This is a genomic window from Caulobacter sp. UNC358MFTsu5.1, assembly GCF_000712075.1.
Taxonomy (GTDB): Bacteria; Pseudomonadota; Alphaproteobacteria; order Caulobacterales; family Caulobacteraceae; genus Caulobacter.
Map to the genome: position 1 here is coordinate 1,351,709 of NZ_JONW01000005.1, position 54,853 is coordinate 1,406,561.

Annotated in this window: 50 protein-coding genes and 1 tRNA gene (2 of these 51 cut by a window edge); 28 read left to right on the forward strand and 23 right to left on the reverse strand. The window is 69.6% G+C overall.

The features are described from left to right. A protein-coding gene (locus BR39_RS0108190; RefSeq protein ID WP_029909646.1) for an ABC transporter ATP-binding protein crosses the window boundary here: on the forward strand, window positions 1–722 show its 3' portion. Its footprint begins 37 nt before the window's first position; the window shows 722 of its 759 coding nt (coding positions 38–759); the start codon falls outside the window, past its left edge; its stop codon occupies window positions 720–722. A 31-nt stretch (window positions 723–753) separates the two neighbouring features. On the opposite strand, the gene BR39_RS0108195 is transcribed toward BR39_RS0108190, so the two are convergent. Both BR39_RS0108195 and BR39_RS0108200 read right to left on the reverse strand, forming a co-directional pair. Further along, window positions 754–1,572 (reverse strand): hypothetical protein, encoded by an 819-nt coding sequence (locus BR39_RS0108195; protein WP_029909648.1) that lies wholly within the window; start codon window positions 1,570–1,572, stop codon window positions 754–756. Next, window positions 1,569–3,350 (reverse strand): hypothetical protein, encoded by a 1,782-nt coding sequence (locus BR39_RS0108200; protein ID WP_029909651.1) that lies wholly within the window; start codon window positions 3,348–3,350, stop codon window positions 1,569–1,571. Before BR39_RS0108200 ends, BR39_RS0108195 begins: the two co-directional genes overlap by 4 nt. 238 nt (window positions 3,351–3,588) lie before the next feature. On the opposite strand from BR39_RS0108200, the gene BR39_RS0108205 reads away from it, so the two are divergent. Then, complete coding sequence (locus BR39_RS0108205; RefSeq protein WP_029909654.1) at window positions 3,589–4,791, forward strand: threonine ammonia-lyase; 1,203 nt, start codon at window positions 3,589–3,591, stop codon at window positions 4,789–4,791. 109 nt (window positions 4,792–4,900) lie between these two features. On the opposite strand, the gene BR39_RS0108210 is transcribed toward BR39_RS0108205, so the two are convergent. Continuing rightward, the gene (locus BR39_RS0108210) at window positions 4,901–5,767 is read right to left on the reverse strand and encodes a UTP--glucose-1-phosphate uridylyltransferase (RefSeq protein ID WP_029909658.1); all 867 of its coding nucleotides are present in this window, start codon (window positions 5,765–5,767) and stop codon (window positions 4,901–4,903) included. A gap of 172 nt (window positions 5,768–5,939) precedes the next feature. Here BR39_RS0108210 and BR39_RS0108215 point away from each other — a divergent pair, with 172 nt between their 5' ends. Further along, window positions 5,940–6,467, forward strand: coding sequence for an FKBP-type peptidyl-prolyl cis-trans isomerase (locus tag BR39_RS0108215; protein ID WP_156035620.1), 528 nt, complete (start codon window positions 5,940–5,942; stop codon window positions 6,465–6,467). 177 nt (window positions 6,468–6,644) lie between these two features. On the opposite strand, the gene BR39_RS0108220 is transcribed toward BR39_RS0108215, so the two are convergent. After that, window positions 6,645–7,277, reverse strand: coding sequence for a glutathione S-transferase N-terminal domain-containing protein (locus tag BR39_RS0108220; protein ID WP_029909664.1), 633 nt, complete (start codon window positions 7,275–7,277; stop codon window positions 6,645–6,647). 112 nt (window positions 7,278–7,389) lie between these two features. On the opposite strand from BR39_RS0108220, the gene argE reads away from it, so the two are divergent. Next, window positions 7,390–8,610, forward strand: a complete 1,221-nt coding sequence (argE, locus tag BR39_RS0108225; protein ID WP_051695280.1) for an acetylornithine deacetylase — start codon at window positions 7,390–7,392, stop codon at window positions 8,608–8,610. Between the two features lie 9 nt (window positions 8,611–8,619). On the opposite strand, the gene BR39_RS0108230 is transcribed toward argE, so the two are convergent. Beyond that, entirely contained in the window at window positions 8,620–9,657 is a 1,038-nt protein-coding gene (locus BR39_RS0108230) for a glycosyltransferase family 2 protein (RefSeq protein ID WP_029909669.1), read from the reverse strand. Window positions 9,658–9,690: 33 nt separating this feature from the next. Between BR39_RS0108230 and rfbC the strand changes: the two genes are divergently transcribed. The 4 genes from rfbC (at window position 9,691) to rfbA (ending at window position 13,261) form a co-directional block, all read left to right on the forward strand. Then, the gene (rfbC, locus tag BR39_RS0108235) at window positions 9,691–10,275 is read left to right on the forward strand and encodes a dTDP-4-dehydrorhamnose 3,5-epimerase (RefSeq protein WP_029909672.1); all 585 of its coding nucleotides are present in this window, start codon (window positions 9,691–9,693) and stop codon (window positions 10,273–10,275) included. Window positions 10,276–10,443: 168 nt separating this feature from the next. Next, on the forward strand, window positions 10,444–11,505 hold the full coding sequence (rfbB, locus tag BR39_RS0108240; protein WP_029909675.1) for a dTDP-glucose 4,6-dehydratase: 1,062 nt from the start codon (window positions 10,444–10,446) through the stop codon (window positions 11,503–11,505). Between the two features lie 4 nt (window positions 11,506–11,509). Further along, window positions 11,510–12,388 (forward strand): dTDP-4-dehydrorhamnose reductase, encoded by an 879-nt coding sequence (gene rfbD, locus BR39_RS0108245; protein WP_029909678.1) that lies wholly within the window; start codon window positions 11,510–11,512, stop codon window positions 12,386–12,388. Between the two features lie 6 nt (window positions 12,389–12,394). After that, window positions 12,395–13,261 (forward strand): glucose-1-phosphate thymidylyltransferase RfbA, encoded by an 867-nt coding sequence (gene rfbA, locus BR39_RS0108250; RefSeq protein WP_029909681.1) that lies wholly within the window; start codon window positions 12,395–12,397, stop codon window positions 13,259–13,261. Here the strand turns inward: rfbA and queG are convergent. The 5 genes from queG to BR39_RS0108275 all read right to left on the reverse strand — a co-directional run bounded on the left by queG (window position 13,258) and on the right by BR39_RS0108275 (window position 18,943). Beyond that, window positions 13,258–14,394: a tRNA epoxyqueuosine(34) reductase QueG gene (gene queG / locus BR39_RS0108255; RefSeq protein WP_029909684.1), complete on the reverse strand. Its 1,137-nt coding sequence runs from the start codon at window positions 14,392–14,394 to the stop codon at window positions 13,258–13,260. The genes rfbA and queG overlap by 4 nt on opposite strands. Further along, a complete protein-coding gene (locus BR39_RS0108260; protein WP_029909688.1) occupies window positions 14,375–15,061 on the reverse strand; it encodes a glutathione S-transferase family protein in 687 nt (228 codons plus the stop codon). The genes queG and BR39_RS0108260 overlap by 20 nt, the downstream gene beginning before the upstream one ends. Window positions 15,062–15,211: 150 nt before the next feature. Beyond that, window positions 15,212–16,669 carry a D-glycero-beta-D-manno-heptose-7-phosphate kinase gene (rfaE1, locus tag BR39_RS0108265; RefSeq protein ID WP_029909691.1) on the reverse strand — a complete coding sequence of 486 codons (1,458 nt, stop codon included), beginning with the start codon at window positions 16,667–16,669 and terminating at the stop codon, window positions 15,212–15,214. Between the two features lie 67 nt (window positions 16,670–16,736). Beyond that, window positions 16,737–17,678: a cation diffusion facilitator family transporter gene (locus tag BR39_RS0108270; RefSeq protein WP_029909695.1), complete on the reverse strand. Its 942-nt coding sequence runs from the start codon at window positions 17,676–17,678 to the stop codon at window positions 16,737–16,739. 140 nt (window positions 17,679–17,818) lie between these two features. Further along, complete coding sequence (locus BR39_RS0108275; RefSeq protein WP_051695282.1) at window positions 17,819–18,943, reverse strand: citrate synthase/methylcitrate synthase; 1,125 nt, start codon at window positions 18,941–18,943, stop codon at window positions 17,819–17,821. 77 nt (window positions 18,944–19,020) lie between these two features. Between BR39_RS0108275 and BR39_RS0108280 the strand changes: the two genes are divergently transcribed. Beyond that, window positions 19,021–20,169 (forward strand): citrate synthase, encoded by a 1,149-nt coding sequence (locus BR39_RS0108280; RefSeq protein WP_029909702.1) that lies wholly within the window; start codon window positions 19,021–19,023, stop codon window positions 20,167–20,169. A gap of 3 nt (window positions 20,170–20,172) precedes the next feature. On the opposite strand, the gene BR39_RS0108285 is transcribed toward BR39_RS0108280, so the two are convergent. From BR39_RS0108285 to BR39_RS0108295, 3 genes are read right to left on the reverse strand one after another with little or no spacing between them, the layout of a single operon-like run. Then, a complete protein-coding gene (locus BR39_RS0108285) occupies window positions 20,173–20,646 on the reverse strand; it encodes a hypothetical protein (protein ID WP_029909705.1) in 474 nt (157 codons plus the stop codon). 48 nt (window positions 20,647–20,694) lie between these two features. Then, window positions 20,695–25,218, reverse strand: coding sequence for a glutamate synthase large subunit (gene gltB, locus BR39_RS0108290; RefSeq protein ID WP_029909707.1), 4,524 nt, complete (start codon window positions 25,216–25,218; stop codon window positions 20,695–20,697). 18 nt (window positions 25,219–25,236) lie between these two features. After that, the gene (locus BR39_RS0108295; protein ID WP_029909709.1) at window positions 25,237–26,685 is read right to left on the reverse strand and encodes an NAD(P)-dependent oxidoreductase; all 1,449 of its coding nucleotides are present in this window, start codon (window positions 26,683–26,685) and stop codon (window positions 25,237–25,239) included. Window positions 26,686–26,933: 248 nt separating this feature from the next. Between BR39_RS0108295 and BR39_RS0108300 the strand changes: the two genes are divergently transcribed. Further along, entirely contained in the window at window positions 26,934–27,743 is an 810-nt protein-coding gene (locus BR39_RS0108300; RefSeq protein ID WP_029909711.1) for an undecaprenyl-diphosphate phosphatase, read from the forward strand. 163 nt (window positions 27,744–27,906) lie between these two features. On the opposite strand, the gene BR39_RS0108305 is transcribed toward BR39_RS0108300, so the two are convergent. Continuing rightward, window positions 27,907–28,863, reverse strand: coding sequence for a complex I NDUFA9 subunit family protein (locus BR39_RS0108305; RefSeq protein ID WP_029909713.1), 957 nt, complete (start codon window positions 28,861–28,863; stop codon window positions 27,907–27,909). Between the two features lie 155 nt (window positions 28,864–29,018). Here BR39_RS0108305 and BR39_RS0108310 point away from each other — a divergent pair. The 5 genes from BR39_RS0108310 to lptB all read left to right on the forward strand — a co-directional run bounded on the left by BR39_RS0108310 (window position 29,019) and on the right by lptB (window position 32,040). Beyond that, window positions 29,019–29,105 (forward strand) — tRNA-Leu (locus BR39_RS0108310). Between the two features lie 244 nt (window positions 29,106–29,349). Continuing rightward, the gene (locus BR39_RS0108315) at window positions 29,350–29,967 is read left to right on the forward strand and encodes a ribonuclease D (protein ID WP_029909714.1); all 618 of its coding nucleotides are present in this window, start codon (window positions 29,350–29,352) and stop codon (window positions 29,965–29,967) included. Window positions 29,968–29,977: 10 nt separating this feature from the next. Further along, window positions 29,978–30,655: an LPS export ABC transporter periplasmic protein LptC gene (lptC, locus tag BR39_RS0108320; RefSeq protein WP_051695285.1), complete on the forward strand. Its 678-nt coding sequence runs from the start codon at window positions 29,978–29,980 to the stop codon at window positions 30,653–30,655. Between the two features lie 17 nt (window positions 30,656–30,672). Next, the gene (locus BR39_RS0108325; protein WP_029909719.1) at window positions 30,673–31,263 is read left to right on the forward strand and encodes an LptA/OstA family protein; all 591 of its coding nucleotides are present in this window, start codon (window positions 30,673–30,675) and stop codon (window positions 31,261–31,263) included. An 18-nt stretch (window positions 31,264–31,281) separates the two neighbouring features. Next, window positions 31,282–32,040, forward strand: a complete 759-nt coding sequence (lptB, locus tag BR39_RS0108330; RefSeq protein ID WP_156035622.1) for an LPS export ABC transporter ATP-binding protein — start codon at window positions 31,282–31,284, stop codon at window positions 32,038–32,040. A 6-nt stretch (window positions 32,041–32,046) separates the two neighbouring features. Here the strand turns inward: lptB and BR39_RS26420 are convergent, their stop codons facing one another. Further along, the gene (locus BR39_RS26420; protein ID WP_156035624.1) at window positions 32,047–32,313 is read right to left on the reverse strand and encodes a hypothetical protein; all 267 of its coding nucleotides are present in this window, start codon (window positions 32,311–32,313) and stop codon (window positions 32,047–32,049) included. Between BR39_RS26420 and rpoN the strand changes: the two genes are divergently transcribed. The 4 genes from rpoN to ptsN all read left to right on the forward strand — a co-directional run bounded on the left by rpoN (window position 32,299) and on the right by ptsN (window position 35,779). Beyond that, window positions 32,299–33,804, forward strand: coding sequence for an RNA polymerase factor sigma-54 (gene rpoN / locus BR39_RS0108335; RefSeq protein ID WP_029909725.1), 1,506 nt, complete (start codon window positions 32,299–32,301; stop codon window positions 33,802–33,804). The two genes, BR39_RS26420 and rpoN, sit on opposite strands and share 15 nt — an antisense overlap. A 95-nt stretch (window positions 33,805–33,899) precedes the next feature. Next, on the forward strand, window positions 33,900–34,511 hold the full coding sequence (locus BR39_RS0108340) for an exopolysaccharide biosynthesis protein (RefSeq protein WP_029909738.1): 612 nt from the start codon (window positions 33,900–33,902) through the stop codon (window positions 34,509–34,511). Between the two features lie 51 nt (window positions 34,512–34,562). Then, entirely contained in the window at window positions 34,563–35,195 is a 633-nt protein-coding gene (gene hpf, locus BR39_RS0108345) for a ribosome hibernation-promoting factor, HPF/YfiA family (RefSeq protein WP_029909741.1), read from the forward strand. Between the two features lie 113 nt (window positions 35,196–35,308). Continuing rightward, complete coding sequence (ptsN, locus tag BR39_RS0108350; RefSeq protein ID WP_029909744.1) at window positions 35,309–35,779, forward strand: PTS IIA-like nitrogen regulatory protein PtsN; 471 nt, start codon at window positions 35,309–35,311, stop codon at window positions 35,777–35,779. Between the two features lie 253 nt (window positions 35,780–36,032). On the opposite strand, the gene BR39_RS0108355 is transcribed toward ptsN, so the two are convergent. Next, the gene (locus BR39_RS0108355; RefSeq protein ID WP_029909747.1) at window positions 36,033–36,638 is read right to left on the reverse strand and encodes a peptidylprolyl isomerase; all 606 of its coding nucleotides are present in this window, start codon (window positions 36,636–36,638) and stop codon (window positions 36,033–36,035) included. Between the two features lie 144 nt (window positions 36,639–36,782). On the opposite strand from BR39_RS0108355, the gene BR39_RS0108360 reads away from it, so the two are divergent. Continuing rightward, a complete protein-coding gene (locus tag BR39_RS0108360; protein WP_029909750.1) occupies window positions 36,783–37,271 on the forward strand; it encodes a hypothetical protein in 489 nt (162 codons plus the stop codon). 46 nt (window positions 37,272–37,317) lie between these two features. Here the strand turns inward: BR39_RS0108360 and BR39_RS0108365 are convergent, their stop codons facing one another. The 6 genes from BR39_RS0108365 to dapB form a co-directional block, all read right to left on the reverse strand. Further along, complete coding sequence (locus BR39_RS0108365) at window positions 37,318–37,587, reverse strand: DUF1150 family protein (protein ID WP_029909753.1); 270 nt, start codon at window positions 37,585–37,587, stop codon at window positions 37,318–37,320. Between the two features lie 104 nt (window positions 37,588–37,691). Next, complete coding sequence (locus tag BR39_RS0108370) at window positions 37,692–38,117, reverse strand: Hsp20 family protein (RefSeq protein ID WP_029909754.1); 426 nt, start codon at window positions 38,115–38,117, stop codon at window positions 37,692–37,694. Window positions 38,118–38,316: 199 nt separating this feature from the next. After that, window positions 38,317–38,676 (reverse strand): YdbL family protein, encoded by a 360-nt coding sequence (locus BR39_RS0108375; RefSeq protein ID WP_029909756.1) that lies wholly within the window; start codon window positions 38,674–38,676, stop codon window positions 38,317–38,319. 13 nt (window positions 38,677–38,689) lie between these two features. After that, window positions 38,690–38,866, reverse strand: a complete 177-nt coding sequence (locus BR39_RS26105; RefSeq protein WP_012288956.1) for a YnbE family lipoprotein — start codon at window positions 38,864–38,866, stop codon at window positions 38,690–38,692. A 35-nt stretch (window positions 38,867–38,901) separates the two neighbouring features. Next, on the reverse strand, window positions 38,902–42,225 hold the full coding sequence (locus tag BR39_RS0108385; protein WP_029909759.1) for a YdbH domain-containing protein: 3,324 nt from the start codon (window positions 42,223–42,225) through the stop codon (window positions 38,902–38,904). Between the two features lie 123 nt (window positions 42,226–42,348). Further along, the gene (gene dapB / locus BR39_RS0108390; protein WP_029909761.1) at window positions 42,349–43,146 is read right to left on the reverse strand and encodes a 4-hydroxy-tetrahydrodipicolinate reductase; all 798 of its coding nucleotides are present in this window, start codon (window positions 43,144–43,146) and stop codon (window positions 42,349–42,351) included. Window positions 43,147–43,403: 257 nt separating this feature from the next. Between dapB and BR39_RS0108395 the strand changes: the two genes are divergently transcribed. Further along, entirely contained in the window at window positions 43,404–45,692 is a 2,289-nt protein-coding gene (locus tag BR39_RS0108395; RefSeq protein ID WP_029909764.1) for an NADP-dependent malic enzyme, read from the forward strand. Window positions 45,693–45,696: 4 nt separating this feature from the next. Next, window positions 45,697–46,536, forward strand: coding sequence for a hypothetical protein (locus BR39_RS26425; RefSeq protein WP_156035626.1), 840 nt, complete (start codon window positions 45,697–45,699; stop codon window positions 46,534–46,536). 1,006 nt (window positions 46,537–47,542) lie between these two features. Here the strand turns inward: BR39_RS26425 and BR39_RS0108405 are convergent. Beyond that, window positions 47,543–49,021 carry an FAD-dependent oxidoreductase gene (locus BR39_RS0108405; protein ID WP_029909769.1) on the reverse strand — a complete coding sequence of 493 codons (1,479 nt, stop codon included), beginning with the start codon at window positions 49,019–49,021 and terminating at the stop codon, window positions 47,543–47,545. Between the two features lie 181 nt (window positions 49,022–49,202). Between BR39_RS0108405 and BR39_RS0108410 the strand changes: the two genes are divergently transcribed. The 6 genes from BR39_RS0108410 to BR39_RS0108435 all read left to right on the forward strand — a co-directional run. Next, window positions 49,203–50,696, forward strand: a complete 1,494-nt coding sequence (locus BR39_RS0108410; protein ID WP_081916603.1) for a sensor histidine kinase — start codon at window positions 49,203–49,205, stop codon at window positions 50,694–50,696. 182 nt (window positions 50,697–50,878) lie between these two features. Beyond that, complete coding sequence (locus tag BR39_RS0108415; RefSeq protein WP_029909776.1) at window positions 50,879–51,523, forward strand: phosphoribosylanthranilate isomerase; 645 nt, start codon at window positions 50,879–50,881, stop codon at window positions 51,521–51,523. A gap of 28 nt (window positions 51,524–51,551) precedes the next feature. Continuing rightward, entirely contained in the window at window positions 51,552–52,784 is a 1,233-nt protein-coding gene (gene trpB / locus BR39_RS0108420; RefSeq protein WP_197026659.1) for a tryptophan synthase subunit beta, read from the forward strand. Further along, a complete protein-coding gene (gene trpA / locus BR39_RS0108425) occupies window positions 52,785–53,621 on the forward strand; it encodes a tryptophan synthase subunit alpha (protein WP_029909783.1) in 837 nt (278 codons plus the stop codon). A gap of 11 nt (window positions 53,622–53,632) precedes the next feature. Next, complete coding sequence (locus BR39_RS0108430; protein WP_029909784.1) at window positions 53,633–54,562, forward strand: acetyl-CoA carboxylase carboxyltransferase subunit beta; 930 nt, start codon at window positions 53,633–53,635, stop codon at window positions 54,560–54,562. 120 nt (window positions 54,563–54,682) lie between these two features. Then, window positions 54,683–54,853 carry the 5' portion of a folylpolyglutamate synthase/dihydrofolate synthase family protein gene (locus tag BR39_RS0108435; protein WP_029909786.1) on the forward strand. 1,143 nt of this gene lie beyond the right edge of the window, so the window shows 171 of its 1,314 coding nt (coding positions 1–171); its start codon is at window positions 54,683–54,685; the stop codon falls past the right edge of the window.

Genomic DNA, 54,853 nt, shown 5'->3' on the forward strand with positions numbered 1-54,853 from the left:
CCGTCGATCTGCCGGTCCAGGAAACGCGCGCTCGATCGTTGCGCAAGGCCGCCCTGGGCATCGCCGTCGGCGGCGTCCTGATGCGGTCGCGCAACGACCAGGTCACCGTCCGCGCGCTCACCCAGATCAATCTGGACGCCCACAACGGCGATCGCATCGCCCTGGTCGGGTCGAACGGCGCGGGCAAGAGCACGCTGCTGCGGGTCCTGGCCGGGATCTATCCACCCACCTCGGGCACGATCACCACCTCGGGCACCATCAGCGCGGTCTTCGACAGCTCGCTCGGCCTCGACATGAACCTGAGCGGTTACGACAACATCGCCGTCGCCTGCCGCTACCGCGGCATCGACCGGGCGACGATGGAATCGCTGCGCCCCTCGATCATCGAGTTCTCCGGGCTGGGCGGGTTCATCCACCTGCCCATGCGCACCTACTCGCTGGGCATGATGGCGCGTCTGGCCTTCGCCGTGACCACGTCGATGACGCCCGACATCCTGGTGATGGACGAGTGGCTGGCGACCGGCGACGCCGCCTTCATGGAGCAGGCGCAGAGCCGGCTGCACGAGCTGGTCGACGAGGCCCGGATCCTGATCCTCGCGACCCACTCGATGTCCCTGGTCAAGACCCTGTGCAACAAGGTCGCCGTGCTGGACCACGGGCGGATCGCCTATTTCGGCCCGATCGAGGACCTCCCCCCCGGCGTCTATCCGCCGCTGGCCTGAGGCCTCGCCGACACCAAAGAGCGCCCCGCGGTCAGCCGATCGCGGGGCGCTTTTGCGTTCGCCAGCCCGGCAGCGTGCTCCGGCTGCGGTAGACGCCCCAGGACTGGCCCGCCAGAAGGTCGCGCTCGGGGCGCTGCAGGGCGTCGAAGTGGCGGGTCTGGTTGTCGCCGACCAGGAGATTGGTCTGCCGGCCCTGCCGGAAGCCGTCGGACCACGGCCACCAATCGATATCGTAGCCCCGCCCGTTGCGCCCCACCGTCAGCACGCGCAGATCGCGCGCCAGCACGCGGTTGGTCATGCTGAGCGCGCCGCTCTCGAACATGAAGGCGTCGCGCCGGCCCTCGATGGCGACGTCGGCAGTGATCGCGTGCAGCAGGGCGACGTCGAGCATGAACCCGTTGGTCCGCAGGTGCGGGTTGGGAAAGGCGGGGAAGTCGGGATCGATGACGTGGAGGCTCTCGTAGGACCCCGTGGCCCCGACCAGCCCCACGCCGGGCGCGTCCAGGTTCCGGTCCAGCTTGAGCAGCCAGCCGTCGCAGAGGATCTGGCTGTGGCTGTTGAGGAAGCACACCCGGGGTTCGTCGATCCGCCGGCTCATGGTCAGGTAGGCGCCGATGTCGCGTCCGGCTTCCTCGACGACCACCGGCACGTGCGGGACGGTCGCGCACAGGACGGCCGCCTCGGCCACCGCCGCCTCGGTGTCGAAGCCCTTCAGGGCGATGTAGAGCCGGTGGCCCACGCCCGCGTCGAAGGCCGCGTAGGACGCCAGGAACCGGCGCGCGTGGGCGCGCCAGCCGGCGTCCTCCCAGCGGAGCAGGAACACGACCGCGATGGTGGGGCTTGGGGTCATGGGTTGGACAACTTCATCGCCACGCGGTGGGTCGCCGGCCGCGTCGTCAGGGCGTCCTCGCGGTAATAGGGATCCCGGGCGCAGGATTCCGGCCAGGTCTGCTGATGCCAGGTCACCGCTTCGGGCCTCGGCGCGCGCCATCGGGCCATGGAGAGCTCGGCGCCGGGCGTGTGCGCGATCAGCCGGCCGCGCCGGGCCAGCTTCAGGCAGTAGTCGAGGCCCTCCAGGTCCGGACCCAGTCCGTCCACGAATCCGCCCACGGCGATGAAGTCATCGACGCGGGTGGCGAGGCACGCCCGGCTGACCCCCAGCACGTTGCGCGGCACGAGGGGCGCGACGCCGGCGGTCTCGACGCGGATCGGAGCGGGCTCCCCGTCGTCGTTGGTCAGGCCCACATGCCGCATGCCGGTGGCGCGATCGACGAGGACGGGCCCCACCGCCGCCACGGCGCCGTCCGCGAGCGGCGCGACCAGGGCCTCGATCCACGCCGGCGACGCGCCAGTCAGGTCCTCGTCGACGAACACCAGCACGTCGTGGCGATCCGCCAGCCCGCCCAGCCAGGGGGCGGGGGGAGCGGGCGCGACGGTCTTCGCCGACGGCCGGACCTCGTGCACGATCTCGACGAAGGGATAGTCGGTCGGCGGCGGCGGACGGCCCGAGCCGCGCCCCCGGACCACCAGCAGGACCCTCGGCTGGGCGTCGCCGGCGGCGGGCGGCGGCGACGTTTCGGTCGCGACGCGTCCGGCGTCCGCCAGCAGCCCCTCGGCGTCGTCGGCGGGGCGATGCAGCAGCACGCGGGGTATGCTCGCCACGCGCGCGCCGTCGGGCCCGACGGCGCGGACCAGCCGCAGGCGATCGGCCGGACCGGCGTATCCCAGCCGATTGGAGAACGCGGCCGCCCGGCCCAGATAGTTGGCCGCCGCCAGATAGGTCGGGCTCCAGTCGGGCTTGAAGAACGGCTCCCGCCCCACGCCGTCGGCGTCGATCAGGTCCTCGTCGCCATGGAGGACGTCCAGGGCCGGGTCCGCGTTGATACGGTCCGCGAAGGCGTAGAGGGCGTCCTCGGCCAACCGGTCGCCAGCGCGCAGGAACATCCTGTAGCCCGTTCCGTCGCGCGCCGGCGGCGGGGTCTCGCCCTCGGCCAGATCGTGGATCTCCAGGTCCGGATAGATCTGGGCGGCCAGGGACGCGCGGGTGGCTTCGGAGTCGCCGCCTCGCGCCGCCTCGACGAAGACCTCGAAGCGCGGGCGCGCGGTCATCAGCGGCAGGTGCGCTTCGAACTCGCGCCTTTCCAGGGGCCGCCAGGCCGCCGCCAGGTCGGTCCAGGCCGCGTAGTCGACACGCTGCGGCAGCGGCTGGCGCAGCCCCAGCGACAGGAACAGCGTCGTCGAAAGCGCGCGCCAGACGCCGGGATGGAGCTCGACCTCGACACGGATCAGGTGCGCGCCGCGGTTCAGTTGCAGGGCCAGTTCGAAGCCGCAGGCCTCGGCGTAGGGCGGCGAGCGGTGGAAGGCCTCGCGCACGTCCGCGCGGGCCATCACCCGAACGGGATAGAGCGCCCGATTGACCTTGATCCGCACGCGGGGCGGATCGACCCGGTCCTTGAGGACGGCCCAGCCCCTGAGCACGCAGCGCCCCCGAATGGCGCGGAGCGGACGCTGTCCTCGCGGTTCGTCGATGGCGTAGAGCAGGCGGTCGGGCGCGGGCGAGCCCCGGAACAGCATGAAATAGAAGCGTCGGATCAGCGCCTTGGCGGGCCCCGGCAAGGACTGGAACATATTCGGCGAAAACCTTGCTTCCGACATACGACCCACGCGGCGCGGCCTTCCCGGCGCTGGACGTCCCTCTACTGGCTGTCCCCGGCCAGGGCAAAGCAAATCGCCGGATCGGACGGCGGCGCGCCGGAGCGCACAACGGAGTTGGCGCGACGGACGATTGGTTGTTACAGCAACGCGGCGCGTCGGTCCCGGCCGGCGGCGCTCATGCTTCGGCGACCACCAAGGCCTGCGTATCTTCATGACCCTCGACATCACCGCCATCCGCGCCGCCGCGGCCCGCCTCGCCGGCCAGATCGAGCGCACCCCCTGCCGCTATTCCAAGACCCTGTCGAAGATCACCGGCGCCGAGGTGTGGGTGAAGTTCGAGAACCTGCAGTTCACCGCCGCCTACAAGGAGCGCGGGGCGCTCAACAAGCTGATGCTGCTGTCCGACGCCGAGAAGGCAAAGGGCGTCATCGCGGCCAGCGCGGGCAACCACGCCCAGGGGCTGGCCTATCACGGCGCCCGCCTGGGCGTGCCGGTGACCATCGTCATGCCCAAGACCACCCCCTTCGTGAAGGTGCAGCACACCCGCGACTTCGGGGCCAACGTGGTCATCGAGGGCGAGACCTACGACGACGCCGCCGCCCATGCGCGCAAGCTGCGCGACGAGCAGGGCCTGACCTTCGTCCACCCGTTCGACGACTATGACATCATGGCCGGCCAGGGCACGATCGCCCTGGAGATGCTGGAGGACGCCCCCGACCTGGAGGTCCTGCCGGTGCCGATCGGCGGCGGCGGCCTGATCAGCGGCGTGGCCACGGCGGCCAAGGCCATCAAGTCCGACATCCACATCATCGGCTGCGAGCCGGCCATGTACCCGTCCTTCACCGCCAAGATGCGCGGCGTGGCGGCCCATTGCGGCGGCCAGACCATCGCCGAGGGCGTGGCGGTCAAGACGGTGGGCGAGCTGACCTACGGCGTGGCCCGCCCCCTGATCGACGACGTGCTGCTGCTGGAAGAGCCGCACATCGAGCAGGCCGTGGCCCTCTATTGCAACGTCGAGAAGACCATCGCCGAAGGGGCCGGCGCGGCCTCGCTGGCGGCCCTGCTGGCCTATCCCGAACGGTTCCGCGGCAAGAAGTGCGGCCTGATCCTGTGCGGCGGCAACATCGACACCCGCCTGCTGGCCTCGGTCCTGACCCGCGAGCTGGTGCGCGCCCAGCGCCTGGTGTCCCTGCGCATCGTCGGCGACGACCGCCCGGGCCTGCTGTCGACGGTGGCCAGCGTGATCGGCGGCATGGGCGCCAACATCATCGAGGTCAACCACAACCGCCTGGCCCTGGACGTGCCGGCCAAGGGCGCGGAGTTCGACATCACCATCGAGACCCGCGACGCCCAGCACACCCAGGACGTCATGGACGCCCTGCGCGAGAAGGGCTACCCGCCGCGCGCGGTGTGACCAGATCCTCCCCCTCTGGGGGAGGTGGCCCGAAGGGCCGGAGGGGGACCGACCGCGCGGACCCCCTCAGTCGCTTCGCGACAGCTCCCCCAAGAGGGGGAGCATCCTTCTACAGCAGCCCCTTGATCATTTCCCGGGCCGCGTCGGCCAGGTCCGGGCGCTTCAGGGCCAGGGCGACATTGGCCCGCAGCAGGCCGATCTTGTCGCCGCAGTCGTAGGTCTCGCCCTCGTATTCCAGGGCGTGGAAGTCCTGGGTCTGCAGCAGGGTCAGCATCGAGTCGGTCAGCTGGATCTCGCCGCCCGCGCCCTTGCCCTGCTTTTCCAGCAGGTCGAAGATTTCCGGCTGCAGGATGTAACGGCCCGAGATGAACAGGTTCGAGGGCTCGGTGCCCTTCGGCGGCTTCTCGACCATGCCGGTCATGCGGTTCAGGCGGCCTTGCTGGCCGTCCAGGGCGACGATGCCGTACTGGTGGGCCATGCCCTCCGGCGCCGGCTCGACCACGACGATGTTGCCGCCCTTCTGGTCGTAGGCCTCGATGGCCTGGGCCAGGGCGGGCTTGCCGGCCGACATCACCATGTCGGGCAGCATCACCGCGAACGGCTCGTCGCCGACGATGTCGCGGGCGCACCACACCGCGTGGCCCAGGCCCAGCGGGGCCATCTGGCGCACGAAGCTCATCTCGCCCGGACGGGGCAGCTCGTCGCGCAGCTCCTTCAGCAGGGCGGTCTTGCCCTTGGCCTCCAGCGCCGCCTCCAGTTCGACCTGGTGGTCGAAATAGTCCTCGATCGCGCCCTTGTTGCGGCCCGTCACGAAGACGAAGTGCTCGATGCCCGCGGCCCGACCTTCCTCGACGATGTAGGACAGGATCGGCCTGTCCACGACGTTGAGCAGCTCCTTCGGGGTGGTCTTGGTGCCGGGCAGGACCCGGGTGCCGAAGCCCGCGACGGGAAGGACGGCTTTGCGGACGGGTTTCATGAGGGCCTCGTGAGCAGTCACTGGGTGGGGACGGTTTCTAGGGCGCGCCGCGATATCGCGCCACCACTGTTCTGTGACTGTCCGTGTCAAAACGAGGGCCGCCCAAAATCGGCGCGCGACAGACCGCGAAATGGTCTAGCACGGACGAATAATCGTCGGAGCCCGTCGTCCCATGGTCCGCCCCCTCGCGCTGGTCCCCAAAATCGCCCTCGCCGTCGCCCTCGGCGCGACCCTGGCCCTGTCGGCCTGCGGCCCCAGCAAGAAGCAGCAGGAAACCCTGGCCGCCGCCCAGGTCTTCATGAACCAGAACGCCAAGCAGCCCGGCGTCGTCACCCTGGCCGACGGCCTGCAGTACAAGATCGTCCGCTCGGGCCCCCTCGACGGGGCCAAGCCCAACCCGACCGACGAGGTCAAGGTCAACTACGAGGGCAAGCTGGTCGACGGCACGGTGTTCGACAGCTCCTACGAGCGCGGCCACCCCGAGTCCTTCCCGCTGCAGGGCCTGGTGCCCGCCTGGAAGGAGGCCCTGGTCATGATGCGGCCCGGCGACGAATGGATCCTCTACGTGCCGCCCGAACTGGGCTACGGCGCCCAGGACAAGGGCCCGATCCCCGGCAACAGCGTGATGATCTTCCGCATCGAGCTGATCGACGTGCTGTCCTCGAAGATCCAGGCGCCCAAGCAGAAGGCGCCGGTCTAGAGCGCGTCCGCGTTCGCAGGAATCTCGCCCCCTATCCGTTGTCATCCCGGAAGCCTCGCGGAGGCTGTCCGGGACCCAGGTGACCGGGCCAAGACGGTGCAGCCGCCCCTGGGTCCCGGACAAGCGCCGCGCGCTTTCCGGGACGACAACTGTTGGGGGCGCTGGGGTTATCCCCGTCTAGACCTTCGGCACGGCCATCCCCCGACGCACGGCGGCCCGCTCGCCCACCCGCTCCAGCCAGGCGCGCACCGCCGGCAGGGGCGGACGGTCGGGCTGGATCTTCTCCAGCCCCTCCAGGGCCGCCACGGTCCAGGGATAGGCGGCGATGTCGGCGATCGAATAGTCGTAGCCGGCCAGGTAGGGGACCTTCTCGAGCCGCCCCTCCATCACGCCCAGCAACCGCCGCACCTCGTCGGCGAAGCGGTCGATGGCCAGCTCGATGGGCTCGGGGGCGCGCAGGGCGAAATAGCCCAGCTGGCCGGCCATGGGCCCAAGACCCCCCACCTGCCAGAAGGTCCATTCCAGCGCCGCCACCCGGTCCGGACCCGAGGGGGCCAGCAGCTTGCCGGTCTTCTCGGCCAGATAGACCAGGATCGCCCCGCTCTCGAACACCGACTGCGGGCCATCCGGCGCGTCGTGGTCGACGATGGCGGGGATCTTGTTGTTGGGCGAGATGCTCAGGAAATCCGGCGCGAACTGCTGGTTCTGGCCGATGTCGACCGGGTGCACCGTGTAGTCCAGGCCCAGCTCCTCCAGGACGATGGGGATCTTGCGGCCGTTGGGCGTGGTCCAGGTGTAGAGGTCGATCATGGGGGCGCCTTCGGGGGCTTGTCTGTCCGGGCTCGAAGCATAGAACGCGAACGGAGCCGATCGGGGCTCAGTCCCGGTAGGCGCGGGCCGGCGGGCGCGCTAGGGTCGCGCCATGGTCCCGTCCTCCCAAACCGCGCCGCCCGTCGCGTCGTCCCCGATCTCGTCCTCGGAGACCCTGGCCGCCCGCGCCGTCGACATCCTCTCCACCCTGGTGGCCTTCGACACCACCTCGCGGCTGTCCAACCTGGCCCTGATCGAGTGGGTCGAGGCCTATCTGGCGGACCTGGGGGTCGCCTCCCGCCGGGTGCCCAACGCCGACGGGACCAAGAGCAACCTCTTGGCCAGCATCGGTCCGGCGGTGGAGGGCGGCGTCGTGCTGTCGGGCCACACCGACGTGGTGCCGGTTGACGGCCAGCCGTGGAGCAGCGACCCGTTCGTGCTGACCGAGCGCGACGGACGCCTGTACGGCCGGGGAACCTGCGACATGAAGGGCTTCCTGGCCCTGGCCCTGGCCGCCGCGCCCGATCTGGCCCGCGCCGAGCTCGACCGCCCCGTCCACCTGGCCTTCTCCTATGACGAGGAAGTGGGCTGCCTCGGCGCGCCGGACATGATCGCGGTGATCGCCGACGAACTGCCGCGCCCGGCCCTGGTGGTGGTGGGCGAACCCACCGACATGGTCGCCGTGCGCGGCCACAAGGGCATCGCCAGCTTCCGCGTCACGGTTACCGGCCGCGAGGCCCATTCCAGCCTGACCCACCTGGGCGTTTCGGCCAACATGGTGGCCATCAAGCTGATGAACCACCTGGTCGAGCTGTCCGAACGGCTGGAGCGCGAGGCCGACCCCGCCTCGCCGTTCACCCCCAAGGGCGCGACCCTGACCATCGGCCAGGTCAACGGCGGCACGGCGGTCAACATCCTGGCGCGCGAATGCGTGTTCATCTTCGACCTGCGCGTCCCGGCGGGCCTGGAGCCCAAGGCGATCCTGGCCGAGTTCTTCGCCCTGGCGGAGACGCTGGACGCCCGGATCAAGGCCAAGGCCCCCGAAGGCGGCGTCCGGGTCGAGACCCGGTCGATGACCCCGGCCTTCGCGCCCGAGGTCGACGGCGCGGCCGAGGCCTTCGCCCGCCGCATCGCCGGCGACAACGGCCCGCCGCGCGTCGTGCCCTACGCCGCCGAGGCCGGCCAGTTCCAGGGCGCGGGCTTCTCGACCGTGATCTGCGGCCCCGGCTCGATCGACCAGGCCCACCAGCCCGACGAATATGTCGAGGTCAGCCAGATGGAGCGCGGCGCGGCCTTCATGCGCCGGCTGGTCGAGGACCTGTCCCGGGCCTGACCCGGCGGCCTATCGGGCCGAGGGCCGGTAGCGCCTGATCACCAGCCGCCGGCCGAAGAAGGCCACCGGGTCCAGGGCCATGACCCGCAGGATGTCGAGCGCGCCGGCCTTGCGGGCGGCCTGGACCTGACGACGCGAGACCAGGATCGGGTCGAGGTCCTGGCGCTTGAGGGCCGCGCGGACGCCCCGCCAGGCCGGACCCGCGTCGCCCCGCCGCCAGTGCAGCAGCAGGAGGCCGGCCGTCACCGCCACGTGCAGCGGCAGGGTCAGCCACAGCAGCGCCAGCGGCGTGTTCTTCAGGAAGGTCCAGACGCGGTTGCGCGAGCCGTGGAAGACCGAGAAGTCCGACCGCACCCCGGTGCTGGCCGAGCCCACGTGCTCGACCACCGCCGCCGGCAGCAGCAGGGTCGGCTCGCCCGCCAGCCGCAGGCGGTAGCCCAGGTCGACGTCCTCGCAATAGCAGAAGAACCGCTCGTCGAAGCCGCCCAGCTCCAGGAACAGCGCGCGGTCGATGATCGTCGCGGCCCCGCAGGCCGAGAACACCTCGCCCTCCAGGAGGTCGGCCGGACGGCGGCGACGATAGCCGCCGCGGAACGGGATGCCGGCCGAGGTCATCACGTCGCCGGCCCCGTCCATCAGGTCCGGCTCGTCGGCCACCATCTGCAGCGAGGTGAAGCAGCGCACTTCCGGATGGCGACGGGTCCCGGCGACCAGGGCCTCCAGCCAGTCGGGCCGGGCGTAGGCGTCGGGGTTGAGCAGCACCAGCCAGCGGCCCCGGGCCTGCCCCGCCGCCAGGTTGTTGCCCGCCGCGAAGCCGAGATTGGCCCCCGGCTGCAGGAACCGGATCGCCGGGTCGGCCGCCGCCGCGGCCTGGGGCGCGCCGTCGGTCGAGGCGTTGTCGACCAGCAGGATCTCGAAATCGGTGAAGGTCTGGGCCCGCAGCGCCTCCAGGCAGCGCGCCAGGGTGGGGCCGCTCTGGTAGGAGACGACGATCACGCTGACCGTCGGTCCAGGCTCCCTCTTGTCATCGCCGCTCGGGCAAGCCATGCCTGACGAACTCATTTCTCGAAGGGTTGAATCGTGAAGATCACGCCGTTGGCGATTCCCGAGGTGCTGCTTATCACGCCCGCGCGCCATGGCGACGAGCGGGGTTGGTTTTCGGAGACCTTTCGTCAGTCGGCGTTGACCGAGGCCGGTTTCAAGGGCGGCGCGTTCGTCCAGGACAACCATGTGCGCTCGACCACGCGCGGCATCCTGCGCGGCCTGCACTTCCAGAAGCCGCCGCACGCCCAGGACAAGCTGCTGCGCTGCGTGCGCGGCGCGATCTTCGACGTGGCCGTCGACATCCGCCGGGGCTCGCCGACCTTCGGCCAATGGGTCGGGGCCGAGCTGTCGGACGACAACGCCCGGCAACTGCTCGTGCCCAAGGGCTTCGCCCACGCCTACTGCACCCTGACCGACGAGTGCGAGGTGCTCTACAAGGTCACCGACTACTACGCGCCGCAGTCCGAGGGCGCGCTGCGCTGGAACGACCCGGCCGTCGGCGTCGCCTGGCCGATCCCGCCCCAGCAGATCTCGACCAACGCCCGCGACGGCGCGGCCCCGTTGCTGGCCGACCTGGACACGCCCTTCACCTACGGCGAGGCGGCGCGGGCCCTGGTCTGAGCCGGCCTTCGCTCCCCGACCGGCGATCCGTCGCATCGAGGTCGAGGGAGAGGGCATGGTGGCTATCGAAGCTATCCGGCAACTGATATTGCGTCCTTTGCGTGCATGCGGACCAAGCGGATGCAAGCGTTCGAGGGCGTCGTTTCGCCGACCTAAAGGAATTAGGGCGTGAAGATACTTGTCACCGGGGGCGCGGGTTTCATCGGGTCAGCGGTCTGCCGCCATCTGATCGAGAATACCGGCGATCAAGTCGTCAATGTCGACAAGCTGACCTATGCGGGCACGCTCACCTCGGTGGCCGAAGTCGCCGGCTCGCCCAACTACAGCTTCATCCAGGCCGACGTCGCCGACCGCGCCGCGATCAAGGCGATCTTCGAGACGCACAAGCCCGACGCGGTGCTGCACCTGGCCGCCGAGTCGCACGTCGACCGCTCGATCGTCGGCGCCGGTCCGTTCATCGAGACCAACATCGTCGGCACCTACGTGATGCTGGACTGCGCCCTGGACTACTGGCGCGGCCTGGCCGGCGAGGCCAAGGCCGCCTTCCGCTTCGTCCACGTCTCCACCGACGAGGTCTACGGCTCCTTGGGCGCCGACGGCCTGTTCTCCGAGACCACCCCCTACGCGCCGACCTCGCCCTATTCGTCGTCGAAGGCCGCCGCCGACCACCTGGCCCTGGCCTGGTGGCACACCTACGGCCTGCCGGTGCTGGTCTCCAACTGCTCCAACAACTACGGCCCCTACCACTTCCCCGAGAAGCTGATCCCGCTGATGATCCTCAACGGCCTGGATCGCCGTCCGCTGCCGGTCTACGGCGACGGGGCCAACATCCGCGACTGGCTGTTCGTCGAGGACCACGCCCGCGCCCTGCGCATGATCCTGGAAAGCGGCCGTCCGGGCGAGAAGTACAATGTCGGCGGCCGCAACGAACGGACCAACCTGCAGGTCGTGCACGCGATCTGCGACCTGCTCGACGAGCTGGCGCCGTCCGCCGAAGGCTCGCATCGCGACCTGATCACCTTCGTCGCCGACCGTCCCGGCCACGACCACCGCTATGCGATCGACGCCACCAAGCTGGAAACCGAACTGGGCTGGAAGGCCCGCGAGACGTTCGAGACCGGCATCCGCCGCACCGTCGAATGGTATCTGGCCCGGGCCGACTGGTGGGGCCCGCTCCGCGAAGCCTATGACGGCCGCCGCCTGGGTCTCCTGACCGCCAAGGCCAGCTGAGGCCATGCCGGCTCCCATCCTCGTCTTCGGGCGCAACGGGCAGGTGGCGCAGGAACTGGCTCGGCTGGCCGACACCAGCGGCCGCGCCATGAGCTTCGCCGGACGCGAGACCCTCGACCTGGCCGATCACGGCGCCATCGAGGGCCTGGTGGCGGCCGTCGCGCCGGCGGCGGTGATCAACGCCGCGGCCTATACGGCGGTGGACCGCGCCGAAACCGAGACCGAGGCCGCCTACGCCCTCAACCGGGACGCCCCCGCGGCCATGGCCCGGGCCTGCGCGACCCGCGGCCTGCCCTTCGTGCATTTCTCGACCGACTATGTCTTCGACGGCGCGCTGGAGCGCCCCTATGTCGAGACCGACGCCACCGGCCCCACGGGCGTCTACGGCGCCAGCAAGCTGGCCGGTGAACAGGCCGTGGGCGCCGTCGGCGGCCTCGCCGCCGTGCTACGCACCTCCTGGGTCTACAGCCGCCACGGCGCGAACTTCGTGAAGACCATGCTGCGGCTGGCCGCCGACCGCGAGGAGCTGGGCGTGGTCGCCGACCAGCTGGGCCGCCCGACCTGGGCCCGCGACTGCGCCGAGGCGGCCTTGCGCACGGCGGACGCCCTGGCCGGGACGCCGACCCTGGCGGGCGTCTACCACCTGAGCGGCGCGGGCGACGCCACCTGGGCCGACCTGGCCTCGGCGGTCTTTGACATCTCGGCCTCGCGCGGGGGCCCGAGCGCCCGCGTCCGGCCGATCGCCACGGCCGACTATCCCACCCCCGCCCAGCGTCCGGCCAATTCGCGCCTGGACTGCGGGAAGTTCGAATCCGCGCTGGACTGGCGCGGCCGCCCCTGGCGCGACAGCCTGGCCGCCTGCATGACCGAGATGGAGCTCTAGTTGTCCATGAAGGGTATCGTCCTGGCCGGGGGCTCCGGCACCCGCCTGCATCCGCTCACGCGGGCGGTCTGCAAGCAGCTGTTGCCGATCTACGACAAGCCGATGGTCTACTACCCGATCAGCACCCTGATGCTGGCCGACATCCGCGACATCCTGATCATCTCCACGCCCAAGGACATCCCGCTGTTCAAGGACCTGCTGGGCGACGGCTCGGCCTGGGGCGTGCGGTTCCAGTACGCCGTGCAGGAGACGCCGCGCGGCCTGGCCGACGCCTTCATCGTCGGCCGAGAGTTCATCGGCGACGACAAGTGCGCCCTGGTTCTGGGCGACAACCTCTATTTCGGTCACGGCCTGAGCGAGATGCTGGCCGAAGCCGCCGCCTCCGACGTCGGGGCGACCGTCTTCGCCTACCATGTGCACGACCCCGAGCGGTACGGCGTGGTCGATTTCGACGCCGAGGGACGCGCGGTCTCCCTGGAGGAGAAGCCCGAAAAGCCGGCCTCGAACTGGGCGGTCACGGGTCTGTACTTCTACGACAACCAGGTCGTCGAAATGGCCCGCGACCTGCCGCCCTCGCCGCGCGGCGAGATCGAGATCACCGACATCAACCGGCTCTACATGAACCAGGGCCAGCTGTCGGTCTCCAAGCTGGGGCGCGGCTATGCCTGGCTGGACACCGGCACGCACGACAGCCTGGTCGAGGCCACCGAGTTCATCCGCGCCATCGAGAAGCGCCAGGGCCAGAAGGTCGGCTGCCCCGAGGAGATCGCGTTCGCCAAGGGTTGGCTCTCGCCCGACCAGCTGGCCGCCCTCGGAGAGGCCATGGGCAAGACCGAATACGGCCAGTACCTGGTCCGGCTGGCGCGGGGCTAGGCGGCCCCGGTCCACTCCGCCCGCACGGCCTCGTCGTCCTCGATGGCCGTCGCCGCGAGCCGCGCGAACGCCTCGGCGTCCAGCAACCGCCTCGCCGCCCACACCGCCGCGCCGCGCACCACCGGCGAGGGGTCGGCCAGCAGGGGCTCGACCGTCCGCATCGCCCCGGGATCGCCGCTGTTGCCGATCGCGTAGAGCACGTTGCGCACGAAGCGGTCGCGGCCGATGCGCTTGACCGGGCTCTTGCTGAACAGGGCCCGGAACGACGGGTCGTCCAGTCCCGCCAGCTCGGCCAGGGACGGACCCTTGAGGGTCTCGCGGGCGTGGAAGGCCATCTCGCTGGAGAGGCTGGCGAACTTGTTCCAGGGACAGGCCGCCAGGCAGTCGTCGCAGCCGTAGATGCGGTTGCCCAGGGCCGGGCGGAACTCGGTCGGGATCGGGCCCGACAGCTCGATCGTCAGGTACGAGATGCACCGCCGCGCATCCAGGCGGTTGGGCGCGGGGAAGGCGTTGGTCGGGCAGATGTCCAGGCAGGCGCTGCACGAGCCGCAGTGGTCGCGCTCGGGCGGATCGGCGGGCAGGTCCAGGGTGGTCAGCACGCTGCCCAGGAACAGCCACGAGCCGAACTGGCGCGAGACCAGGTTGGTGTGCTTGCCCTGCCAGCCCAGGCCGGCGCGCTGGGCCAGGGGCTTCTCCATCAGGGGCGCGGTGTCGACGAACACCTTCACCTCGCCGCCGAACCGGCCGTGCATCCAGCGGGCCAGGGCCTTGAGCCGCTTCTTGATCACCTCGTGATAGTCGTCGCCCTGGGCGTAGACGCTGATCGCGGCGCGGGACCGGTCCTCCAGGGCCAGCAGCGGATCGTGCTCGGGGCCGTAGTTGACGCCCAGCACCACCGCCGTCGTCGCGTCCCGCCACATGGCCGTGGGGTGGGAACGCCGGTCCAGCGTCTCCTCCATCCAGCCCATGGCCCCATGGAAGCCCTCGGCCACGAATTCGCGCAGCCAGCCGCCGTTGGGCCAGGCGTCGCTGGCGCTGGCGAACCCGCAGGTGTCGAAGCCCAGCCGAAGGGCTTCGGCTCGGATATCGTCCCGCAAGGTCTCGTTCGGGTGGCTAGAAGTCGAGATCGTCATAGTGCGCGACCGGCGCCAGGCCCGGCCAGCGATCGGCCAGGATGGGTCGGAAGGCGGGCCTGGACTTCAGCTTCATGTACCAGGTCTTGGTGATCGGGAAGTCCTTCCACGGCACGTCGCCGAAATAGTCGATCACCGACAGGTGGGCGGCGGCGGCGAAGTCGGCCAGGCTCATGCGGCGGCCGGCCAGCCAGTCGCGGGTGTTCAGCAGGCCTTCGATGTAGTCCATGTGCGCGCGCAGGGCGTCGCGGCCCCGGCGCAGCGACGACAGGTCCGGCGCGCCCAGCCGCAGCAGGCGCTTCTCCATCTTCTCGTGCAGCAGGAAGCCGTTGACCTCGTTGTCGAACTTTCGGTCGAACCACTGCAGCAGGCGGCGCGCCTCGGCCCGCTCGCCCGGCTCGCGGCCCAGCAGGGCGGGCTCGGGGTCCTGCTCCTCGATGTGCTCGAGGATCGCGCGGCTCTCGGCCACCACCGTGGTGCGCTGGTGCTTGGTCTCGACCAGCACCGGCGGCACGCCCGACGGGTTCAGCTTCAGGAACGCCTCCGGCCCTTCCCAATAGCGGACCTGCACCTCGACGAACGGCAGGCGCTTCTCGCCCAGGGCGAGGCGCACCTGGCGCGAGGCCGGGTCCAGGGGGAAGTGGTGAAGGGTTCGTTCGACGCTCATGCCCACGCGCATTCAGGCTGCATCGTTCGATCGATGCGCCGTTTTGTTTAACAAGAACTTGCTGAACGCCGGTCTTCCGCCGACTTCACGGCCAAAATCAGGTCGTTGGACCTGACTCTTGACCTGGACCGCGGACCTTAACTCTTAAGGTCAAGCTTTGGCGTTCATCCGGCCGATCAGATTGGTCGTGCTCTGGCCCGCCTTCAGCTCGGCCAGCAGCACCTTGCCGCCATAGGCCAGCACCACGTCGGAGCCGACCACGGTCTCCACCGTGTAGTCGGCGCCCTTGACCAGCACGTCCGGGCGGAAGGCCTTGATCAGGTTCAGCGGCGTCTGCTCGTCGAACAGCACCACCAGGTCCACGGCCGACAGCGAGGCCAGGACGGTGGCGCGGCCGCCCTCCTTCTGCACCGGCCGGGTCGGGCCCTTCAGGCGCTGGACCGAGGCGTCGGTGTTGAGGCCGACGATCAGCCGGTCGCAGGCGGCCTTGGCCTGGGCCAGCAGCGAGACGTGGCCGGGGTGCAGCAGGTCGAAGCAGCCGTTGGTGAAGCCCACCTTCAGCCCCCGCGCCCGCCAGCCGGCGACGATGGCCAGGGCCCCGTCCAGGTCGGCGATCTTGTCGGCGATGGGGTCGGCGTGCTCGCCCCGGGCCGCCTCGACCAGCTCGTCGGCGGTGACCACGTCGGTGCCCAGCTTGGCCACCACCAGCCCCGCGGCCAGGTTGGCCAGGCGGGCCGCATCCAGCGGACGCGCGCCCTTGGCCAGCGACAAGGCCAGGGTCGCGGCCACGGTGTCGCCGGCGCCCGAGACGTCGAACACCTCCAGGGCCGTGGCCGGCAGGTGGACGGGCGCCTCGCCGCGCACGGCCAGGGTCATGCCCGCCCCGCCCCGGGTGATCAGGGCGGCGGCCAGGTTGGGGGCCGTGGCCAGGATGGCGTCGGCGGCCTCGGCGGCGGCTTCATCCCCGGCCCCGGCGATCCCGGTGGCCTCGGCGGCCTCGCGGCGGTTGGGCTTGATCAGCGTGGCGCCGTCATAGCGGCTGAAGTCGCGGCTCTTGGGATCGACGATCACCGGCTTGCCGGCGGCGTTGGCGGCGGCGATGGCGGCCTTCAGCACCACCGGCGTCAGCACGCCCTTGGCGTAGTCGGACAGCACCACCACGTCGACCTCGCGCAGGTGAGCCTCGAACGCCTTCAGCAGGGCCTGGCCGTCGGCCTCGCCCCGGTCCTCGCGATCGGCGCGCAGCATCTGGTGCGAGCCGGAGATGTAGCGGGTCTTCTCGGTGGTGCGGCGCTTGGCGTCGACGATCAGGGCCGCGTCCAGGCTGGGTTCGCGATCGATCAGGCCCAGCAGCGTCCGGCCCGCGTCGTCGTCGCCGACCACGCCCACCAGCACCGCCCGGCCGCCCAGGGCCGCGACGTTGCGGGCCACGTTGCCGGCCCCGCCCAGCATCGCCGTCTCGCGCTCGATGGCGATCACCGGCACCGGGGCCTCGGGCGAGATGCGGTCCACCGCCCCGTAGACGAAGCGGTCCAGCATCACGTCGCCCAGCACCAGCACGGTGGCGCCCGAAAAGGTCGGCGGAAGCTTGGCCAGGGTGTCGTCCATCAGGTCGGTCGCTCTAACGTCTCGGAAGAAGCGCCATTTGGCCCCGCGGAGCCGTCGGGGCAAGCCTTCAGAACGGCTCGACCTCGCTGAAGGCCCCCGCGTGCGGCTCGGCGAGGCCGCGCGGGTCGGGATGCAGCAGGATGTCGGCGGTCGGGAAGGCCTCCAGCACCCGCGCCTCGGCCTCGACCATCAGGGTGTGGGCCAGGACCAGGGGCGTCTCGGCGTCGAAGTCCATGTGGGCCTGGACGTGGACGAACGGGCCCGAGGCCCGGGTGCGCAACTGGTGCACGCCCATCACCCGGGGGTCGGCGGTCAGCAGGACCAGGATGCGGGCGCGGTCCTCGTCGGCCAGTTCGCGGTCCATCAGCTGGTGGCTGGCCTCGCGGAACACCCCCATCGCGCCCCAGACCAGCCAGGCGGCGACGACCAGGCCGGCGGCGGCGTCCACCCAGGTCAGGCCCAGGAACCCGGCGGCGGCGATGCCGGCCAGGCTGACGGCGTTGGACGCCAGGTCGGCGGCGTAGTGGGCCTTGTCGCCCGACACCGCCACCGAGCGGGTACGCTTCATCACCTCGGCCTGGGCGCGGATCAGGGCCAGGGTCAGGAGGATCGAGACGACCATGACGCCGATGCCCAGCCCTTCGGCGGCGATCGGCTTGGGATGCAGCAGGCCCCGGATGGCCTCCTGGCCGATCAGGGCGCCCGAGGCGAAGACCAGGCCCGCCTGGGTCAGGCTGGAGAAGGCCTCGGCCTTGCCGTGGCCGAACCGGTGCTCGGCGTCCGGCGGCTCGGCGGCGTAGCGCACGGCGTAGAAGGTGATCAGCGAGGCGATCAGGTCCAGCCCGCTGTCGGCCAGCGAGGCCAGCATGGCCACCGAATGGCCGGCCAGCCAGGCCGCGCCCTTGATCACGATCAGCACGGTCGCCACCCCCACCGACAGGGCGGTGACCCGGCGGGTGAGCTTGGCGGACTCGGCGGCGGTCAGGGCGGGGACGGGAGCAACGGACATGCACGCTGTTTAGCAAGGGCGGCGATGCAGCCCCAGCGAGAACGACTCGCGGTGGACAAAGGAGGGGACACACAATCACGGCAAGACCATGCAGGATCGGCTCGGACCGTGGCGTGAGTGTGTGTCCCCCGTTTCACCCCCTAGGCCGCCGCCTTGGTCCTGGGCCCCACATAGACCGACTGCGGGCGCACCAGCTTGCCGGTGGCCAGCTGTTCGCGGGCGTGGGCGATCCAGCCGGCGGTGCGGCCCATGGCGAAGACGCAGGTGAAGCTCTTGGGCGGCAGGCCCAGGGCCTCCAGCAGGACAGCGGTGTAGAACTCGACATTGGTGTCCAGCGGCCGGTCGGGCTTGTGGTCGCGCAGGATCCGCAGGGCGGCCTGCTCGACGCTCTCGGCGAAGGCCAGGCGGCCGGGCACGGCGTTGGACGTCTGGGCCAGCTGGCGGATCGCCGCCTTCAGCGCGTCGGCGCGCGGGTCGCGGACCCGGTAGATGCGGTGGCCGAAGCCCATCAGCCGGTCGCCGCGCGCCAGGGACGCCAGCAGCCAGGCCTCGGCGTTGTCGGGCGCGCCGATGGCGTCCAGCATCTCGATTACCGGACCGGGCGCGCCGCCATGCAGCGGGCCCTTCAGGGCCGAGATCCCGGCCAGCACCGCCGAGGTCAGGCCGGCGCGGGTGGAGGCCACCACCCGGGCGGCGAAGGTCGAGGCGTTCAGCCCGTGGTCGCAGACCGTGACCAGATAGGCGTCCAGCGCCCTCGCCTCCCCGTCCGTGGCCGGGACGCCGCGCGTCATGCGCAGCATGTCGGCCGCGTGCGACAGGGCCGGGTCCGGGGCGACCGGCGACTGGCCGCCGGCGACGCGCAGCACGGCGGGGGTGAAGACGGCCGGGGCGGCCAGCAGCAGCAGGGCCGTGTCCAGCCCGTCGCCGTCGGGCAGGCGGGCGATCAGGGCGCGGACGGCCTCGACCGGATCGCGCCGGGCCAGGCCCTCGTCCAGGGCGGCCACCTCGGCGAAGGCGCGGGCGCGGGCGGCGCCGAGGGCCGGGGCAAGGTCGGACGGCAGGTCGTCGAAGAAGCCGTCGAGCAGCAGGTGGGCGACGCCCTCGAACCCGGCGCGGTGGGCCAGGTCCTCGACGGCGTAGCCCCGGATCGTCAGGCGACCGGCCTGGCCGTCGACGTCGGACAGCACGGTGTGGGCGGCGACGACGCCTTCCAGACCTTCCGCGACGAAGCCGGCATGTTGGGCGGCAGTAAGACCCTTGGACATGGATGAGGTCTCCTTTCGCCGCGCAATCCACGACTCCGGAGCTTGATCGTCAATCTTGATCAATGTAATCAATATAAATGGCCGAATGGATCGACGCGGAACAGGCGATGGCGACGCTGGGGGTGCGGGCCCAGACCCTGTACGCCTATGTCAGCCGGGGCCGGGTGGGCGCGGTCGCCCATCCCGACGATCCGCGCCGCAGCCTCTATCGCGCCTCCGACGTCGCGGCCCTGGCGGCCAAGAAGGCCCGGGGCCGGCGCGCCGCCGACGTGGCGGCCGAGGCCATCGCCTGGGGCGAGCCGGTCCTGCCCTCGGCGATCACCACGGTCGAGGGCGGGCGGCTGTTCTATCGCGGCCAGGGCGCCGTCGACCTGGCCCGCATGCACAGCCTGGAGCAGGTGGCCCGCCTGCTGCGCGGCGGCCACGGCGCGCCGCTGACCGGTCCGGAGCCCAAGAAACCCAAGAAGGGCGAGACGCCCCGCGCGCGCCTGTTCTCGACCCTGGCCGCCCGGGCCGGGATCGACCCGCCCGCGCGGGGCCGCGCGCCCCTCGCCCTGGCCATGGAGGCGGCCGGACTGCTGGAAGCCGCCGCCGACGCCGTGGCCGGCTCGATCGGCGACGGCCCGATCCACCAGCGCCTGGCCGAGGCCTGGGGCCTGGACGCCCAGGGCGCCGACCTGGTCCGCCGGAGCCTGGTGCTGCTGGCCGACCACGAGCTGAACGCCTCGACCTTCGCGGTGCGGGTGGCGGCCTCGACCGGGGCGTCGCTGGCGGCGGCGTCCCTGGCCGGGCTGGCGGCGCTGTCGGGGCCCCTGCACGGCGGCATGGCGGCGCGGGTCGAGATGTTCGTCGACGAGGCCGAGCGGCGCGGACCAGCTCGAGCCGTGGCCGAGCGCCTGGCCCAGGGGGCGGCCATGCCGGGCTTTGGCCATCCGCTCTATCCAGACGGCGACCCGCGTGCGGCGGCCCTGCTGGACGCGTTCAAGGTCCCGCCGATGCTGGCGGAGCTGCGCGCCGAGACGGAAGGCGCGACGGGCCTGGCGCCGAACATCGACTTCGCCCTGGTGGCCCTGGCCCGCACCCTGGCCCTGCCGGCGGACGCGCCGTTCAGCCTGTTCGCCGTCGGACGGATGGCGGGCTGGCACGCCCACGCGATCGAGCAGCTGCAGACGGGAAAGCTGATCCGGCCCCGGGCGCGGTATGTGGGCGTGCGGCCGGCGTCCTGATCCCTACGACCCGGGCCCGTTCAGGTCCTGGAGCCCCTCACTGATCTTCAGGAACGCCTCGATGTCGCTGTCGCGCACGACGAAGGCCTTGTATTCCGGACCTGCGCCGCACCGCTCCACGGCGGCCCTGATCGTGCGCCGCAAGGCGTCGCGGACCAGCCGGACGCGCGCCGCACCGGGCCTGTTCAAGGCCCTTAGCGAAAGGCCCGATTGGCTGACGAGAGGCGAGCAGCCTTGGACGCCGTCGACAACCGTATAGGCCTCGTTCGCCGTCCGGACGATGATCAGCCGCGCCCCGCCGACCGAAGCCCTGGCGGAACAGCCTTCGACATGGTTCCAGCTCGTGAAGCTTCCGTCGCGTACGCACGTCAGCGCCCACGGACCGATCTTCCCAAGATCATGGGGATCGTCCCAACCCGGCCCGGGCTCGGCCTGGATCGTCGCCGCCGCGACCAGGATCATCAGGGCGGACAGCATGGACCTCTTCGGTTGAGAGGCCCATGCTAACCCATCTGCAAAGTGGCGCTAGGCCCGCTCGTGCACGGCCTCTTCCGCCGCCAGCGGCTGCGGCAGACGCGAGACCATCTCCTTCGGGCACACCTGCCAGAACAGGTCGCGCACGCGGTCCCAGTCGCGGATCAGGCTTTCGGCGAAGGCCGAGTCCGTTTCGCGGGCGTGTTCGGCCAGCAGCGAGCGCAGCACGCCTTCCCAATAGGGCGAGGCCAGGCGCTGGACCAGGATGCTCTCGGGATTGACCTGGCTCTCGAACCGGCCGTGCTGGTCCAGGACGAAGGCCATGCCGCCGGTCATGCCGGCCCCGAAGTTGCCGCCCGTCGGGCCCAGGATCACCACCTGGCCGCCGGTCATGTACTCGCAGCCGTTGGCGCCGCAGCCCTCGACCACCGTGGTGGCGCCCGAGTTGCGGACCGCGAAGCGCTCGCCGGCCTGGCCGGCCGCGAACAGACGGCCCGAGGTGGCCCCGAACAGCACGGTGTTGCCGATCAGGGTGTTGGTCTCGGGCGCCGCCAGGCCGCGGGCCGGCTTGATGACGATCGTCGCGCCCGACAGGCCCTTGCCGACATAGTCGTTGGCCTCGCCGGTCAGCTCGATGCGCAGGCCCTGGACCGCGAAGGCCCCCAGGCTCTGGCCGGCCGAGCCCTTGAGCTGGACGGTCAGGTGGCCGGCGGGCAGGCCCTTCATGCCGAACTTGCGCACGATGTGGCTGGACGTGCGCGAGCCGATCGAGCGGGCGGTGCTGCGGACCGTGTAGGTCAGCTGCATCTTCTCGCCGCGCTCCAGCAGAGGCGCCGCGTCGCGGACGATCTGGGCGTCCAGGGTGTCCGGAACCGCGTTGCGGCCTTCGACCGTGCAGTAGGGCTTGTTCTGGCCGGGGTCGGCGCGGACCAGCAGCGGGTTCAGGTCGAGGTCGTCCAGGTGCTCGCCGCCGCGCGACACCTGCGCCAGCAGGTCGGTGCGGCCGACGATCTCCTGCAGGCTCTTGAAGCCCAGGCCCGCCAGGATCTCGCGGACCTCTTCGGCCACGAAGCTGAACAGGTTGATGACCTTCTCCGGCGTGCCGGTGAACTTGGCGCGCAGGGCCTCGTCCTGGGTGCAGACGCCCACGGGGCAGGTGTTGGAGTGGCACTGGCGAACCATGATGCAGCCCATGGCCACCAGCGAGGCGGTGCCGATGCCGAACTCCTCGGCGCCCAGCATGGCGGCGATGACCACGTCGCGGCCGGTGCGGATGCCGCCGTCCGTGCGCAGCACCACCGAGTGGCGCAGGTTGTTCAGGGTCAGGACCTGGTTGGCCTCCGACAGGCCCATCTCCCACGGACCGCCGGCATACTTGACCGAGGTCTGCGAGGAGGCGCCGGTGCCGCCGACATTGCCGGCCACCAGGATGACGTCGGCCTTGGCCTTGGCCACGCCGGCCGCGATCGCGCCGATGCCGGTGGCGGCCACCAGCTTCACCGTGACCCGGGCGATCGGGTTGATCTGCTTCAGGTCGTAGATGAGCTGGGCCAGGTCCTCGATCGAATAGATGTCGTGGTGCGGCGGCGGGCTGATCAGCATCACGCCGGGGGTGGCGTGGCGCAGACGTGCAATCATCTCCGTGACCTTGAAGCCAGGAAGTTGCCCGCCCTCGCCGGGCTTGGCGCCCTGGGCGACCTTGATCTCGATCTCGCGGCACTGGTTCAGATATTCGGCGGTGACGCCGAACCGGCCCGAGGCCACCTGCTTGATGGCGCTGTTGGGGTTGTCGCCGTTCGGCAGGGGCTTGTAGCGCGCCGAGTCCTCGCCGCCCTCGCCCGACACCGACTTGGCGCCGATACGGTTCATGGCGATGTTCAGCACGCCGTGCGCCTCGGGGCCCAGGGCGCCCAGGCTCATGCCGGGGGTGACGAAGCGCTTGCGGATCTCGTTGACGCTCTCGACGTCGTCGGTCGAGATCGGGTTGCGATCCGAGCGCCAGTCCAGGAGGTCGCGCAGCTGGATCGGCTTCTGGGTGCGCAGGCCGTTGGACCAGCGGCGATAGAGCTCGAAATCGCCGGTGTCGCAGGCGCTCTGCAGGGTGTGGATCAGGCGCGCCTCGAAGGCGTGGGCCTCGCCCGACCGACGCAGCTTGTACAACCCGCCGACCGGCAGGGTCACGGCCGGCTCGCCCCAGGCCTTGCGGTGCAGCTCGACCGACTTGGTCTCGATGCCGGCCAGGCCGATGCCCGAGATGCGCGAGGGCATGCCCGGGAAGAACTCGGCCGCCAGGGCGCGCGACAGGCCGACGGCTTCGAAGTTGTAGCCGCCGCGGTACGAGGAGATGACGCTGATGCCCATCTTGGAGATGATCTTCAGCAGGCCGCCCTCGATGGCCGTCTTGAAGTTGATGCAGACGTCGCGCAGCGACTTGTCGCCGACCAGGCCGCGCTCCAGGCGGTCCTGGAAGCTTTCCTGGGCCAGATAGGCGTTGACCGCCGTGGCGCCGACGCCGACCAGCACCGCGAAATAGTGCGTGTCCAGGCACTCGGCCGAGCGGACGATGATCGAGACGTACGACCGCAGGCCCTTGGCCACCAGGTGGGCGTGGACGCCGCCGGTGGCCAGGATCATCGGCAGGGCCACGCGCTCGGCGTTGCTGCCCTCGTCGGTCAGGACGATGGCGCCGCAGCCGCGCAGCACCGCATCCTCGGCCTCGGCCCGGATGCGGTCCAGGTTGGCGCGCAGGGCGTCGCCGTCGCGCGCTTCCGGGGCCGGCAGCGGCATGGTGCAGTCGATGACGGCGACGTTCTTCTGGCCCAGCAGGCCATGGATGCGCTCGTACATGCCGGTGGTCAGGACCGGGCTTTCCAGCACGTAGACGTCGGCCTGGGCCGCGTCCTGCGCCAGGATGTTGCCCAGGTTCTTGAACCGGGTCTTCAGGCTCATGACGCCGGTCTCCCGCAGGGGGTCGATCGGCGGGTTGGTCACCTGGCTGAAGTTCTGGCGGAAGAAGTGGCTGAGCGGCCGGTACTTTTCCGACAGCACGGCCAGGGGCGCGTCGTCGCCCATCGAGCCGACGGCTTCCTTGCCTTCCTCGACCATCGGGGCCAGGACCATTTCCAGGTCCTCCAGCGAGAAGCCGGCGGCGGCCTGGCGGCGGGTCAGCTCCTCGCGGCCGTACTTGCGCGGCTCGGGGCCGGGGCCGATCTCCTTTTCGAGATCGACCATGTTGCCCAGCCAGTCGGTATAGGGGTGGCGGCCGGCCAGTTCGTCGATGATCTCGTCTTCGCCGTAGAGCTTGCCGCCCGCCAGGTCGATGGCGATCATCCGGCCCGGCGAGATCGCCAGCTTGCGGGTGATGCGGCTTTCCTCGACGCCGCACATGCCGGCTTCCGAGCCCATGATCACCAGGCCGTCGTCGGTATAGGCCACGCGCAGCGGGCGCAGGCCCGAGCGGTCCTTGCCGGCCACGACCCAGCGGCCGTCGGTGGCGCACAGGGCGGCCGGGCCGTCCCACGGCTCCATCACCGCGTTGCAGTAGCTGTAGAGGGCCTTGTGCTCGGCCTTCTGGTTGGGGTTGGAGGCTTCCGGCACCAGCAGGGTCTTGGCCATGGGCGCGTCGCGGCCGGCCCGGACCAGCACCTCGAAGGTGTTGTCCAGGTTGGCCGAGTCCGAACCGCCCGGCTGGATCACCGGCTTCACGTCGTCCCCGAACTCGCCGAAGGCGTCGGCCGCCATCTTGATCTCGTGGGACTTCATCCAGTTGATGTTGCCCTTGATGGTGTTGATCTCACCATTGTGGGCCAGCATCCGGAACGGCTGGGCCAGGCGCCATTGCGGGAAGGTGTTGGTCGAATAGCGCTGGTGGAAGATCGCCACCGCCGCGGCGAAGCGATCGTCCTTCAGATCGGGATAGAACTCGTCGATGTGTTCGGCCAGGAACATGCCCTTGTAGATCAGGGACTTGGCCGAGAACGAGCAGATGTAGAAGTCGCTGATGTTCTGGGCGTGCACGCGCTTCTCGATGCGCTTGCGGCACAGGAACAGGGCGCGCTCCAGGGCCTCGCCCTCCAGGCCCGCCGGGGCGGCCAGCATGATCTGCTCGATTTCCGGACGCGTGGCGTTGGCCTTCTCGCCGATCACCGAGGTGTCGACCGGCACCTGGCGCCAGCCGTAGATGTAGAAGCCGAAGCGAAGCGCTTCCGCCTCGACGATCGTGCGGCAGGCCTCCTGGGCGCCCAGGTCGGTGCGCGGCAGGAAGACCTGGCCGACGGCGATCGGACCCTGGCGCAGGGCGTGGCCGGTGCGGCGCACCTGGTCGACGAAGAAGTCCTGCGGGACGGAGACCAGCACGCCGGCGCCGTCGCCGGTCTTGCCGTCGGCGTCGACCGCGCCCCGGTGCCACAGGGCCTTGAGGGCCTTGATCGCCAGTTCGACGACCTCGCGGCGCGGCTGGCCGTCGATGGCGCAGACCAGGCCCACGCCGCACGCGTCGCGCTCGGTCGAGGGGTCGTAGGCGTGGCCGTCGATCAGGGCCTGGCGGTTCTTCAGATAGAGGTCCATCTCGCTCATGGTCTTGGTTCCTCTCTCTTATTCCGCCGCGATCAGCGCGGGGGCGCCGACCTTGGCCTGCAGATAACGGTGCATGGCGTCGGCGGCGTCGCGGCCGTCCTTGATCGCCCAGACCACCAGCGAAGCGCCGCGCACGATGTCGCCGGCCGCGAACACGCCGTCCAGATTGGTCATCTGGTGGCGGACGTCGGCCTTGACCGTGCCCCAGCGCGTGACCTTCAGGTCGGGCGCCGACCACAGCTCGGGCAGGTTCTCGGGCTCGAAGCCCAGGGCCTTGACCACCAGCTGGGCCGGACGGTCGAAGTCGCCGCCCTCGATCTCTTCCGGGGTCTGGCGGCCCGAGGCGTCCGGGGCGCCCAGGCGCATGCGGATGGCGCGCACGCCCGTCACGGCCTCGGCGTCGCCGCCCAGGGCGCGCGGCGCGGCCAGCCATTCGAAGGTCACGCCCTCTTCCTCCGCGTTGGCGACCTCGCGCAGCGAGCCGGGCATGTTGGCCTTGTCGCGGCGATAGAGGCAGGTGACCGAGGTCGCGCCCTGGCGGATCGCCGTGCGCACGCAGTCCATGGCGGTGTCGCCGCCGCCGACCACGACCACGTCCTTGCCGGCCGCGTTCAGCTCGCCGCTGTCATAGGCCGGGACGTCGTCGCCCAGCGTCTTCTTGTTGGAGGCGATCAGGTAGTCGAGCGAGGCGACCACGCCCTTGGCGCCCGAGCCCGGCGCGACCAGGTCGCGCGCGGCGTAGACGCCCACGGCGATCAGCACGGCGTCATGCTTTTCGCGCAGGTCTTCCAGCGTGGCGTCCTTGCCGACCTCGAAGCCCAGCTTGAATTCGACGCCGCCGTCGGCCAGGCGCCGGGTGCGGCGCTCGACGACGTCCTTCTCCAGCTTGAAGCCGGGGATGCCGTAGATCAGCAGGCCGCCGGCCCGGTCGTGGCGGTCGTAGACGGTGACGGCGTAGCCTTCCTCGCGCAGCTTCTCGGCGGCGGCCAGGCCGGCCGGGCCCGCGCCGATGATCCCCACCGACTGGCCGCGGTCGGCCTTGGCCACGAGCGGCTTCACCCAGCCCATCTCCCAGGCCTTGTCGGTCAGGTAGCGTTCGACCGAGCCGATCGTCACGGTGCCGTGACCCGACTGCTCTATGACGCAGTTGCCTTCGCAGAGACGATCTTGCGGGCAAATCCTGCCGCAAACCTCCGGCATGGAGTTGGTGGCCTGCGACAGCTGGTAGGCCTCTTCCAGGCGGCCCTCGGCCGTCATCCGCAGCCAGTCGGGGATGTTGTTGTGCAGGGGGCAGTGGGTTTGGCAGAACGGCACGCCGCATTGCGAGCAACGCGAGGCCTGCTCGGTGGCTTTCGCGTCGATGAAGTCGGCGTAGATCTCGTGGAAGTCGCCGTTGCGCTCAGCCGCCGAACGCTTTTCGGGCGTTTTGCGGGCCACGGTCGTGAATTTCAGCATGCGCTCGGCCATGCGACTTCCCTCGTCCCCGCTGCCGGGGAAAAATTTGCGTGCGCGGGCCTCATACGGACTCTTCGCGGCAAGAAGAATGCGTTTGTCAAATTCGTGGACAAATTTATCTGTGATGACCGTGGGGTTATTGCGAGCAACTCGCAGCTATGACCCTATATGGTCTACTTAGTGGATAAACGACTTGTTTACCGTGTCGGGCGCACGCCCGGGGCGGGGTTTCAAGAGGCCGCGCGCCTAAAGGAATGACGATGCCGGATTGGCTGATCGCGATCGTGTTGGGCCTGGTCGAGGGCCTGACGGAATTCATCCCCGTCTCGTCGACGGGGCACCTGCTGCTGACCAAGATCGCCCTGGGCCTGACCGATCCGGCCTGGGACACCTTCATCGTCCTGATCCAGCTGGGCGCGGTCCTGGCGGTCGTGGCGGTCTATTTCCAGCGCCTGTGGAATGTCGTGGTCGGCCTGCCGACCAAGCCGGAAGCCCGTCGCTTCGCGCTGAGCGTGATCATCGGCTGCATCCCCGCCTTCGCCGCCGGCCTGCTCCTGCACGGGGTGATCAAGCACTTCTTCGAGAACCCGTTCCTGCCGCAGGTGATCTGCGCCTCGCTGATCGTCGGGGGCGTGATCCTGCTGATCGTCGACAAGAAGGCCCCCGCCCCCAAGGAAATGGACGGCATGGCGCTGAGCCTGAAGACCGCGTTCCTGATCGGCCTGTTCCAGTGCCTGTCGCTGCTGCCGGGCGTGTCGCGCTCGGGCTCGACCATCGTCGGCTCGATGCTGATCGGCGTGGACCGCAAGGCCGCCGCCGAGTTCAGCTTCTTCATGGCCATCCCGATCATGGTCGGCGCCTTCGCCCTGGACCTGCTCAAGAGCTACAAGGACATCGACACCAGCCACGCCGGCACCATCGCCGTCGGCTTCGTGGTGTCGTTCCTGTCGGGCCTGCTGGTGGTCAAGACGATGATCGCCTTCATCGGCAAGCGCGGCTTCGCGCCGTTCGCCTGGTGGCGGATCGTGGTGGGGGTGATCGGCCTGGGGCTGATCTACATCCCGAAGTGATCTGAGCGGGGACATGCCCTTGCGGCGTGTCCCCATCAGCGCGCGCCGAGCCAAGGCTGGGGACACGCCGCGAGGGCATGTCCCCGTCCGCTGAACGAAAAAGCCGCGCCCAGTCGGAAGACCGGACGCGGCTTTTGCTTTTCTCCCGTAGGAGAGGAGAGTCCTAGAACGCCCCCGCCGGAACCTCGGCGTACTGGCCGCCCTTGCGATAGCGGTAGAGGTAGGACGGGACCACCGCCTCGACGGCGGTCGGGACGACGCCGGCCTCGGCCAGGCCCGGCAGACCCTTGTCCGCGACATTGTCGCTCTTCAGCGACTCGACCTGGTCCGACGTCAGCGGCGGGTTGATCGGCGACAGGTCGCCGACCTTGCCGATCAGGCCGGCGGCGAAGAACGGGATCGGGGCCAGGACGCGGTTGCGGCCGGTCTCGACCAGGATCAGCTCCATCAGCTCCTTGAAGCTGTAGACGGCCGGGCCGCCCAGCTCGTAGGTCAGGCCCTCGGCGGCCGGGCTGGCGACCGCCTTGGCGATCACCGCGGCCACGTCGCCCACATAGACCGGCTGGAACTTGGTCTCGCCGCCGCCGATCAGCGGCAGGGCGGGGAACAGGGCGGCCATCTGGCCGAACTTGTTGAAGAACTTGTCCTCGGCGCCGAACACGATCGACGGGCGGATCACCACCGCGCCCGGGAACGCGGCGCGGACGGCGGCTTCGCCCTCGGCCTTGGTGCGCTGATACTTGGACGAGGACTTGGCGTCGGCGCCGATGGCCGAGACCTGCACCAGGCGCTTGACGCCGGCGGCCTTGGCCTGCTCGGCCACGGTCTTGGCGCCCATCACGTGCAGGGTCTGGAACTTCTGGCGGCCGTTCTCCCACAGGACCCCGACCAGATTGACCACCGCCTCGGCGCCGTCGACCGCGCGGGCCACCGACGGGGCGTTGCGGACATTGGCCTGCACGACCTCGATCTGGCCGACATCGCCCAGCATGCGCATGCGATAGGCGAGGTTGGGATTGCGCACCGCCACCCGCACGCGATGGCCCGCCTTGGCGAGCGCGCGTACGACCTGGCCGCCGACGAAGCCGGAGCCGCCGAACACCGTGACCAGACCTTGCATGCGAAAACCTCTCTTCAAGTCGTGAGGCGGGGGATAGACGACCGCGAGGGCCTTCGCAATCGAAGCTGAAAAAAAGGCTGCGATTAGCGATTGACGCGGCCAGAACCTTTGCATAAACGTCCCGGCCTCGCGGCGGTCCACGGATCGCTCCGCAGGCCCAGGTGGCGGAATTGGTAGACGCGCTGGCTTCAGGTGCCAGTGACTGAAAGGTCGTGGAGGTTCGAGTCCTCTCCTGGGCACCACCCCCTACCAACCTTCGAAAGAAGGTCGGGGTGGCGCCGAAGCTCCCGGAACTCCAGGGGGCTCGAAAGCTTCCAAGACATGCTCACAAAATGATCCTGGCCCCCACGGGGGCCTAGCGACGGTTGTGACCAGGCGTTAGATATCCTGTTCATTCGGCCGACAGGGTCGGCGCCCCATTATTCAGGCGCATTCGGAATTCGCAGCGTCCGCGCGACGAGACCGAGGGCGCGGAGACGAAGAGACTTGGCCAACTTCCTGCATGAAGGCGATCTGCCCGCCGGCGTCTTCGACGGCGCGACGGCGGTCGCCATCGATTCCGAGACCATGGGCCTGCGCCTGGGCCGCGACCCGCTGTGCGTGGTCCAGCTGTCGTCGGGCGACGGCGACGCCCACGTGGTGCGCCTGGACCGCTCGACCTACGACGCGCCCAACCTCAAGCGCCTGCTGACCGATCCTTCCGTCGTGAAGCTCTTTCACTTCGGCCGCTTCGATATCGCCATGTTCCTGTTGCACTTGGGGGTCATGACGGCCCCCGTGTACTGCACCAAGATCGCCAGCAAGCTGGCCCGCACCTATACCGACCGCCACGGCCTGAAGGACGTGACGCGCGAGCTGGTCGGGGTCGAGCTGTCCAAGGTCCAGCAGAGCTCGGACTGGGGCGCCGACACGCTGTCGGCCGACCAGGTCGCCTACGCGGCCTCGGACGTGCTGCATCTCCACGCCCTGCGCGAGCGCCTCAACGCCATGCTGGTCCGCGAAGGCCGCATGGCCCTGGCCCAGGCGGCCTTCGACTATCTTCCCCACCGCGCGGCCCTGGACCTGGCCGGCTGGGAAGACGTCGACATCTTCGCGCACAGCTGAGGCGGGCGGGATGACCACCCTCGAGGCCGACCGGGCGGGATACAGGCGGGACTTGCGCCGCTGGCGCCGCCGTTCGCGCCGCGTCCACCTGGCGCGGGTGGTGCTGCCGGCCGCCATGGTCGCCCTCCTGGCCACCGTGGGCGGCCAGGTGGCCTGGCGCTCGTTCACCGCCGGCGACCGCCGGCCGGCCGAGAGCAAGGCCCAGATCCGGATGGTCACGCCGCGCTTCTACGGCCAGTCCAGCGACGGACGGCCGTTCATCATCACCGCCCGCTCGGCGGTGCGCGACGAGAACGACCTCAAGCGGGTGTTCCTGGACGCCCCGACCCTGACCCTGGGCGTGGGCAGCCCCGCCCCCACCCGCTCGACCGCCGACCGCGGCGTCTATCGCGAAGACACCCTGATCCTGCAGCTGTACGGCAACGTGCGCATGGACGACGGGGCCGGCTATCGATTCGCTTCGGACGAGGCCCTGGTCGACACGCGCAACGGCAACACCACCGGCGAAACCACGCTGCAAGGCGAAGGTCCAACTGGACAGGTGCAATCCAACGCCTACTCCGTATATGACAAGGGCGACCGCATCATCTTCCGGGGCGGCGTCAAGACGCGCATCGACCGGAAGACGGGTGAGGCCGTTCCCGTGCAGGCCCAAAGTCCGGGTCAGAACACGGGGACGCCGGAATGAACATGAGGACGTGGTTGATGAATCGATGGATGGCGCCGACGGCGATCGCCTTCAGCCTGCTGAGCGGCCCGATCCTGTTGGGCGGCTCGGCCATGGCCCAGACGACGGCCCCCGCGCGAGGCAACGACTCCAGCGCGCCGGTGGACATCTCCGCCGACGAGCAGGAGGTCATCAACAGCCAGTGCAAGACCATCTTCCGCGGCGCGGTCGAGGTCCTGCAGGACAAGGCCCGCATGCGGGCCGCGACCATGACCGTCTACAACCGCCGCAAGACGCCGGGTAAGACCTCCTCGCCCACCGGCAACAACGACTGCGGCGACGTCGACCGCGTCGAGGCCGACGGCAACGTCTTCTACGTGACGCCCGAGCAGACCGTGCGCGGCGACCACGCCGTCTACGACTACGCCACCGACACCATCGTGGTGACCGGCGACGTCGTGGCCGTCCAGGGCCAGGACGTGGCCCGGGGCGACCGCATGACGATCAAGACCAAGACCAACGACGTGAAGATGGAATCCAACGCCACGGGCCGCGGCAAGCCCCGTGTGCGGGCGGTGCTCTATCCCGACCAGAACAAAGACAAGAAGCCCGCCGCCGGCAAGCCGTAGGATCTCATGGCGTTTTCGATGCAATCCCTGAACGTCGACGCCACGGCCAGCGAAGGCCTGTTCGTCGACGCCATCGGCAAGTCGTTCGGCGACCGCCCGGTCGTCAAGAGCGTCTCCCTGCGCCTCAAGCGCGGCGAGGTCGCGGGTCTGCTGGGCCCCAACGGCGCCGGCAAGACCACCTGCTTCTACATGATCACCGGCCTGGTCGCCGCCGACTACGGCTCGATCTACCTGGACGGCGAGGACATCACGTCCCAGCCGATGTTCCAGCGCGCCCGCATGGGCGTGGGCTATCTGCCGCAGGAAGCCTCGATCTTCCGGGGCATGACGGTCGAGCAGAACGTCATGGCCGTGGTCGAGATGCGCCAGAAGGACCAGCGCAAGGCCCGCGACCATGTCACCGAGATCCTGGAAGAGCTGCGGATCACCCACATCCGCAAGTCGCCGGCCGTCGCCCTGTCGGGCGGTGAGCGCCGCCGCGTGGAAATCGCCCGCGCCCTGGCCAGCGAGCCGTCGTTCATGCTGCTGGACGAGCCCTTCGCCGGCATCGACCCGCTGGCGATCTCGGACATCCGCGAGGTGGTCAGCTACCTGAAGAACCGCGGCATCGGCATCCTGATCACCGACCACAACGTCCGCGAGACGCTGCAGATGGTCGATCGGGCCTCGATCATCCACGCCGGCGAGGTGCTGTTCGAAGGCGCCCCGCAGGAGATCATCGACAACCCTGAGGTCCGCCGCGTCTATCTGGGCGACAGCTTCGACGAGCGCGTCTAGGCTCCCTCACCGCGCCCGCCGGGCAAGATTTAACAGGCCGGGCGTTCCGTCACCGGAGCGCGCGGCTTTTTCGTTGCGGCTCCAGAAAACTAAAAACGTCGCCATATCAGTGACTTGACGCCCGATGTCGGGAAAAACGCCGGCCTTCGCGGACGGAAGGTCGCAGTGGCCCGCTTTTTGCTGGCGTTGGCGCCCCGTTAACCAAACTGGCCGTTCAATGGCGATCAACAGGTTCGTTGATTTGCCCAGGAGGGCGCATTGGCTCTCGGCCATAGATTGGAGCTTCGGCAAGGCCAGGGCCTTGTCATCACGCCGCAGCTTCAGCAGGCGATCAAGCTCCTGCAACTGTCCAACCTCGAGCTCGACGCCTTCGTCGAGGCCGAGCTGGAGCGCAATCCCCTGCTGGCGCGCGACGACGGCCCGGCCGAAACCGAGCGCGCGGCCGAAGAGCCCGCCGAACGCGCCACCGAGAACCTGGGCCTGGACGCCGTGTCCGACAGCGCCGCCAGCAGCCAGATGGACGCCACGCCCGACGACGTCTCGCCCGGCGAGCGCGCCACCGGCGACGGGACCGAAGCGCGGGCCGAGCAGGCCGGCGGCCAGATCGACTGGTCGCGGACCGGCGGCGGCGGCAGTTTCGAAGGCGACGACAATTACGAAGGCGCCCTCTCCCGCGCCCCGACCCTGGTCGAGCACCTGACCGAGCAGCTGGTCGTGGCCGGCCTCTCGGCCGCCCGCAACGCCGTGGCCGCCGTGCTGATCGACGCGGTCGACGAGGCCGGCTACCTGCGCGCCGACCTGCTGGAGGTGGCCGAGCGCCTGGGCTGCGGCCTGGCCTTCGTCGAAGAGGTGCTGACCGTCCTGCAGGGCTTCGAGCCGGCCGGCGTCATGGCCCGCGACGTGCGCGAGTGCCTGGCCCTGCAGCTGAAGGACGTCAACCGCTACGATCCCTGCATGGCCGCCCTGCTGGACAATCTGGACCTGCTGGCCCGGCGCGACATGAACGCCCTGCGCAAGGTCTGCGGCGTCGACGACGAGGACCTGCGCGAGATGGTCGCCGAGATCCGCGCCCTGACCCCTCGCCCCGGCGCGGCCTTCCACAGCGACCCGCCCCAGACCCTGGTCCCCGACGTCCACGTGCGCGAGACGCCCGGCGGCCTGTGGCACGTGGAGCTGAACACCGACACCCTGCCCCGGGTGCTGGTCGACCAGCGCTACCACGCCCGCATCGCCAAGGGCGCGCGGACCGACCAGGAGAAGACCTTCGTCTCCGACAGCTTCGCCACCGCCAACTGGCTGGTCAAAAGCCTCGACCAGCGGGCCAAGACCATCCTGAAGGTCTCCAGCGAGATCGTCCGCCAGCAGGACGGCTTCCTGGCCTACGGCGTCGAGCACCTGCGGCCGCTGAACCTGAAGACCGTCGCCGACGCCATCGGCATGCACGAGTCCACCGTCAGCCGGGTGACCTCCAACAAATACATCGCCACCCCGCGCGGCGTGTTCGAGCTGAAGTACTTCTTCACCTCGGCCATCCAGTCGTCGGAAGGCGGCGAGGCCCACTCGGCCGCCAGCGTGCGCCACAAGATCAAGGGCCTGGTCGAGGCCGAGAAGACCGAGGCCGACGTCCATTCCGACGACCGGATCGTCGAGATCCTCAAGGAAGCGGGCGTCGACATCGCCCGCCGGACGGTGGCCAAGTACCGCGAGGCCCTGCGCATCCCCTCCTCGGTCGAGCGTCGCCGCCTGATCAAGGAAACCGCCTAGGTCGAACGACGGCGCCCTTTCGTCCGTCACGCGCTTGCCGCATGCTGCGAACGGCCGCGCTCCGCGTTCTGTGAAGACGCGGCTGAAGGCGAAGCATGACCACCGAGAGTTTGTCCGACGTCATCGAGGGGTTCGGCGAGGACACCCGTCCCGTCCTGACCGTCGGCCAGATGCTCGAGCAGTTCGACAGCCGCGCCTTCGGGGCCATGCTGCTGGTGTTCGGCCTGCTCAACTGCCTGCCCCTGCCCCCCGGCTCGTCGACGATCCTCAGCCTGCCGATCTTGTTGCTGGCCCCGCAGATCGCCTGGGGTTCCGACATCCCGTGGCTGCCGCGCAAGCTGATCCACCACCCCCTGAAGCGCGACGAGCTGCGCGGATTGTTCCGTAGACTGACGCCGATCGTCCGCCGGATGGAGCTGGTCACCCGCCCCCGGCTGGGCTTCCTGTTCGGCCCGGTCGGCGAGCGGCTGATCGGCGTGGTCTGCACCCTGCTGGCCCTGGTGCTGGTGCTGCCAATCCCGCTGGGCAACCTGGCGCCGGGGGCCACGGTGGCCGTCCTGGCCCTGGCCCTGCTGCAGCGCGACGGGCTCCTGGTGCTGCTGGGATACCTGATGGCCGCCGTCAGCGTGGGCCTGCTGGTGGTCAGCGCCGGGGTCGTGGCGGCCGCCGTCGAACGCCTCCTCCACATGATTCCGGGGCTGCTTTAAGTCGCTTTTGCGACGCTTGACACCGAGCCGGGACAGGCGCGTTGATAGGCCATGCAAGTCCAAATCTCCGGCAAGCATGTCGACGTTGGTGAGGCTCTGCGAGCGCGAGTCTCCGACGAAATCGCCCTGAGCATCGGCAAGTATTTCGACCGCGGCGGTGACGCCGATGTCGTGATCAGCAAGGAGGGCTTCGCCTTCCGGGTCGATTGTTCGGTCAAGCTGGCTTCGGGCCAGCAACTGATCAGCCACGGAGCGGGCGGCGACGCCCACGCGGCCTTCGACGCCGCCCTGGCCAAGATCGAGACGCGCATCCGGCGCTACAAGCGACGACTTAAGAGCCACTCGATCGCCGCCTCCGCCAAGCAGGCGGAAAACGCGGCGATGTACGTGCTGCGGGCTCCGGACAGCGACGATGTCGACGACGACGACTGGAGCGTCGAGGAGGAACATCCCGCCGGCGCGCCGGCCGGCATGATCATCGCCGAGACCCAGGCCTCGCTGAAGATCATGACCGTTTCCATGGCGGTCATGGAACTGGACTTGACCGAGTCCCAGGCAATCGTGTTTAGGAACGCCGCCCACGACGGTTTGTCGGTGGTCTACCGGCGGGCTGACGGAAATATCGGCTGGATCGACCCCGAACGCACCAAGTCGCTGAACGGGCACGCACCGGCCGTTAGCTGATCGAACCTCGGGTCGGTCGGCGCGTTCTGGTAGGCCCCGTCTCTCAAGCTTGGAGTGTCCGGGGCTTGAGGCGGCGACATGCGCGACGACCGACTGCGAGCGAGTTCCACACCATGACCATCGGCGATCTACTGGAGCCCGGCGCGGTCACTTTGCGGGTCAGCGCCGCCAACAAGCGTCAGGTCCTCGGCGTGATCGCCGACGTCGCCGCCCGCGCGTTCGGCGTCGACGCCCACGAAGCCCTGGAAGGCCTGGTCGAGCGCGAGAGCGCCGGATCGACCGGCGTGGGCCAGGGCGTGGCCCTTCCGCACGCCCGCCTGGCCGACATCGACCGCGTGCGGGCGGTGTTCGTGCGCCTGGAGACCCCGGTGGCGTTCGGCGCGGTGGACGACAAGCCCGTCGACCTGCTGGTGGCGCTGTTCGCGCCCAAGGAAGCCGATTCCAGCCACCTGCGCGCCCTGGCCCGCGTCTCGCGCCTGATGCGCCAGCCCGAGCTGCGCGAACAGCTGCGCAAGGCCCGCTCGGCCGACGCTGTCCACGTGATGCTGACCCAGGCCCACGAGAGCAAGTCCACGGCGGCGTGAGGGCATGAACCCCTCTCTCATAGAGAGAGGGAGGGGCCCGCCGCGAAGCGGTGGGAGGGTGAGAGGTTACAATCTCTCAGGATAACGCTCCGACGAGACAGCATGGAGTGGCGACCGCCTCGACGGTGGCTAGCTGGGTCAATTCGAGGACTTCAACAGCCCTGGATTTGCCGGCCGGCGGTGAAACCTCTCACCCTCCCACCGCCTGCGGCGGCGGGCCCCTCCCTCTCTCAAAGAGAGAGGGATTCCATCCCTAAACCCGCTTCATGCTCAGGATCTTCACCGGCGGGTTCAGCATCTGGCCCTTCATGGCCGGGTACAGGGCCGGGCCGTCGGCCTTCAGGGCCAGGATCTTCTTCACGACGTCCAGCCCCTGGACCACGCCGCCGAAGGCCGCGAAGCCCTCATTGTCGCCTTTGCCGCCCGGTTGCGCATCCAGATAGGGCTGCGGGGTGGCGCAGATGAAGAAGTCGCAGGTGGCCGTGCCGGGCGCGTTGCGGGCCATCGAGATGGTCCCGGCCCGATGCTTGATCCCGGTCAGGCGGGTGCTTTCGTGGGCGATGGGGGCGAAGCGGCGCACCCGGTCGGGCGGCCCGCCCTGGATCGAGCCGGCGCCCTTGACGCCCTTGGTCTTCGACGCGCGGTAGAAGGTCCCGCCGTCGTACTTGTGCGCGTCCACATAGCGCAGGAAGTTGGCCGAGGTGATCGGAGCCTTCCGGTCCTCCAGTTCGACGACGATCGTCCCGTGGTCGGTCTGGATCGCCACGCGGGGCTTGGGCGGCGCCGCCCAGGCGGGGGCCGCCACCAGCAGCCCGGCCAGGCCCAACATCCCCCGGCGGCCGATATCCGTGTCGCTCATCCGTCGTCCTCGCCTGTCTCCGACCGTGACGGCTTACCGCGCCCGGGCGCGATCGTCGACTGGCCGCGCCCCGGCTTGTTGGCCCTCGCGCCGGACTGCTAAGGACCACCGACCGACGATCCGTCGGCCACGGGGGCCTATTCGATGTTCAAGACGCTTTTCGTCGCCGCCGGGCTGATGGCCCTGATCGGCGCGCCGACCGCCGCGCAAGCCCAGCTGCAGACCGAGCCGCTGGCGGAAGGCCGCCCCTGCGCCTATGCCGACGTCGTCGGCCTGTGGGAGAGCCAGGTGATCGTCGCCAAGGAAGCCGGCGCGGAAGAGCTCAGCGCCCGCCTTCCGCGCGACTACATGCGGTTCAAGGCCGACGGCGGGATGATGTATTACGGGACCGACCGCGCCGAGACCGACGTCCCGACGATCCAGAAGAAGCTGGACGACTTCGACGCCACGGACGGGGCGACCTACCAGGCCGAGATGCTGTCGCCCGGCCTGCTGCTGCTGCGTCGGGACGGCGCGCCGTTCCAGGGCTTCACCTGCACGGCGACGACCGACGCGGCGGGCAAACCCACGTTCGTCCTGACCCATCTGAAGGGGATGCCCGCCCTGCGGCGGGTGCAGCGGCGGCTCGACTAGAGCCCCGCTCGGGCCGGCCTGGAGGGACCGGCCCGGATCGTAGGGCTTAGTGCACCGAGACCGGCGCCAGTTCGTGGGCGAGGGCGGCGGCGACGGCCGCGTCCTTGTCGGTCAGCACGGCCAGGCGCGCGCCGTCGGCGCGGAACACCGCGTACAGGGTCTGGTCGGGCGACAGGTCGACCTCGTCGGTCACGCCGACGGGGACGTCGGCCAGGATCTCGGCCGCCTTGATCGGCCGGACGTAGACCAGGTCGGGTGCGCCCAGGGCCGCGAAGGCTTCGGCGGAGAAGAACGGGGTAGCGGGGTTAGGTGTCATAAGACCACCTCCTTCGGAAAGGGAACGCCCCGTGTCGCGTCTCGGTTCAGACCGCGACCGTGGGGAACATCCTGGGAAAAGCTTGACTGGAACGGCTTCGGACCTCAGCCGACCGAGCGGATCGGGATGCGGCGGACCAGCCGTTCGGGTTCCGGACGGGCCAGGTCCACGTGCAGAAGGCCGTGCTCAAGCGTGGCGGCCGTGACCTCCATGCCCTCGGCCAGCACGAAGGTGCGCAGGAAGCCTCGGGCGGCGATGCCGCGGTGCAGATAGGCCTTGTCGGCCTCGGGCTTGCCCTCGCTGTCGCGCCGTCCGGCCACCACCAGCTGTCCGCCTTCGACGGTCACCTGCAACTGGTCGGGCGAGAAGCCGGCCACCGCCAGGGTGATGCGCACCCCGCCGTCGTCCGATTGCTCGACATTGTAGGGCGGATAGCTTTCGGCGGCGGCCTTGGCCGCGCGCTCGATCAGGTCTCTGGTGTGCTCGAAGCCCAGCAGGAAGGGGCTGTCGAACAGGATCGTCCGGGTCATCGCGAAGTCCTCGCTCAAGCGACTTCGTTCGCCGGACACGACCCAACAGCGGCGCCGCGTCCAACGACGTGACAGTTACGTGGCGATGCGCGGGGGCGGGTTCAAGACCGTGCGTGGAGATGGGGACACACACTCACGGCACGGCCGTGCGAGGTCGGCCGAAGCCTTCGCGTGAGTGTGTGTCCCCTCCTTCGTCCGCCTACTTCTTCGTCCAGCCGCCATCCAGCGGCTTCCAGTACTGGCCGGGGGCCAGGCGGGCGTAGAGCTGCTTGGCGGTGGCCTGGCCGGCGGCTTCGGCGGTGACGCCGGTCTTGCTGGCGGTGTCCTTGTAGACGGCCGCGCGGCCGGCGTTGATCTCGGCCACGGCGGCGCGGGTGGCGGCGTCGCCGCCCGAGACGATGCCCAGGAAGCCGTCGGCCTGTTCGCCCACCGTGCCGGCGGCCTTGCCGGCGTCGACGGCGGCCTTGGCGGCGGCGGACTGGGCGAAGGCGGGAACGGCCAGGGCCACGGCGCCCATCGAGGCGGCCACGGCCAGGATCGTCATGGTCTTGCGGATCATGTCGGTTCCTCTCTTAGAACAGGTTGGGGTTCTGCTGGATCAGCGTCTGGACTTCCTTGTCCAGTCGCACGCGCACGTCGGCGTCCAGCTTGGCGTAGATGTTGATCGGGTCGACCTTGACCCGCACCGTCGGGGTGCACGCCGCGAGGGCGCCCACCGCGAGGAGGGGAAGGATCAGGGCGCGCTTCATGGCGGGTGTCTCCAGTTCGGGGGAAATCTGACGATTCAACGCTGAACCGTTGCTGAACGTGGCGCGGGCTCCGGGGCGGGGCCTGGGGCCGGCTCCGGAACCGGCGTCGGAACGGGGACGGGGACGGGGGCCTCCGGCGCGCTTTCCTGCCAGCCGCGCTTCCAGGCCGCCAGAAGCTCGTCGAAGTTCAGCGAGGTGTCCAGGGTCAGGTCGACCGGCGTCTTGGCGGGCAGGGGGATGCGGCGGTTGAAGGCGCTGCCGTTCAAGAGTTCCATCAGCCCGATCTTGGCCTTCTCCGGCACCTTCGGATCGTGCTCGCCCTTGATGTGGAAGAGCACGCCCAGCCGGCCCTTGTCGGTGCTGCTCACCCCGGCCTCCAGGGTGTCGAACCGCAGGTTCTCCATGGCCTGGTAGGCGAAGTCCTGGATGGCGTTGACCGGCGCGTCCTTCTTGACGGTCAGGGGGTCGTTGGGGTCGACGCCGCCCTGGCCCGCCTGCACGCCGGTCAGGGCCGTGCGGGCGATCGACAGGCGACCAGGGCCGGTCGCATAGACCTTGCCGTCGACGAAGCGGAAGCCGGCCTGGTCCATCTCGAACGGCAGGCGGCCGTCGATCGTCGCCTCGACAGAGACCTTGTCGGCCAGGGACGAGCCGGCGACCAGCTGGCCCAGGTCCAGGCCCGCGATGTCGACCACGCCCTTGGTCGCGCCCTTGCCGTCCAGGGCCAGGTCCAGCGGCTCCAGGGTGATCCTGCCCTTCGACGCCTCGAAGGTCGCGCCTTCCAGGTGCAGGGCCTCCGCCCCGAGGGCGAGGCTGGCCCGCACCGACTGGATCGGCACGATGGCGTCGACGCTGTCGACGGTCAGCACCTGGCCGGGCGGGCTGGTCAGGGGGGCCAGGCTGTCGAAGACGATCTCGCCCTTCAGCCGGTGGACCTGGCCCAGCGGGCTGCGGAAATCCAGGCCCGGGGTCGAGACCTTGCCCTGGCTGGTCAGGACCTCGTCCGCCCAGTTGAAGCGCCCGGTGAAGACGACGGGGCCCTCGGCGTCGCGGGCGATCGCGGCCAGGGGCGTCAGGCCCAGGGGCTGCAGTCCGCCCTTGGCGAAGACCAGTTTCGTGGCGTCGATGTCGGCCTGACCCCGGCCGCTGGCCACGTCGTGGCGGATGGTGACCCGGCCCAGCGGGCGGCCGTCCAGGGTCTTGCCGTCCAGCCCGCCGGTCCACTGGCCGCGCGCCAGGTCGACCTCGCCCGTCGCGGCGATGGTCTCGAAACGCTTGCCCTCGGTGGAGGCCTCCACGACGCGGCCGCCGGTGACCTTGACCTGGGCGGTGTCGAAGCCGCGGCCGCCGCCGACGAAGCTGGCGTCCACGCCCTCCAGCCGCGCCTGGGCGACATTGACCATCGCCGCGCCGTCCCTGATCAGGGCCGACGCCCGCCAGACCCCGCCGGCGGCGACCACCAGCGGCTGGGCGGCGGGGCAGAGCTTGAACGTCACGTCGCTGATCGGCGGCTCGCCCATGGCGATCGCGCGGGCGGTCATCGGCGTGCAGCCGTTCAGCCGCAGGATCAGCCCGCCGCCGGCCAGCTGGGCCCGTCCGGACAGGGTCCCGGCCACGCCCATGAAGGGCGGGACGTCCAGGCTGCCCACCGCCGTGAGGTCGCTGGTCAGGCCCGAGGCGTCGGAGCGCCAGCGGGCCGCCGTCAGGGCGATCTCGGGCAGGCCGCCGCCGCCCAGGGTCAGCGCCGCCCGGCCCTCGGCCGTCCCGTTCCCCGCCGCCGCCAGCGGACCGCCGGACGCGCTGAGCACGGCCTTGGCGCCGCCGGGGGCGGTCAGGGCCACGGGGCGGGGCAGGGACAAGATCGTCCGGCCGCCGGTGATCCCCAGCTTCAGGGCCGGGGCCGAGAGCTCGAAGCGCGACAGCGCCCGGGCCGCGGCCTGGCCGTAGGCGGGATTGGGCAGGGCGGCGCTGATCCGGGCGGCGTCGGGACCGCTCATCGCCCCGTCGGCGTCGGCCCGGCCGTCCAGGGCCAGGGCGATCCCGTCGGTCCCCGCCGAGAACCGGCCCTTGCCGTCGGCCGCCAGGCTGGACAGCACCACGCCGCCCGCCGCCACGCGCCCGCCGCCCAGGGCCACGCTCAGCGGGCCGCCGATCGAGGTGCGGGCTTTGTCCGACACCAGGGTCAGGCTGGGCGACTGGACCTCGAGCGCCGAGCGCGACAGGGCCGCGGGCCCCGCCACCGCCCGGTCGGCGTTGGCGGCCAGCCGCGTACGGGCCGAGCCGCGCAGGCCGGAGGCGTCATAGGTCAGGGCCAGGTTCGACAGGTCCAGGTCCGCGCCGATGTCGCGGCTGTCCAGGCCCGCGCCGGCCGTCAGGCGCTCGCCGCGGGCGTGCAGGGTGGTCTTGCCGGTCAGGCCGCCGTGCTTGAGGTCGCCGCTCAGCAGGCCGGCCACCACCAGGTTGGCCTCCAGCCCGCCCAGGCTGGCGGCCTCGACCTCGGCGCCCCGGGCCGTCAGGGCCAGGCGCGCCTCGGCCGGCCCGACCATCGAGAGCGCCTTGAGGTCCGGATAGGTCAGGTCGGCCTGCAGCGAGCCTTGCGCCTCGGTCAGGTCCAGCTGGCCGGCGCTGAGGGTCTTCAGGCCCAGCTGGACGTCGAGGTTCAGCCGGTCGCCGCGCTTGCGGGCCCGGAGCACGGCGCCGTCGGTGTCGAACGACAGGGACGGCGTGGCGTAGTGCATCGGACCCAGCCGGCCGTCGAAGCGCAGCAGCCGCCCGTCGTCCAGGCTGGCGTCGCCGGTCAGGCGGGCCGGGCCGCCGGGGGTGCGCAGCAGCACCCGGGCGTCCTCGATCAGGATCGCCGGGCCGGGCGTCTCCGGCTGAGCCGGCGACTTCAGCGCCTGGTCGATCATCGGCTGCAGGGTGCCGAAATTCAGGCCGTTGGCGTCGAGCTGGGCGTTCACCCGGGGCCGCACCAGCCGCACGGCGCGGGTGTTCAGGGCGAACTTGCCGCCCGTCCAGGGCGAGGCCAGGTCATAGGCCACCTCGATCCGCTCGGCCGAGAACACCGGGGCGTTCTTGGGGCCCAGGCGGATGGCGCCGGCGAAGCCGGTGGCGTCCAGGTCGTCCAGGTCGAGGGTGGCCTCGATGCCCTTGTCGTGCAGCCAGGCCAGGGCCAGCTCGCGGCTGATCTCGCGGCGGCCGGCATAGGTGGCGAAGCCCAGCGCGATGAAGGCGAGGGCGGCCAGCGACATCGTTTCCAGCACGATGTCGATCAGGGTCGCGCCCGCGACCTCCACGATCTCGGCGGGGGAGGACGTCTCGGCGTCGGGTTTCGTCTCTGGCGGTGGGGGCTCGGCCATCAGGGCGCACAATGCCGCAAGCTGCGGCGATTGTTAGGCCCCTTAGCGCCTTCAAGCGCTGCAAAGGCCGCCCCGCTGGAAGAAGGCGCAAAAAAACAAAGAGATCTGGAGCGCATCTGCGCTCTAGTTTTGAAAGCCCAGCACATCCTGCATGTCGTAGAGGCCGGGCGGCTTGCCCTTGACCCACACGGCGGCGGCCACGGCGCCCCGCGCGAACAGGCCCCGGTCGGTGGCCGAGTGCGACAGGGTCAGCACCTCCTCCTCGCCGGCGAAGATCACGCTGTGCTCGCCGATGATCCCGCCGCCGCGCACCACGGAGAAGCCGATGGCCCCCTCCTTGCGCGGCCCGGTCATGCCGTCGCGGCCGCGGTCGGCCACCTGGCCCAGGCCCACGCCGCGCCCGTCGGCCGCCGCCTGGCCCAGCATCAACGCCGTACCGGAAGGCGCGTCGACCTTGCGCTTGTGGTGGGCCTCGTAGACCTCGACGTCCCAGTCGGAAGCAGGCAGGGCGGCCGCGGTCTGGCGCACCAGGCCCATCAGCATGTTCACGCCCAGCGAATAGTTGCCCGACTTGACGATGGCGACCTTGGTCGCCGCCGCCGCGATGCGGGCGTTCTGGTCGTCGGTGAAGCCGGTCGAACCGATCACCAGGGCCGGTCCGCCATGCGCCGCGGCATACTCGGCCAGGGCCACCGAGGCCTCCGGAATGGTGAAGTCGATGGCCACGTCGACGCCCTTCAGGGCCTGGTCGCGCTCCACGATCCCCTCACCGGTCGCGCCGGGACGGTCGAAGCGCGAAAAAACCACCGCGTCGGATCGCCCGGCCAGGGTCTTGGCCAGGGCCTGGCCCATCCGCCCCAGGGCCCCCGCGAGCGCAATGGTAACGGTACCTTTTTGCGGAGCTAAGTCGTTCTGGCTCAAGGCGATCTCCCGGGGTCGACGCGGGCGGTAGTCTCCCGACACGCCCCCTCAGGTCAAGCCAAACTCGGCTCGGATGACAACGTTGGACAGGCGTAATCCCAAGAAGAACAAGCGTTTGCGGCCGAAAACTTACGCCGAGTAAGGTTGTGACGCCCCCGCCCGGTCGCTACGGTGCGCCCATCATAAGGACGCGTCGCATCGTTCGACCCGTCCACACCGTGTGACTAGCAGGACAGTACAGGACAGGGGGACGCCGCATGAGCGACGCGGAAAAGAAGACCTTCACCGACGAGGAAGCGCTGAACTTCCACCGCTATCCGACCCCCGGGAAGATCGGCGTCGTCGCCACCAAGCCGATGGCCACCCAGCGCGACCTGAGCCTGGCCTACTCCCCCGGCGTCGCCGTGCCGGTCCACGCCATCGCCAAGGACCCGGACGCCGCCTACGACTACACCTCCAAGGGCAACCTGGTGGCGGTGATCAGCAACGGCACCGCGATCCTGGGCCTGGGCGACCTGGGGGCCCTGGCCTCCAAGCCGGTGATGGAGGGCAAGTCGGTCCTCTTCAAGCGCTTCGGCGACGTCGACTCCATCGACATCGAGGTGACCACCAAGGACGCCGATGAGATCATCACGGTGGTCAAGAACATCGGCGTCACCTTCGGCGGCATCAATCTGGAGGACATCAAGAGCCCCGAGTGCTTCCGCATCGAGACCGAGCTGCAGGAGCTGCTCGACATCCCGGTGTTCCACGACGACCAGCACGGCACGGCGATCATCTGCGCCGCCGGCCTGATCAACGCCTGCCACATCACCGGCAAGAAGATCGAGGACGTGAAGGTGGTGCTCAACGGCCCCGGCGCGGCCGGCATCGCCTCGCTGGAGCTGATCAAGGCCATGGGCGTCAAGCCCGAGAACGTGATCGCCGCCGACTCCAAGGGCGTGCTCTATCGCGGCCGCACCGAGGGCATGAACCAGTGGAAGAGCGCCCATGCGGTCGACACCCCGCTGCGCACCCTGGCCGAGGCGGTCAAGGGCGCCGACGTGCTGCTGGGCCTGTCCGCCAAGGGCGCCTTCACGCCCGAGATGATCGCCAGCATGGCGCCCAACCCGGTCATCTTCGCCATGGCCAACCCCGACCCGGAGATCACCCCGGAGGAGGTCCACGCGATCCGCAAGGACGCGATCATGGGCACCGGCCGCAGCGACTATCCCAACCAGGTCAACAACGTCCTGGGCTTCCCCTACATCTTCCGCGGCGCCCTGGACGTGCGGGCCCGGCGCGTCAATCACGAGATGAAGATCGCCTGCGCCAACGCCCTGGCCATGCTGGCCCGCGAGGACGTGCCCGATGAAGTGGCCGCCGCCTATCACGGCCGCCAGCTGAAGTTCGGCCCCAACTACATCATCCCCTCGGCCTTCGACCCGCGCCTGATCTGGTACGTGCCGCCGTTCGTGGCCCAGGCGGCCATGGACACGGGCGTGGCCCGCAAGCCCATCGCCGACATGGACGCCTACCGCGCCAGCCTGGCCCAGCGCCTGGACCCCACGGCGGGCTTCCTGCAGAAGATCAGCGGCGCCGTGCAGGCCAATCCCAAGCGCATCGTCTTCGCCGAAGGCGAGGATCCGTCGGTGATCCGCGCCGCCTACGCCTTCCAGACCGGCGGCTTCGGCAAGGCCATCCTGTGCGGCCGCGAGAACCTGGTGCACGAGAACATGAAGGTGGTCGGCCTCGACCCGGCCACCGCCGGGCTCGAGATCGTCAACGCCCGCCTCAGCGACCGCAATCCGGACTATGTGGACGCCCTCTACAAGCGCCTGCAGCGCCAGGGCTACCTGCGCCGCGACGTCCAGCGCCTGATCAACCAGGACCGCAACAGCTTCGCCGCCTCGATGGTCACCCACGGCGAGGCCGACGGCATGGTCACCGGCGTGACCCGCAGCTTCGACCAGGCGCTGGAGGAGGTGCTGCGCGTCATCGACCCGGCCCCCAACGGCCGGATCATGGGCATGTCCGTCGTCCTCGCGAAGGGCCGCACCGTCTTCGTGGCCGACACCAACGTCACCGAGCTGCCCGACAGCGACGAGCTGGTCGAGATCGCCCTGGAGGCCGCCCGCGCCGTCCGCCGCCTGGGCTTCAAGCCGCGCGTGGCCTTCATGAGCTACTCCACCTTCGGCAACCCGATGGGCGAGCGCTCCGACAAGGTGCGCGAGGCCGTGGCCATGCTCGACGAGATGGACGTCGACTTCGAATACGAGGGCGAAATGCCGCCCGAGCTGGCCCTCGACCCGGAAAAGCGCGCCAACTACCCGTTCATGCGCCTGACCGACAGCGCCAACATCCTGATCATGCCGGCCATCCACTCGGCCTCGATCGCGACCAAGCTGGTGCAGAGCCTGGGCGGGGCGACGGTGATCGGGCCGGTGCTCCTGGGGCTGAGCCACCAGGTGCAGATCGCGCCGCTGTCGGCGTCGGTGTCGAAGATCCTGAATATGGCGATGATGGCGGCGTACGAGCCGGCGGGGGATTTGGAGGCGGGGGAGTAGGGGGATGACAGATCGAAGCTCGGACCCCGTCGGCCTGGCTCCTATCTCGAAGTTTCTAGCCGGCGTTACGCCCTCTATACCGGCCTTTACGGCTGGCGCGGTAGTTTGTTCACTTGTTTATACTCTTGGATATTTCCATTTTTCTGGAATCTACTGGATATCTTCCTTTACGCTTCTTGATTTATTTTCCAGAACCTGGTCCGTCCTTCCGTCGTACACATTAAGCCTGATCCTTACTGGGCTAACATATCCCTATTTAATGAAGATATCTGAGAGGCTTAGGCGCAACCGCACTTCACCCACCGATGAAGCCCCCGAAAAACGATCGCTGCTTTGGAATTTGATCGCTGCACTCTGCGCCGTTTTGAGCTTTTCGTCTGCTATATTCCTGCTGTATGCGCTAAAGTCCACAAATCCATACGAATATTCGGTTCGAATTTACTATATTGCATACTTCATACACGCTGTATTTCTAATTAACTTCTTTGGCCTGACAATCTCAAGCATGAGATTAATCTTAGTACCGCTTATATGTTATGTAATAATATCCATCACTTTTATTGACGGCTTAATGTCTGGCATTCGCGCAATTACAGAAGAAGGCAATGCTTTGGTTGTATATGGCGACCATAGATACTGTGGGAAATATCTTATGAATAGCGAACGAGGGATTTTACTCTACGATCCGATACACAAGAGCGTAAAGTTCATACGGCAAGATCAAATTCACACCGTTGAACGCCCGGTTCAATGCAGTTTGCCAAAGGAATGGCAGCCTAAGACCTCGAACAGCAATGCCGCCAAAGTCAACGCAGCAAAGGACAAAGGCGTGCAGGCCCATTGAATCACCATCCACCCCTCAGCGGATGACGCCGCGTCCTGAAACCCTTGGTGGAATGGGAGCTCTGGGGTCTGACCGTGTCAAGGATCGCCTCTGGCGACCGCGTCGCGGCGGCGCGACGCGCCGTCCTTGACACGGTCAGACCCCAGAGCAGGCTCGCCATCATGGATTTCAGGGCGCGGCCTGGCCGCCGTGGGCGGTCCGGCTGGGTGAGGGGGGACGAACCGGACGGGGACGCGCACTCACGGCACGGCGTCGCTCAGTTCACTCAGGGCCAGGTGTGAGTGCGTGTCCCCCAAGTCGTCCGCTGAGCTTGGGGGCTGGTCCTGTGGCGGCGTGGCCGAAGTGGGGGACACGCACTCACCCGGGCTTCGGAGCAGGTCTGGCGAGGTCTTGCCGTGAGTGCGCGTCCCCGGCTGGGCGACTTATGCTCGGCGGATAGCGGATGAACTCCAGCGAAATCAACGCCATGGACTTTTTCGACCAAACTTGTCCTCACCCTTCCCCGCGCCCGTATCCTGAGGTCACCTGAAGGCATGGGGAGGGCGCACGTACGGCGACCGATGCGGCCTTCGGGGGTGGACGAGCGGGAAGGCTTGTCCGTCGTGTCGCCTTCGGGAGACGCCCTGGGTTGGAGTTGGAGCAGGTTCGCCCCAGCCGCGACGAAGCTTCGGCGCTCGGGGAGACGGACCGAGCCGCCAGGCCCGGGCTGAAATCGCCCGGGCGGTCCAGGACGCGCCAACGTCCTGCCCGTCGGGGGCGTAAAGCGGGAGCGGGTTAAAACCCCGCGTCCCGAACGCTCACCGGATAACGGCTCCGCGCGAAGCGCCTGTCTTCGTCGAAACGGTATTCAAAGCTGCAAATCATCCGGGCGAGGCCCGGGCGCTTCGCACCCTTCCCACCAAGCTCGCAGCTTCTAGCGCGGGAGCGCGCCCACTTGCCCCCACCTGACCGCTTCGCGGTCTGTCCGCCCCCGTAGGGGGCGGAGGACGCGCGCCGCGCCGGCGGCTCAATGCGGTTTCAGCTTGCCGATCAGGTGCTCCGCCAGCCGTATCGCCAGGGTGATGATCGTGAAGGTCGGGTTCGAGATCCCCGCCGAGGGGAAGGCCGAGGCGCCGGAGACGTACAGGTTGTCGAGGGTGTGGACCTTCAGGTCGGCGTCGACCACCCCGTCCGCCGGCAGGGCCGACATGCGGGCGGTGCCGATGTGATGGCCGTTGACCACCACCTGGCGGGTGATCGCCGCCCAGTCGGGGAAGGTGACCCGGCCGCCCAGGCCGGCGACCGACGCCTGGAACAGGGCCGTGGTCTTCTCGTAGGTGACCTGGTCGCGGGGGTCGAGCTTCCAGGTGATGTGGGTCTGGGGCTGGCCGAAGACCTTGTCGCGATACTTGGGGTCGGTGGCCAGGGCGATCTGGCTGCCCGGATTGGGAGCCATCTCGTAATAGTACTGGCCGCCGTTCCACCAGAACCAGCAGCTGCCGATCCCCAGCTTGCGCTGCTGCTCGGCGTCGGGCTGGAAGCGGCCGGTGACCCCCACGCCGTTGGCGTCGTTGAAGGTGGCCGCCCGGGCGCCGGCCATGCCGACGCCGTCCATCAGCCGCTGCTGGTCGTAGGTCAGGTAGCTGCCGCTGACCCCGATGACGTTGCCGCTCAGCGGGTGGCACATGAAGGTCTTGCCCACCTGGCCCGTCTCATTGCCCGCGTCCGACAGCAGCAGCAGGCGGGCGTTCTCCACCGCCCCGCAGGCCAGGACATAGACGTCGGCCTTGACCGTGAACTCGGTGGCCTTCTTCGGCACCGGATTGCTGTCGTCCATGCTGGCCACGCGCAGGCCGTTCACCTGGCCGCCGGCGTGGTCGATCTCCAGCAGGCTGGCGTTGAGGATCACGTCGCAGGCGCTCTGGCCGATCGTGCCCTGGCCCTCGAAGGTGCGGGTGGCGAAGTTGGTGCCGGGCATGAACTGGTACATGGCCACCTCGAAGCCCGGCAGCTTGGGCACGTCGGCGTGCAGGACCTTGGCCCAGTACTCGGCGGTGAAGTCGTCGTGCAGGTCGCAGAAGGCCGCGGCCTTGCTGTAGAACGGGTCGAGGTCGGCGCGGGTGATCGGCCAGCCGGGGAATCCCGGCCGCTTCTCGAAGCTGACCGCGTCCAGCGGCCGCGACTGGCCGCCCCAGTGGGTGGAGGTGCCGCCGAAGAACCGCTCGCGCTCCGACGGACCGCCCCGCACGCCGGGATAGCGCAGGATCAGGAATTCCCGCTCGTTGCTGGTGAACAGCCCGTCGGCCAGGCCGTCGTAGAGCAGGGCCTTGTCGGCCTGGCTGGCGGTATAGCCGGGATAGACGCGCGAGCCTTCGATCAGCGTGACCTTCAGCCCCGCCTTCTGCAGGAACCAGGCCGTGGTGATGCCCGCCGGGCCGGAGCCAATGATGCAGACCTGCGTGCTGACCGTCTCGCCGTTGGCGATGTCCTTGCCGTTCCGGATCATGTTCCACCCTTGAGTTGAGCAGAGTCATGATTGCTATTTTTAGATGCGTCAGGCAAGCGTGCAACCGACGATGGAGGCCCGTAGGGTCGCGATCCGGCGCTGCGCGGGATTGCCCCATCGACAGCCGGCCCCGCCTGGGCATGATGGGCCCACCGCGAACGAGTCCGAGTAAAGGAGCGCGATGACCGCGCGATCCCCGACCGAGACCCAGGACGCGCCTCAGACCGCGCCGGAGGTCGGGGCCGCGCCCTCGCCCCTGGCCGCCTCGCCCAGCGTGACCACCGCGCTGAAGCACGCGCCGATGGGCATCGCCATCTTCGACGAGCAGATGCGCTACCTGGCCGCCTCGCGGCAGTACCTGACCGACCAGAACATGTCGCCCGACACCCCGCTGCTGGGCCGCCGCCACTACGACGTCTTCCCCGAGATCCCGCAGTTCTGGCGCGACAAGCACGCCCAGGTGCTGGCCGAGGGGGTCGAGCTGCGCGACGACGAGGGCGAGCGCTATGTCGACCGCAACGGCGACGTCCACTGGGTACGCTGGTCGATGGCCCCCTGGCGGCACGACGACGGCCGGATCGGCGGGCTGGTGCTCTATACCGAGATGGTCACCAAGGCGGTGGAGGCCAAGCACCGGCTGCAGGCCGCCGAGGCCCGCTACCGCGCGGTGTTCGACCAGGCGGCCATGGGCGTGGCCCGGGTCTCGGGCTCGGGCCGGTTCCTGGAGGTCAACGACCAGTTCTGCGCCATCACCCGCCACGACCGCGAGACCCTGCTGGCCTCGACCTTCATGGACATCGTGCGCGGCGAGGACACCGTCACCGCCGTGGTCACCCAGGGCCAGGCCCTGTTCGCCGGCGAGATCGACACCTACACCGTCGAACGCCGGGTGGCCGGCGACCGCGACGACGGGGTGGTCTGGGTGCACGTCACCGCCTCGCGAGTGGATCCCGGCGGCGACGCGCGGCCCTACCTGGTGGTGATCATCTCCGACATCACCGCCCGCAAGCAGGTCGAGGCCGAGCAGCAGCACTACCAGGGCCAGCTGCGGCTGCTGATCAACGAGCTGAACCACCGGGTGAAGAACACCCTGGCCACGGTGCAGTCGATGGCCAGCCAGACGCTGAAGAACGAACCCCACCCGCTGGTCGCGTTCGAGAAGTTCGAGTCCCGGCTGATGGGCCTGTCCCAGGTGCACGACGTGCTGACCCGCGAGAGCTGGCACGGGGCGGGGCTGTGCGACGTGGCCGAGCGGGCCCTGGCGCCGTTCACGCCGCCGTCGCCCGACGGCGAGCCGGGGTGCAAGCGCCTGGTCATCGACGGCCCGCCGGTCTGGCTGGCGCCGGGCGGGGCCCTGACCATGGCCCTGATCTTCCACGAGCTGGCCACCAACGCCCTGAAATACGGCGCCCTGTCGAACAGCGACGGCAAGGTGGTGCTGAGCTGGACCTACGACGCCGACACCCGCGACCTGGCCCTGACCTGGACCGAGACCGGCGGCCCGCCGGTGGTCCCGCCCACCCGCCGCGGCTTCGGCTCGCGGCTGATCGAACGCAGCTTGCGCGGCGAGTTGAAGGGCGCGGCCACCATGGACTACCGGCCCGAGGGCCTGGTCTGCGCGATGCGGGCGACGCTGTCGGAGGCGGTGGAAGGGGTTTCGCCGTTGGGAGGCTAAGCGGCGAACACTTGCCCCCTACGGACCGCTTCGCGGTCGTCTTCCCCCGCAGGGGGAAGAGCGCGGGTGCGAAGGCTCCGCCCCCTACGGGGGCGGACAGGCGGCGAAGCCGCCAGGTGGGGGCAAGGGGGTGAGCCGCTGACCCCTTGCGCTGGCCCTTCCCCGCACGTAACTCCCCCGTCATGACCACCAAGGCCAAGATCTGCGGGCTCTCCACGCCCGAGACCGTCGCCGCCGCCGTGACCGGCGGCGCGGCCTTCGTCGGCTTCGTGTTCTTCGCCAAGAGCCCGCGCAACCTCGAGCCCGAGGCCGCCGCCCGCCTGGCCCAGCCCCTTCGCAACGGCCCGGTCAAGACCGTGGCCGTCACCGTCGATCCCGACGACGCCCTGGTCGACCGCCTGATGGCCACGCTGAAGCCCGACCTGATCCAGGTGCACGGCAAGGAGACCCCCAACCGGGTCCGCGAGATCGCTCAGCGCTCGGGCGCCGGGATCATCAAGGCCTTCTCGGTCTCCTCGCCCGCCGACGTCGACCAGGCCGGCGCCTTCGACGGCGTGGTCGAGCACCTGATGTTCGACGCCCGCCCCGTGGAAGGCTCTGCCCTCCCGGGCGGAACCGGCGCAAGGTTCGACTGGAGCCTGCTGGCGGGCCGGCGATTTTCTCGCCCGCATTTCCTGGCCGGAGGGCTGGACCCGTGGAACGTGGCCGAGGCGATCAAGGCTTCCGGCGCGCCCCTGGTGGACGTTTCCTCTGGCCTTGAGCGGGGTCCCGGCCTAAAGGACCCGGCTCTGATCACGGCGTTCCTGGACGCCGTCAAACGCGCCTGACGATTTGCCTGACCCTTTGGAAGTGCTCGTGAACGCCTCAGCCAAGCCCCCGGAACGGCCCAACGACTGGTCCGCCTATCCCGACGCCAAGGGCCGGTTCGGCGACTACGGCGGCCTGTACGTGGCCGAGACCCTGATGCCGCTCGTGCTGGAGCTGGACCGCGCCTACACCGAGGCCAAGAACGATCCGAAGTTCCAGGCCGAGCTGAAGGGCTACCTGACCCATTATGTCGGCCGGCCCTCGCCGCTGTATTTCGCCGAACGCCTCAGCAAGCACCTGGGCGGCGCGAAGATCTATTTCAAGCGCGAGGAGCTGAACCACACCGGCGCGCACAAGATCAACAACTGCATGGGCCAGATCCTGCTGGCCCAGCGCATGGGCAAGACCCGGATCATCGCCGAGACCGGCGCGGGCCAGCACGGCGTGGCGTCGGCGACGGTGACCGCCCGCTTCGGCCTGCCCTGCGTGGTCTATATGGGCGCCGTCGACGTGGCCCGTCAGAAGCCCAACGTGTTCCGCATGAACCTGCTGGGCGCGGAAGTGCGTCCGGTGACCTCCGGCGCGGCGACCCTGAAGGACGCCATGAACGAGGCCATGCGCGACTGGGTCACCAACGTGGCCGACACCTATTACATGATCGGCACCGCCGCCGGCCCGCACCCCTATCCGGCCATGGTCCGCGACTTCCAGGCGGTGATCGGCAACGAGACCCGCGAGCAGATCCAGGAACTGGAAGGGCGCTTGCCCGACGCGGTCGTGGCCTGCGTGGGCGGCGGGTCGAACGCCATCGGCATGTTCCACCCGTTCCTGGCCGACGAAAGCGTCAAGATCTACGGCGTCGAGGCCTCGGGCCACGGGCTGGACACCGACAAGCACGCCGCCTCGCTGACCGGCGGCCGTCCGGGCGTCCTGCACGGCAACAAGACCTATCTGCTGCAGGACGACGACGGCCAGATCCTGGACGCCCACTCGATCTCGGCCGGCCTGGACTATCCGGGCATCGGCCCCGAGCACTCGTTTCTGCACGACATCGGCCGGGCCCGGTACCTGACCTGCACCGACGACGAGGCCCTGAAGGCCTTCCAGCTGTGCGCCGAGCTCGAGGGCATCATCCCCGCCCTGGAAAGCGCCCACGCCCTGGCCAAGCTGCCCCAGCTGGCCAAGGAGATCGGCGAGGGCGGCGTGATCGTGCTGTGCCTGTCGGGCCGGGGCGACAAGGACATCTTCACCGTGGCCGACGCCCTGGGACGGACGATCTAGATGACGACCAGCTATCGCGACGCGGGCCGCTTGGAGCGCGCCTTCCAGCGGGAAAACAACCACCGGGCCCTGTTCATCGCCTATGTGATGGCCGGCGATCCGGACCTGGAGACCTCGTTCGAGATCCTGAAGGGCCTGGCCGACCACGCCGACGTCATCGAGCTGGGCATGCCCTTCTCGGACCCGATGGCCGAGGGCCCGACCATCCAGCTGGCCTCGCAGCGCTCGCTGGCCGCCGGCACCAAGATGCGCGACGTGCTGGGGCTGGTCCGCCGGTTCCGCGAGATCAACACCACGACGCCGATCGTGCTGATGGGCTATCTGAACCCGGTGCTGTTCCACGGCTACGAGGCCTTCGCCAACGACGCCTCGGACGCCGGGGCCGACGGGGTGATCATCGTCGACTGCCCGCCCGAGGAGGCCGGTCCGCTGACCGACGCCCTGGAAGCGGCCAAGATGAACCTGATCCGCCTGGCCACGCCGACGACCGACGACGCGCGCCTGCCGGCCGTGGTCGCCCGCACCTCGGGCTTCATCTACTATGTCTCGGTGGCCGGGGTGACCGGCGTGCTGGAGGCCGACGCCGAGACCGTGCGCCGTCCGGTGGAGCGCCTGCGGGCCGCCTCGGGCCTGCCGGTGGCCGTCGGCTTCGGCATCAAGACCCCCGAACGCGCCGCCCAGGTGGCCCGCGTGGCGGACGGCGTGGTGGTCGGCTCGGCCCTGGTGGACGAAATCGCCGCCGCGGCCAAGGTGAACGAAAACGTGACCGAGAAGGTTCTTCTCAAGGCGTCGGAGCTGGCTAAGGCTGTGCGATCGGCGCGACTCGAATTGGCGTGAGGCTGAAGGCTATGGCGATGGCTGAACCCCAGGGGCCCAAGAAGGGCGACAAGACGAAGGCGCCGGCGGAGGGCCGTCGCGGCGGCTGGCTGTCGCGGATCGCGCCCGGCGTGCGCGGCGCGTTCGCCAAGCGCGAGACGCCCGAGAACCTCTGGGTCAAATGCCCCGATACGGGCGAGATGATCTACCGCTCCGACCTGGAGGCGGCCCTGTGGGTCACCCCGGCCGGGCGCCACATGCGCATCGGTCCCGAGGCGCGCTTCAAGTTCACCTTCGACGACGGCGCGCATGAGGTCCTGCCGACCCCGCCCGTGGTCGAGGATCCGCTGCACTTCTCGGACGGCAAGTCCTACAAGGACCGCCTGGCCGCCGCCCGCAAGGCGACCGGCGAGCAGGACGCCATGGCCATCGCCTACGGCAAGGTCGGCGGCGTCGACGCCGTGGTGCTGGTCCAGGACTTCGCCTTCATGGGCGGTTCGCTGGGCATGGCCGCGGGCGAAGGCTTCATCGCCGCCGCCGAGGCCGCGATCAAGCGCCAGGTCCCGCTGGTGGTGTTCACCGCCGCCGGCGGCGCGCGGATGCAGGAAGGGGCCCTGTCCCTGATGCAGATGGCGCGCACCACCCTGGCCATCAACGAGATGAAGGACGCCGGCCTGCCCTACGTCGTGGTCCTGACCGACCCGACCACCGGCGGCGTCACCGCCTCCTACGCCATGCTGGGCGACGTCCACCTGGCCGAGCCGGGCGCCCTGATCGGCTTCGCCGGTCCGCGCGTGATCGAGCAGACCATCCGCGAGACCCTGCCGCCGGGCTTCCAGCGCTCGGAATACCTGGTCGAGAAGGGCATGGTCGACCGTGTGACGCCGCGCAAGGAACTGCCGGCCGTGCTGGGCTCCATTCTCGGGACCTTGATGATGGGGCGCGCCCTCAAGGCGGCCTGAGCCGAAAGATGCTCCCCCTCCGGGGGAGCTGTCGCGAAGCGACTGAGGGGGTAGGGCGGCGGCCGGCCCCCTCCACCCCTTCGGGGTCCCCCTCCCCCAGAGGGGGAGGATCTTGAGACGATGACCGACCACCTCCGGGCCCACGACGCCGCGCTGGCGCGGCTGCAGGCCCTGCATCCCAAGCTCATCGACCTGTCGCTGGACCGGATGCTGCGGCTGTGCGCGGCCCTGGGCGATCCGCAGACCAAGCTGCCGCCGGTGATCCATGTGGCCGGCACCAACGGCAAGGGC

What these genes read in the sequence shown, in the direction of transcription:
- BR39_RS0108405 (WP_029909769.1), bottom strand. Translation starts at nt 49,021, where the DNA reads ATGATCCGGAACGGCAAGGACATCGCCAACGGCGAGACGGTCAGCACG.
- trpA (WP_029909783.1), top strand. Translation starts at nt 52,785, where the DNA reads ATGACGACCAGCTATCGCGACGCGGGCCGCTTGGAGCGCGCCTTCCAG.
- BR39_RS0108340 (WP_029909738.1), top strand. Translation starts at nt 33,900, where the DNA reads ATGACCACCGAGAGTTTGTCCGACGTCATCGAGGGGTTCGGCGAGGAC.
- BR39_RS0108415 (WP_029909776.1), top strand. Translation starts at nt 50,879, where the DNA reads ATGACCACCAAGGCCAAGATCTGCGGGCTCTCCACGCCCGAGACCGTC.
- rfbD (WP_029909678.1), top strand. Translation starts at nt 11,510, where the DNA reads ATGCCGGCTCCCATCCTCGTCTTCGGGCGCAACGGGCAGGTGGCGCAG.
- BR39_RS0108270 (WP_029909695.1), bottom strand. Translation starts at nt 17,678, where the DNA reads ATGTCCGTTGCTCCCGTCCCCGCCCTGACCGCCGCCGAGTCCGCCAAG.
- BR39_RS0108215 (WP_156035620.1), top strand. Translation starts at nt 5,940, where the DNA reads ATGGTCCGCCCCCTCGCGCTGGTCCCCAAAATCGCCCTCGCCGTCGCC.
- BR39_RS0108285 (WP_029909705.1), bottom strand. Translation starts at nt 20,646, where the DNA reads ATGCTGTCCGCCCTGATGATCCTGGTCGCGGCGGCGACGATCCAGGCC.
- lptB (WP_156035622.1), top strand. Translation starts at nt 31,282, where the DNA reads ATGCAATCCCTGAACGTCGACGCCACGGCCAGCGAAGGCCTGTTCGTC.
- BR39_RS0108205 (WP_029909654.1), top strand. Translation starts at nt 3,589, where the DNA reads ATGACCCTCGACATCACCGCCATCCGCGCCGCCGCGGCCCGCCTCGCC.
- BR39_RS0108220 (WP_029909664.1), bottom strand. Translation starts at nt 7,277, where the DNA reads ATGATCGACCTCTACACCTGGACCACGCCCAACGGCCGCAAGATCCCC.
- argE (WP_051695280.1), top strand. Translation starts at nt 7,390, where the DNA reads ATGGTCCCGTCCTCCCAAACCGCGCCGCCCGTCGCGTCGTCCCCGATC.
- BR39_RS26420 (WP_156035624.1), bottom strand. Translation starts at nt 32,313, where the DNA reads ATGGCCGAGAGCCAATGCGCCCTCCTGGGCAAATCAACGAACCTGTTG.
- BR39_RS26425 (WP_156035626.1), top strand. Translation starts at nt 45,697, where the DNA reads ATGACAGATCGAAGCTCGGACCCCGTCGGCCTGGCTCCTATCTCGAAG.
- BR39_RS26105 (WP_012288956.1), bottom strand. Translation starts at nt 38,866, where the DNA reads ATGAAGCGCGCCCTGATCCTTCCCCTCCTCGCGGTGGGCGCCCTCGCG.
- BR39_RS0108305 (WP_029909713.1), bottom strand. Translation starts at nt 28,863, where the DNA reads ATGCAAGGTCTGGTCACGGTGTTCGGCGGCTCCGGCTTCGTCGGCGGC.
- BR39_RS0108280 (WP_029909702.1), top strand. Translation starts at nt 19,021, where the DNA reads ATGGCCGAATGGATCGACGCGGAACAGGCGATGGCGACGCTGGGGGTG.
- ptsN (WP_029909744.1), top strand. Translation starts at nt 35,309, where the DNA reads ATGACCATCGGCGATCTACTGGAGCCCGGCGCGGTCACTTTGCGGGTC.
- BR39_RS0108355 (WP_029909747.1), bottom strand. Translation starts at nt 36,638, where the DNA reads ATGAGCGACACGGATATCGGCCGCCGGGGGATGTTGGGCCTGGCCGGG.
- gltB (WP_029909707.1), bottom strand. Translation starts at nt 25,218, where the DNA reads ATGAGCGAGATGGACCTCTATCTGAAGAACCGCCAGGCCCTGATCGAC.
- rfbA (WP_029909681.1), top strand. Translation starts at nt 12,395, where the DNA reads ATGAAGGGTATCGTCCTGGCCGGGGGCTCCGGCACCCGCCTGCATCCG.
- queG (WP_029909684.1), bottom strand. Translation starts at nt 14,394, where the DNA reads ATGACGATCTCGACTTCTAGCCACCCGAACGAGACCTTGCGGGACGAT.
- hpf (WP_029909741.1), top strand. Translation starts at nt 34,563, where the DNA reads ATGCAAGTCCAAATCTCCGGCAAGCATGTCGACGTTGGTGAGGCTCTG.
- BR39_RS0108200 (WP_029909651.1), bottom strand. Translation starts at nt 3,350, where the DNA reads ATGTTCCAGTCCTTGCCGGGGCCCGCCAAGGCGCTGATCCGACGCTTC.
- BR39_RS0108195 (WP_029909648.1), bottom strand. Translation starts at nt 1,572, where the DNA reads ATGACCCCAAGCCCCACCATCGCGGTCGTGTTCCTGCTCCGCTGGGAG.
- BR39_RS0108365 (WP_029909753.1), bottom strand. Translation starts at nt 37,587, where the DNA reads ATGACACCTAACCCCGCTACCCCGTTCTTCTCCGCCGAAGCCTTCGCG.
- BR39_RS0108385 (WP_029909759.1), bottom strand. Translation starts at nt 42,225, where the DNA reads ATGGCCGAGCCCCCACCGCCAGAGACGAAACCCGACGCCGAGACGTCC.
- BR39_RS0108410 (WP_081916603.1), top strand. Translation starts at nt 49,203, where the DNA reads ATGACCGCGCGATCCCCGACCGAGACCCAGGACGCGCCTCAGACCGCG.
- BR39_RS0108210 (WP_029909658.1), bottom strand. Translation starts at nt 5,767, where the DNA reads ATGAAACCCGTCCGCAAAGCCGTCCTTCCCGTCGCGGGCTTCGGCACC.
- BR39_RS0108430 (WP_029909784.1), top strand. Translation starts at nt 53,633, where the DNA reads ATGGCGATGGCTGAACCCCAGGGGCCCAAGAAGGGCGACAAGACGAAG.
- BR39_RS0108275 (WP_051695282.1), bottom strand. Translation starts at nt 18,943, where the DNA reads ATGTCCAAGGGTCTTACTGCCGCCCAACATGCCGGCTTCGTCGCGGAA.
- BR39_RS0108360 (WP_029909750.1), top strand. Translation starts at nt 36,783, where the DNA reads ATGTTCAAGACGCTTTTCGTCGCCGCCGGGCTGATGGCCCTGATCGGC.
- BR39_RS0108395 (WP_029909764.1), top strand. Translation starts at nt 43,404, where the DNA reads ATGAGCGACGCGGAAAAGAAGACCTTCACCGACGAGGAAGCGCTGAAC.
- BR39_RS0108375 (WP_029909756.1), bottom strand. Translation starts at nt 38,676, where the DNA reads ATGATCCGCAAGACCATGACGATCCTGGCCGTGGCCGCCTCGATGGGC.
- BR39_RS0108370 (WP_029909754.1), bottom strand. Translation starts at nt 38,117, where the DNA reads ATGACCCGGACGATCCTGTTCGACAGCCCCTTCCTGCTGGGCTTCGAG.
- rfaE1 (WP_029909691.1), bottom strand. Translation starts at nt 16,669, where the DNA reads ATGGACGACACCCTGGCCAAGCTTCCGCCGACCTTTTCGGGCGCCACC.
- BR39_RS0108260 (WP_029909688.1), bottom strand. Translation starts at nt 15,061, where the DNA reads ATGAGCGTCGAACGAACCCTTCACCACTTCCCCCTGGACCCGGCCTCG.
- BR39_RS0108300 (WP_029909711.1), top strand. Translation starts at nt 26,934, where the DNA reads ATGCCGGATTGGCTGATCGCGATCGTGTTGGGCCTGGTCGAGGGCCTG.
- BR39_RS0108230 (WP_029909669.1), bottom strand. Translation starts at nt 9,657, where the DNA reads ATGGCTTGCCCGAGCGGCGATGACAAGAGGGAGCCTGGACCGACGGTC.
- BR39_RS0108295 (WP_029909709.1), bottom strand. Translation starts at nt 26,685, where the DNA reads ATGGCCGAGCGCATGCTGAAATTCACGACCGTGGCCCGCAAAACGCCC.
- lptC (WP_051695285.1), top strand. Translation starts at nt 29,978, where the DNA reads ATGACCACCCTCGAGGCCGACCGGGCGGGATACAGGCGGGACTTGCGC.
- BR39_RS0108325 (WP_029909719.1), top strand. Translation starts at nt 30,673, where the DNA reads ATGAATCGATGGATGGCGCCGACGGCGATCGCCTTCAGCCTGCTGAGC.